Origin of the sequence: Acidovorax kalamii, assembly GCF_002245625.1 — a bacterium.
Taxonomy (GTDB): domain Bacteria; phylum Pseudomonadota; class Gammaproteobacteria; order Burkholderiales; family Burkholderiaceae_C; genus Acidovorax; species Acidovorax kalamii.
The window spans coordinates 220509-264676 of record NZ_NOIG01000009.1; the positions used below are offsets into that span (position 1 = coordinate 220509).

At 67.3% G+C, this 44168-nt stretch carries 45 protein-coding genes and 1 rRNA gene (1 of these 46 only partly in view); 22 read left to right on the forward strand and 24 right to left on the reverse strand.

Features of this window, described 5'->3' with window-relative positions; translation table 11 throughout:
* Positions 1-54: the start of a tautomerase family protein gene (locus tag CBY09_RS23890; RefSeq protein WP_165773921.1), read on the reverse strand. The gene continues 345 nt to the left of window position 1, outside the view; only the first 54 of its 399 coding nucleotides appear in the window; it begins with the start codon at positions 52-54; the stop codon falls past the left edge of the window.
* Positions 36-257, reverse strand: a complete 222-nt coding sequence (locus CBY09_RS23895; RefSeq protein ID WP_165773922.1) for a hypothetical protein — start codon at positions 255-257, stop codon at positions 36-38. Before CBY09_RS23895 ends, CBY09_RS23890 begins: the two co-directional genes overlap by 19 nt.
* Before the next feature lie 112 nt (positions 258-369).
* Between CBY09_RS23895 and CBY09_RS15060 the strand changes: the two genes are divergently transcribed.
* From CBY09_RS15060 to CBY09_RS15075, 4 genes are all read left to right on the forward strand, one after another.
* Positions 370-1278: a LysR family transcriptional regulator gene (locus CBY09_RS15060; RefSeq protein WP_094290394.1), complete on the forward strand. Its 909-nt coding sequence runs from the start codon at positions 370-372 to the stop codon at positions 1276-1278.
* Between the two features lie 45 nt (positions 1279-1323).
* Positions 1324-2298: a thiamine-phosphate kinase gene (gene thiL / locus CBY09_RS15065; RefSeq protein WP_094290395.1), complete on the forward strand. Its 975-nt coding sequence runs from the start codon at positions 1324-1326 to the stop codon at positions 2296-2298.
* Between the two features lie 126 nt (positions 2299-2424).
* Entirely contained in the window at positions 2425-2628 is a 204-nt protein-coding gene (locus tag CBY09_RS15070; RefSeq protein ID WP_010466405.1) for a YgaP family membrane protein, read from the forward strand.
* A gap of 10 nt (positions 2629-2638) precedes the next feature.
* Positions 2639-3181: an RNA polymerase sigma factor gene (locus tag CBY09_RS15075; protein WP_094290396.1), complete on the forward strand. Its 543-nt coding sequence runs from the start codon at positions 2639-2641 to the stop codon at positions 3179-3181.
* Positions 3182-3202: 21 nt separating this feature from the next.
* On the opposite strand, the gene CBY09_RS15080 is transcribed toward CBY09_RS15075, so the two are convergent.
* Both CBY09_RS15080 and CBY09_RS15085 read right to left on the reverse strand, forming a co-directional pair.
* Entirely contained in the window at positions 3203-4171 is a 969-nt protein-coding gene (locus CBY09_RS15080) for a Bug family tripartite tricarboxylate transporter substrate binding protein (protein WP_094290397.1), read from the reverse strand.
* 60 nt (positions 4172-4231) lie between these two features.
* A complete protein-coding gene (locus CBY09_RS15085) occupies positions 4232-5155 on the reverse strand; it encodes a pyridoxal-phosphate dependent enzyme (protein WP_240515741.1) in 924 nt (307 codons plus the stop codon).
* A 340-nt stretch (positions 5156-5495) separates the two neighbouring features.
* Here CBY09_RS15085 and CBY09_RS15090 point away from each other — a divergent pair, with 340 nt between their 5' ends.
* Positions 5496-6410: a LysR family transcriptional regulator gene (locus CBY09_RS15090; RefSeq protein WP_094290398.1), complete on the forward strand. Its 915-nt coding sequence runs from the start codon at positions 5496-5498 to the stop codon at positions 6408-6410.
* A gap of 42 nt (positions 6411-6452) precedes the next feature.
* Here the strand turns inward: CBY09_RS15090 and CBY09_RS15095 are convergent, their stop codons facing one another.
* Together CBY09_RS15095 and CBY09_RS15100 are read right to left on the reverse strand one after the other, a co-directional pair.
* Positions 6453-7640 carry an Acg family FMN-binding oxidoreductase gene (locus tag CBY09_RS15095; protein ID WP_094290399.1) on the reverse strand — a complete coding sequence of 396 codons (1188 nt, stop codon included), beginning with the start codon at positions 7638-7640 and terminating at the stop codon, positions 6453-6455.
* 40 nt (positions 7641-7680) lie between these two features.
* The gene (locus tag CBY09_RS15100) at positions 7681-8739 is read right to left on the reverse strand and encodes an NAD-dependent epimerase/dehydratase family protein (protein WP_094290400.1); all 1059 of its coding nucleotides are present in this window, start codon (positions 8737-8739) and stop codon (positions 7681-7683) included.
* A gap of 131 nt (positions 8740-8870) precedes the next feature.
* Between CBY09_RS15100 and CBY09_RS15105 the strand changes: the two genes are divergently transcribed.
* The 5 genes from CBY09_RS15105 (at position 8871) to CBY09_RS15125 (ending at position 13802) form a co-directional block, all read left to right on the forward strand.
* Positions 8871-9755, forward strand: a complete 885-nt coding sequence (locus CBY09_RS15105; protein WP_094290401.1) for a LysR family transcriptional regulator — start codon at positions 8871-8873, stop codon at positions 9753-9755.
* A 67-nt stretch (positions 9756-9822) separates the two neighbouring features.
* On the forward strand, positions 9823-11520 hold the full coding sequence (locus tag CBY09_RS15110) for a DUF4139 domain-containing protein (protein WP_094290402.1): 1698 nt from the start codon (positions 9823-9825) through the stop codon (positions 11518-11520).
* Positions 11521-11666: 146 nt separating this feature from the next.
* Complete coding sequence (locus CBY09_RS15115) at positions 11667-12194, forward strand: phosphatidylglycerophosphatase A family protein (RefSeq protein WP_094290403.1); 528 nt, start codon at positions 11667-11669, stop codon at positions 12192-12194.
* On the forward strand, positions 12194-12721 hold the full coding sequence (locus CBY09_RS15120; protein ID WP_094290404.1) for a CinA family protein: 528 nt from the start codon (positions 12194-12196) through the stop codon (positions 12719-12721). Before CBY09_RS15115 ends, CBY09_RS15120 begins: the two co-directional genes overlap by 1 nt.
* Positions 12722-12890: 169 nt before the next feature.
* Positions 12891-13802, forward strand: a complete 912-nt coding sequence (locus tag CBY09_RS15125; RefSeq protein WP_094290405.1) for an alpha/beta fold hydrolase — start codon at positions 12891-12893, stop codon at positions 13800-13802.
* A gap of 49 nt (positions 13803-13851) precedes the next feature.
* Here the strand turns inward: CBY09_RS15125 and CBY09_RS15130 are convergent, their stop codons facing one another.
* Complete coding sequence (locus CBY09_RS15130; protein ID WP_094290406.1) at positions 13852-14232, reverse strand: hypothetical protein; 381 nt, start codon at positions 14230-14232, stop codon at positions 13852-13854.
* A gap of 156 nt (positions 14233-14388) precedes the next feature.
* Between CBY09_RS15130 and CBY09_RS15135 the strand changes: the two genes are divergently transcribed.
* The gene (locus CBY09_RS15135) at positions 14389-14880 is read left to right on the forward strand and encodes a nuclear transport factor 2 family protein (RefSeq protein WP_094290407.1); all 492 of its coding nucleotides are present in this window, start codon (positions 14389-14391) and stop codon (positions 14878-14880) included.
* A 149-nt stretch (positions 14881-15029) separates the two neighbouring features.
* Here CBY09_RS15135 and CBY09_RS15140 read toward each other — a convergent pair whose 3' ends face one another.
* Positions 15030-15884 (reverse strand): YecA/YgfB family protein, encoded by an 855-nt coding sequence (locus tag CBY09_RS15140; protein ID WP_094290408.1) that lies wholly within the window; start codon positions 15882-15884, stop codon positions 15030-15032.
* Positions 15885-16101: 217 nt separating this feature from the next.
* Between CBY09_RS15140 and CBY09_RS15145 the strand changes: the two genes are divergently transcribed.
* From CBY09_RS15145 to CBY09_RS15155, 3 genes are read left to right on the forward strand one after another with little or no spacing between them, the layout of a single operon-like run.
* Positions 16102-17844: an FMN-binding glutamate synthase family protein gene (locus CBY09_RS15145; protein ID WP_094290409.1), complete on the forward strand. Its 1743-nt coding sequence runs from the start codon at positions 16102-16104 to the stop codon at positions 17842-17844.
* Positions 17845-17852: 8 nt separating this feature from the next.
* Positions 17853-18662: a hypothetical protein gene (locus CBY09_RS15150; RefSeq protein WP_094290410.1), complete on the forward strand. Its 810-nt coding sequence runs from the start codon at positions 17853-17855 to the stop codon at positions 18660-18662.
* Positions 18663-18676: 14 nt separating this feature from the next.
* Positions 18677-19105, forward strand: coding sequence for a GNAT family N-acetyltransferase (locus CBY09_RS15155; RefSeq protein ID WP_094290411.1), 429 nt, complete (start codon positions 18677-18679; stop codon positions 19103-19105).
* Between the two features lie 46 nt (positions 19106-19151).
* Here CBY09_RS15155 and CBY09_RS15160 read toward each other — a convergent pair whose 3' ends face one another.
* The 4 genes from CBY09_RS15160 to CBY09_RS15175 are packed head-to-tail and all read right to left on the reverse strand — an operon-like array spanning position 19152 to position 21706.
* Complete coding sequence (locus tag CBY09_RS15160) at positions 19152-19424, reverse strand: hypothetical protein (protein WP_094290412.1); 273 nt, start codon at positions 19422-19424, stop codon at positions 19152-19154.
* Between the two features lie 35 nt (positions 19425-19459).
* Positions 19460-19945 (reverse strand): putative toxin-antitoxin system toxin component, PIN family, encoded by a 486-nt coding sequence (locus tag CBY09_RS15165; RefSeq protein ID WP_094290413.1) that lies wholly within the window; start codon positions 19943-19945, stop codon positions 19460-19462.
* Positions 19935-21227 carry a THUMP domain-containing class I SAM-dependent RNA methyltransferase gene (locus CBY09_RS15170; RefSeq protein ID WP_094290414.1) on the reverse strand — a complete coding sequence of 431 codons (1293 nt, stop codon included), beginning with the start codon at positions 21225-21227 and terminating at the stop codon, positions 19935-19937. The genes CBY09_RS15165 and CBY09_RS15170 overlap by 11 nt, the downstream gene beginning before the upstream one ends.
* Positions 21224-21706, reverse strand: coding sequence for an acyl-CoA thioesterase (locus CBY09_RS15175; RefSeq protein ID WP_094290415.1), 483 nt, complete (start codon positions 21704-21706; stop codon positions 21224-21226). Before CBY09_RS15175 ends, CBY09_RS15170 begins: the two co-directional genes overlap by 4 nt.
* A gap of 181 nt (positions 21707-21887) precedes the next feature.
* On the opposite strand from CBY09_RS15175, the gene CBY09_RS15180 reads away from it, so the two are divergent.
* Positions 21888-22370 carry a glutaredoxin domain-containing protein gene (locus CBY09_RS15180; protein WP_165773923.1) on the forward strand — a complete coding sequence of 161 codons (483 nt, stop codon included), beginning with the start codon at positions 21888-21890 and terminating at the stop codon, positions 22368-22370.
* Positions 22371-22420: 50 nt separating this feature from the next.
* On the opposite strand, the gene CBY09_RS15185 is transcribed toward CBY09_RS15180, so the two are convergent.
* The 6 genes from CBY09_RS15185 to argS form a co-directional block, all read right to left on the reverse strand.
* Positions 22421-24004, reverse strand: a complete 1584-nt coding sequence (locus tag CBY09_RS15185; RefSeq protein WP_094290417.1) for an RNA polymerase factor sigma-54 — start codon at positions 24002-24004, stop codon at positions 22421-22423.
* On the reverse strand, positions 24004-24786 hold the full coding sequence (gene lptB, locus CBY09_RS15190) for an LPS export ABC transporter ATP-binding protein (RefSeq protein ID WP_094290418.1): 783 nt from the start codon (positions 24784-24786) through the stop codon (positions 24004-24006). The genes CBY09_RS15185 and lptB overlap by 1 nt, the downstream gene beginning before the upstream one ends.
* Entirely contained in the window at positions 24783-25439 is a 657-nt protein-coding gene (lptA, locus tag CBY09_RS15195) for a lipopolysaccharide transport periplasmic protein LptA (RefSeq protein ID WP_094290419.1), read from the reverse strand. Before lptA ends, lptB begins: the two co-directional genes overlap by 4 nt.
* Before the next feature lie 135 nt (positions 25440-25574).
* Positions 25575-26222 carry a thiol:disulfide interchange protein DsbA/DsbL gene (locus tag CBY09_RS15200; RefSeq protein ID WP_094290420.1) on the reverse strand — a complete coding sequence of 216 codons (648 nt, stop codon included), beginning with the start codon at positions 26220-26222 and terminating at the stop codon, positions 25575-25577.
* 79 nt (positions 26223-26301) lie between these two features.
* Entirely contained in the window at positions 26302-26964 is a 663-nt protein-coding gene (locus CBY09_RS15205) for an SPOR domain-containing protein (RefSeq protein ID WP_094290421.1), read from the reverse strand.
* Between the two features lie 15 nt (positions 26965-26979).
* Positions 26980-28689, reverse strand: coding sequence for an arginine--tRNA ligase (gene argS / locus CBY09_RS15210; protein WP_094290422.1), 1710 nt, complete (start codon positions 28687-28689; stop codon positions 26980-26982).
* A 218-nt stretch (positions 28690-28907) separates the two neighbouring features.
* Here argS and CBY09_RS15215 point away from each other — a divergent pair, with 218 nt between their 5' ends.
* Positions 28908-29252, forward strand: coding sequence for a PsiF family protein (locus CBY09_RS15215; RefSeq protein ID WP_094290423.1), 345 nt, complete (start codon positions 28908-28910; stop codon positions 29250-29252).
* Between the two features lie 96 nt (positions 29253-29348).
* Here the strand turns inward: CBY09_RS15215 and CBY09_RS15220 are convergent, their stop codons facing one another.
* Both CBY09_RS15220 and CBY09_RS15225 read right to left on the reverse strand, forming a co-directional pair.
* Positions 29349-29795, reverse strand: coding sequence for a DUF2214 family protein (locus tag CBY09_RS15220; protein ID WP_063462309.1), 447 nt, complete (start codon positions 29793-29795; stop codon positions 29349-29351).
* Between the two features lie 164 nt (positions 29796-29959).
* Complete coding sequence (locus tag CBY09_RS15225) at positions 29960-31351, reverse strand: dicarboxylate/amino acid:cation symporter (RefSeq protein ID WP_094290424.1); 1392 nt, start codon at positions 31349-31351, stop codon at positions 29960-29962.
* 239 nt (positions 31352-31590) lie between these two features.
* On the opposite strand from CBY09_RS15225, the gene CBY09_RS15230 reads away from it, so the two are divergent.
* The gene (locus CBY09_RS15230; protein ID WP_094290425.1) at positions 31591-34272 is read left to right on the forward strand and encodes a hybrid sensor histidine kinase/response regulator; all 2682 of its coding nucleotides are present in this window, start codon (positions 31591-31593) and stop codon (positions 34270-34272) included.
* 128 nt (positions 34273-34400) lie between these two features.
* Here the strand turns inward: CBY09_RS15230 and CBY09_RS15235 are convergent, their stop codons facing one another.
* The 3 genes from CBY09_RS15235 to CBY09_RS15245 all read right to left on the reverse strand — a co-directional run bounded on the left by CBY09_RS15235 (position 34401) and on the right by CBY09_RS15245 (position 38206).
* Positions 34401-35048, reverse strand: coding sequence for a response regulator (locus tag CBY09_RS15235; protein WP_094290426.1), 648 nt, complete (start codon positions 35046-35048; stop codon positions 34401-34403).
* A gap of 165 nt (positions 35049-35213) precedes the next feature.
* Positions 35214-36137: a LysR family transcriptional regulator gene (locus CBY09_RS15240; protein ID WP_094290427.1), complete on the reverse strand. Its 924-nt coding sequence runs from the start codon at positions 36135-36137 to the stop codon at positions 35214-35216.
* A gap of 143 nt (positions 36138-36280) precedes the next feature.
* Positions 36281-38206: an acyl CoA:acetate/3-ketoacid CoA transferase gene (locus CBY09_RS15245; protein ID WP_094290428.1), complete on the reverse strand. Its 1926-nt coding sequence runs from the start codon at positions 38204-38206 to the stop codon at positions 36281-36283.
* A gap of 227 nt (positions 38207-38433) precedes the next feature.
* Between CBY09_RS15245 and CBY09_RS15250 the strand changes: the two genes are divergently transcribed.
* The 5 genes from CBY09_RS15250 to CBY09_RS15270 all read left to right on the forward strand — a co-directional run bounded on the left by CBY09_RS15250 (position 38434) and on the right by CBY09_RS15270 (position 43803).
* On the forward strand, positions 38434-40644 hold the full coding sequence (locus tag CBY09_RS15250; protein WP_094290429.1) for a malate synthase G: 2211 nt from the start codon (positions 38434-38436) through the stop codon (positions 40642-40644).
* 269 nt (positions 40645-40913) lie between these two features.
* On the forward strand, positions 40914-41159 hold the full coding sequence (locus tag CBY09_RS15255; RefSeq protein WP_094290430.1) for a cysteine-rich CWC family protein: 246 nt from the start codon (positions 40914-40916) through the stop codon (positions 41157-41159).
* A 40-nt stretch (positions 41160-41199) separates the two neighbouring features.
* The gene (locus tag CBY09_RS15260; RefSeq protein ID WP_063462131.1) at positions 41200-41388 is read left to right on the forward strand and encodes a 4-oxalocrotonate tautomerase; all 189 of its coding nucleotides are present in this window, start codon (positions 41200-41202) and stop codon (positions 41386-41388) included.
* Between the two features lie 99 nt (positions 41389-41487).
* Positions 41488-42945, forward strand: a complete 1458-nt coding sequence (locus CBY09_RS15265; RefSeq protein WP_094290431.1) for a DHA2 family efflux MFS transporter permease subunit — start codon at positions 41488-41490, stop codon at positions 42943-42945.
* Positions 42946-43035: 90 nt separating this feature from the next.
* A complete protein-coding gene (locus CBY09_RS15270; protein ID WP_094290432.1) occupies positions 43036-43803 on the forward strand; it encodes a class II glutamine amidotransferase in 768 nt (255 codons plus the stop codon).
* A gap of 277 nt (positions 43804-44080) precedes the next feature.
* On the opposite strand, the gene rrf is transcribed toward CBY09_RS15270, so the two are convergent.
* A 5S ribosomal RNA gene (rrf, locus tag CBY09_RS15275) occupies positions 44081-44168 on the reverse strand; the annotation flags it as partial.

Genomic DNA, 44168 nt, shown 5'->3' on the forward strand with positions numbered 1-44168 from the left:
CCGGTAGCGCTCGGGGTTTTGCAGCGGAGCCAGTTTCAGAACGAGGGTTGGCATGGTGTCGGGGCCTTCGGGGTCAATGGGGTTGTGGGTGCGGACCGGGCCCGCAGGGAGAGAAAAATCCGTCGGGTCATTTGCAGGAGCCACCGCGCCACCCAGGCATGGGCTTCGCGAATCGCCTCCTGGCGCAACTGCAGGGCGTGGCGCTTGGCGGCATCGCGCAGGCGCTGGTAGTCGTCGGGGTGCAGGTGGGGGTCCATGGCATTCCTTTCTGGATGGAGCCACTGTAGGCAGTGCAGGGCGGCGCGGAAACGGCTGGTGGTGCAAGACGGCTTTGCACGGATTGCAAAGACCCGCCGTTACCATTGCCCGATGCGCGATATCCGCTTTGAAGACATGCACCTGTTCGCCCGCGTGGCCGATCTGGGCTCGCTGTCGGCCGTGGCGCGCGAGCGCGACGTGCCCGCGAGCCAGGTCTCGCGCACGCTGGCACGCATCGAACAATCCTGCGGCGCGCGGCTGGTCCACCGCAGCACGCACGGGCTCACGCTCACGGCCGAAGGGCTGACCTTTCTGGACTACTGCCGCCGCATCACCGGCACGCTTGACGAGCTGGAAGGCGAGTTCGCCCAGCAAAGCGGCCAGCCCAGCGGCTGGGTGCGCGTGGCCTCCAGCTCCGTGGTGGCCGAGCACCTGCTGATTCCCAGCTTCGAGAGCCTGCAACACAAGCACCCGCAACTGCGCGTGGAGCTGCTGGTGGACGACCGCATGGCCGACATGGTGCAGGGTGGCATCGACATCGCCATCCGCACCGGCCCGCCGCTGACCGACACCGTGGTGGCACGCCCGCTGGGCACGCTGGCCCGCGCTTTGTATGCCACCCCCGGCTACCTGCAGGCGCATGGGGTGCCCCAGCACCCTGACGAACTGCGTCAGCACCGGCTCATCACCAACAGCGCCGTGGCCTTTCTGAACCACTGGCCCTTCCTGATCGACGGCGAGCCCCAGGTGCGGGTGGCTGACGGCCATTGGCGCTCAGGCAGCACGGCCATCACCGCGCGCCTGGCACTGCAGGGCCTGGGCATTGCGCGCCTGGCCACGGTGGTGGCCGATCCCCTCGTGCGCCAGGGCCAGCTTGCGCCCGTGCTGGCCCCGTTCGTGGACCTGCAGCCCAGCCCCATCCACGCCATCACCCTCACCCGCAGGCACCGGCTGCCCAAGATCCAGGCCTGCATCGACCACTGGGCGCAGTGGTTTTCTCCACAAGAAAGCCGTGCCTGATGCCCTTGACCCTCCGTTTTCCCCATTTGATTGCCGAACACTGCCATGGGTGAGTTCGACCTGATTGCCCGCTACTTCACCCGCCCCGTGCGCCGCGCCGCCCTGGGCGTGGGCGACGACTGCGCGCTGCTTGCGCCCGCGCCCGGCATGCAGCTGGCCGTCTCCAGCGACATGCTGGTGGAGGGGCGCCACTTTTTTGCTGATGTGGACCCCGAGGCCCTGGGCCACAAGGCGCTGGCCGTGAACCTGTCAGACCTGGCGGCCTGTGGCGCGCGCCCGCTCGCGTTCACCCTGGCTTTGTCCCTGCCCCGCGTGGACGAAACCTGGCTCGCAGGCTTCTCGCGCGGGCTGCTGGCGCTGGCCGATGCCCACGGCTGCGAGCTGGTGGGCGGCGACACCACACAGGGCCCGCTCAACCTCTGCATCACCGTGTTCGGCGAGGTACCCACCGGCCAGGCCCTGCTACGCAGCGGCGCGCGGCCTGGCGACGACCTCTATGTGAGCGGCACGCTGGGCGACGCGCGGCTGGCGCTGGAGGCACTGCTGGGCCACGCCCCCCTGCCCGCCGAGGTGCTGGCCCGCGCGCGCCAGCGGCTGGAGCGCCCCACCCCCCGGGTGGCCCTGGGCCAGGCCCTGCGGGGCATTGCCAGCAGCGCCATGGACCTGAGCGATGGCCTGCTGGGCGACTTGTCGCACATCCTCAAAGCGTCGGGCGTGGGTGCGCACATCGACACCTACATTACTTCCAATTTGATAGCTGAAAAGGCTTACCTATCGGGCGAAAACGGCCATTTTCACCTTGAATTTATCCGCCAATGCACCCTGGCGGGCGGTGATGACTACGAGCTGGCCTTCACCGCGCCCCCGGCCCGGCGCGGTGCCGTGGCTGCCGCGTCGCAGGCCAGCGGCACGCCCGTCACGCGCATCGGCACGGTGCTGGCCGAGCCCGGCCTGCAGCTGGTGGACGCGGGGGGGCAGGCGGTGGAGCACCGCTACGCCTCGTTCGACCATTTCCGCTAACGGGCAGCAGTGACGGGCAGCGACTTTTTTTCGCGAACCATGAATCCTTTTGCGAAACCCGTCGCTCTTGGTGGGGAAGGCGCCCTGTGCTGGCGCCTTCGTCATCCCACCAAGGAGCTTTTCACCATGCTGTACCGCAAGAACATCACCCGCCCCGAAAGCCTGCTGCGCGTTGTCGGCGGGGTCGCCCTTATCGCCGCCGGCCTGTGGTGGCTGGCCGCCTCGCCCCTGGGCCTGGCGCTGGCCGCCTCGGGCGTGGGCAGCATTCTGAGCGGCGCCTTTGGCTACTGCCCCGCCTGTGCGATGGTGGGCCGCAAACCTGTCGAGTGAGCGGCGCCCCATGACAGCAACGCCCCCACCCCTCACTGTGGCCCAGCTGCTGCCCGCCGCGCGCAGCGGTGATGCCGTGGCGATGGAGCAGCTGCTGCGCCTGACCCGTCCCGACATCCGCCGCTACGCCCTGCGCCACTGCGCGGCCACCACCGCGACGGACGACGTGGTGCAGGAGGCCATGATCATCGTCTACCGCCGCGTGGGCGCGCTGCGCGAGGTGGCGGCGTTCGGCGGCTGGGTGGTGCGCATCGTGCAGCGGCTGTGCATGCGGCCCATGCTGGCCTGGCTCAAAGGCGAGCCGCTGGCGCAGGTGGAGGACAACCTCGCCTGGTCGCACCGCCCCGACCACGAACTGCGCCACGACCTGGCCCTGGCCATCGACTCGCTGCCACCGCTGTACCGCGAGGCGCTGCTGCTGCGCGACTTCGAGGAGCTGACCATTGAGGAGATGAGCGAACGCCTGGGCGTGACGCGCGAGGCGGTCAAGAGCCGCCTGCACCGCGCGCGGGCCCTGGTGCGGGAGTACCTGGAGCCTCCCCCGGCACGCTGAGCCCGGCCGCGCGGCGGAGGATCACTCCGGCTGCAACCCGATCTTGCGCACCACCGCGCCCCAGTGGTGGACCTCGTCGCGCATGAAGGCACGCAACTCGTCGCGCGTGGAGCCCTTGAGGTCAATGCCCAGCGTGGTGAGCCGCTCGCGCGTGGCGGGATGCTCCAGCGCGGCGATCGCTTCCTTGCGCAGCCGCTCGATCACGTCGATGGGCGTGGTGGCGGGCGCGACCAGGGCCCACCACTGGTTGAACTGCATGCCCGCCAGGCCGGCCTCGCGCGCAGTGGGCACCTGTGGCATAGCCGGCAGGCGCGCGGGGCCCGTGGTCATGAGCACCGAGATCTTGCCCGCCGCCAGAAGCGCGCTGCCGCTGGCCAGCGTGGCAAAGTGGCCGCCCACCTGTTCTGCCGCCACGTCCGTGAGCGCAGGGGCCGAACCGCGGTAGGGGATGGGGTTGATCTTGACCCCGCTGGCGCCCGCCAGCAGCTCGGAGGACAGGTGGCTGATGGAGCCGTTGCCGCTGTGGGCCAGCGTGATGGGGGCCGCGCTGGTGCGCCCGTCCTTCAAAAATCCCTTGATGTCGCCCGTCTTGTACTTGCTGCCGTTGACGAACAGAAGCAACGGCGAGGTTCCGACCAGCGAGATGGGCGTGAAGTCTTTGAGCAGGTCATACGGCAGCTTGGCCGTGACGGCGGGGGCAATGGCATGGGGCAGTTCGACCAAGGCGATGGTGTACCCGTCGGGTGCGGCCTTGGCGGCCGCTTCGGTGCCAATGCGCCCGGACGCGCCGGAGCGGTTGTCCACCACCACGCTCTGCCCCAGCGATTCGCCCATGCGCTGTGCCATGGCACGGGCGATGGCATCGGTGCTGCCCCCCGGCGCCCAGGGCACGATCAGCCGCACCGGCTTGTCGGGATAGGCAGCTAGGGCACTGGTGCCCACAAGGCAGGTGCACGCGACTAACAGCGCACGGCGAAGCAGATTGATCATGGCGGGAGTCCTTGGTAAAGGCGAACAGGGTTGGTGGAGAAATGCGCGTCGCCACAGGGCTCAGGCGTCGCGGTCGCCCTTGGCGGTGAGCAGCAGCAACACATGGTCTTGCGGGGCAATGTGGCCGTGCTGGCACAACTGCGCGGCGGCACCCACACAGGCGCCTGCGCACAGCTCCACCCACAGGCCCTGGGCGCCCAGTTCGGCCACGCCCCGCGCCGCATCGGCATCGCCCACCACCACAGCGCCGCCACCCGACCGCTGCACCGCGATCTGCTGTTGCAAGGTGACGGTGCTGCCCGCAATCGAGATCTGTGCAGTGCTGCCGCCGAAATCCGCCTGGGCCGGAGCCCCGGCCAGCACCTGGCTCAGCCGCGCAAAGGGCTCCACAGCCCACAGGCGTGGCATGCGTTCGATCAGGCCTGCGGCCAGCAGGTCGCGCAAAGCGCTGTACATGCCCCACAGCAGGTCCCCGCGCGCCGTGGGCACGATCACATGGTCGGGCACGCAGCCCTCGGCCACACATTCAAGCGCCACCGCGCGGTAGCCTTCCACCCCAAAAACCGGGCTGCCCACGGCCGGCACGCTGAAGTTGGTGAGCGCAAACGCGCCCTCTTCCTCTACCTGTCTGCGCACATGGGCCCAGCGGTCCAGCCCGTGGTCAAACGCCACACGGCGGGCGCCCAGCCGGTCCAGCGCGCGGGCAAAAGGCGCGGGCATGTCGCGGTAGGTGGCAACCTCACAAGGCAAGCCCGCTGCGGCGCTGTAGGCAGCGGCAGACACCGCTGCGTTGCCGCTGGAGGCGAGCACCACCTTGTGGGCGTCCACCGCCAGGGCGCGTGTCACGGCCTGGGCCGACATGCGGTCCTTGTGCGAGCCTGTGGGGTTCAGGCCCTCGTGCTTGGCGCTGAGTTGCCGGATACCCAGGCGCTGCGCCAGCCGTGGCAGCCCCAGGCACGGCGTATTCCCCTCGCCCAGCGACACCCCGTGGGTGTACGGCAGCCATTCCCCCCATCTATAACCAGAACTGCTTGCAGCGAGCCTGTGCGGCAGCGCACTGTAGACCGCCTCCACGCTCGATGGCGTGCCCCGTGCTGCGCACGCGGGGCATCCGGCAGGCATGTCCTGCATAGGGTACTGCGCGCCACAGACAATGCAGCGCAGGCCAAAGAGACGCTCGTTCTGGCCCACTCTGCCCCCTGAGGACGGCGGGGTGCGCCAAGATTCCACACCGAAGGAATGATCGAAATTCATGCCTGCATCGTAGTCAGGCAAGGCGCGGCGCAGTACCATGCCGCAGCCATTTGAATTAAGTAAAACTTATATGAAGAGCCTGCCCGCGCACGATGCCAAAGCAGTGAGCACCCGCCAGATCGAGGTGTTCCGCACGGTGATGCAACTGGGCTCCGCCAACCGCGCAGCGGCCGCACTGCACGTGAGCCAACCCGCCATCACGCAGCTGCTGCAGCAACTGGAAAGCCGCGCGCAACTCACGCTTTTCGACCGGCCCAAAGGGCGCTTGGTGCCCACCCCCGAGGCCCATGCGCTGATGGAAGAAATCGAGCGTGTGTACGAAGGGCTGGGCGCCGTGCAGCGCAAGATAGTGGCGCTGCAGTCGCACGAGGACACCGTGCTGCGCATCGGCAGCCTGCACGCGATGGCCGCAAGCATCATGCCGGGGGTTCTGGCCGAGTTCCAGCGGCGCTATCCCCGCACGCGGTGCCTGCTGATGGTGGACAGCTCCAAGGTGCTGCGCGAAGCGCTGTTCCAGGGCGCGGTGGACCTGGCCTTTCTCGGCGACGAAGCGGACACCAGCGGCCTGGTGTCCTCCACGTTCTACGAGTTGCCTGCTGTGTGCGCCCTGCCCGCCACCCACCCCCTGGCCCGCAAGGCGGTGCTGGACCTGGTGGACCTGCGCGATGCCCCGCTGATCGGCCTGTCTGCCACCGACCCTGCGCAACGCAGGCTGGAACAGGCGTTCTCCGACGCCGGAATCACACCCCGCTTCGTGATCGAAACGCCCTACAGCGCCACGCAGTGCGCCCTGGTGCTGGCGGGCGCCGGCCTGGCCATCACCAATTCGCTGGTGGCCGCAGAACATGCGCCCCTGGGCCTGCGCAGCATTCCCATCACCACCGGGGGGGTCCACTTTCGGGCACTGCTGGCCTTCCAGCCACGCCAAGCCCAATCGCGCGCCGCGCAGGAGTTCGTCAGCCTGTGCCGCCAGCGGCTGCCCTAGTCGTTCGATCGCGCCGTCTTGAACGGCTCTCAGCCTCTCCTATCAGGTCAACAACATCTTCGCCAGCGGCCTGCGTGGCGTGGCGGGTGCCTCGGTCTGTGGGTAGCCGATGCGGCAGAACATCTGCACCGTGGCGTCGTGTGGCGTGCGTGGTGCGGGCTGGCCCAGCACCAGCTGGTGCACACGCTGGTAGTGCGGCGCCATCTCGGCAAACTCCTGCACGGCCTGGCTCATGGGGTGCATGCCCACGCCCAGCGCGGTGGCCTGCAGCTGCAGGCGCACATAGGCGCGCCCGGCCTGGACCTGGTCGCTGCGCGTGTTGGGGCCGGTAATCCACACAAAACCCATGGCCGTGCGGCTGTGGCCTTCAAAACGGCCCATGGCACTTTTGTAGGCTGCGCTGCCTTCGGCCGGGGGCTGGGTGCGGTCGAACATGCCCAAGGCGGTCACGGCGCGCACAAAGGGCGTGTTGATGGAGATGCCATCGCGGTGCTGCAGGATCTCGGCCGGGCCCACGCGGGTGAGGTGGATGCTTTCCATCATGGTGCGGGGCGTGAGCAGCTCGACCTGGGCGGACTCCCAGCACAGCGTGCGCAATGCGGGCAGCTGGTCAGCGGCCACGGTGCCGCCGATGTGCAACCGGCTCTGGGCGGAAGCGGGGGCGCTTGCCAGCAGGCGGGCCAGCTGTTCGGGCGCCACAGGGCGGGCGGTGTCAAAGTCGGTCTTGGGTGTGCGGCGCAGCAGCACCTGGGCGAACAGCGGGTCGGGCTGGCCACCGGGTTGGAGGGTGATGCGCGCCACGGGGCGGTCGTCCCAGTCCTTCAGCGCCGGGGGCAGCTCGCCCTGCGGCCACAGCTGCACCTGGCTGGCCACGCCCTGCTGGGCGAGCGCCATCACCAGCAGCTCCAGGAAGGCGCCATGGCCGATCAGGATCTGGCGGCCCAGCGGGTCGGTCTGGGGCAGCACACGCTCGCGGTCGGTGCGCAGGGTGATGACACCCTCCTCGCGCAGGTCCACCAACCAGGGCTGCAGGTTGTGCGGGTTGGGCGCGGTGATGGCATAGGCCACGGCGCGGCGCCGCACCTCGGTGTGGCCCACGGGGCCTTGCCAGGCCTCCACGGCTTCGGCGGGGTAGTGGGCGCCCACCGCGCCGCAGGCGGCCAGCGTGCCTACAGTGGCGGCGGCAATGGTGCCACCACCGGCCAGGCGGATGAAGTTGCGTCGGTTCATGGATGAGCTCCGTGGAATGAATGAGAGGGGGATGGATGGTTCAGGCGGCGGCCACTTGTGCAGGTGCCGCGCGCGCCCAGCCCAGGTCAGCCAGCGCCTGGCGCACGGCGGTGTCGAACGGGGTGTGTGGCTCGTCGCCAATCAGCGCGGTGAGGCGGGTGTTGTCCAGCCGGTGCGGGGTGCACCACAGGTAGCGCATAGAAGTAACGGCCTGCAGCATGGGCACCAGCAGCCCCACCAGCTGCAGCAGCGGCCAGGGCGTGGTGCTCACACGCAGCGCACCCGCAGGCGGCAGCCAGCCCTGCGTGGCCGCCACCGCCGCCAGGGCCTGCACCCATTGCTGGCCCGTGGCCTGGTGGCCGGCAAAGTGCAGGGTGTCGAATGCGGACAGGTGCTGGCGCTGCTCGGCCACGCGCACAAAGGTGCGGGCCAGGTCGGGCAGGTAAGCCCAAGGCGTGGCCACGTGGGCCGGGCCTGGCAGGGTGACGCGGCCCTGCGGCAGGCGCTTGGCGATGATCTGGTCGAGCAGGCCGCCCGCGCCGCTGCCAAAAAAGTCGCCTGCACGCAGCACCACGGCGCGCAGGCTGCCGTCCTGCGTGGCGGCGTGCAGGCGCTGCTCCAGCTGCACGCGCAGGCGGCCCTTGGTGCCAGTTGCGGCCTGGGGCGTGTCCTCGCGCAGCACGGCGGGCATTGCTTCGCCAAAGTTGTAGACGTTGCCCGGCAGCATCAGCGTGGCGCCCAGCTGGCGCGTGACAGCAATGGCGGCCTCCATCAGCGCAGGCGCCTGCGTGCGCCAGGCCTGGTCGGTGTAGGGCGGGTTGAGCGCGTGCACCACCACCTGCGCCCCCTGGGCCTGGGCGGCCAGCGCGGCGGTCTCATGGACCGCCACCGGCATCCACCACACCCCGGGGATGGCGGGCAAGGCCGTGCCCCCCGTGCCAGCGGCGCCATGGGAAGCGGGCCGCACCTGCGCCAGCACCTGCCAGCCCGCCTGGGCAAACGCACGCGCGGCGGCCAGGCCCAGGCGGCCCCGTGCACCCAGGATCAGCACGGTGCGGGGGCTGTGCGCCGCGGGGTTGGGGAAAGGGAAAGGGGTCATGGGGGCACTCCGTTCGGAAGGGATGGAGTGATTGTGGAAACGCGCGCACCGTTACACAATTGCCTAACCATTCATATCTGCAATGCAGATTTGAATACCTCAACCCCTGCTGCTGCGGGCACGCTATCGCCATGAAAACCACCTTTGACTGGAGCCTGGTGCAGTCCTTCCTGGCCGCGCTGGACCAGGGCAGCCTGCTGGGCGCGGCGCGTGTTCTCAACGCCAGCCAGCCCACCATCGGCCGCCACATTGCCGAGCTGGAGTCGCAACTGGGTGCGGTGCTGTTCGAGCGCACGGGGCGCGGCCTGCTGCCCACCGCCACCGCGCTGCGGCTGGCCGAATCGGCCCGCGCCATGGAGACCGGAGCGCACCAGCTGGCGCGCAGCGTGTCGGGCGCCGAAGCGGAGGTGAGCGGCACGGTGCGTATCACCGCCAGCCAGCCCGTGGCCTGCGTGCTGCTGCCCCCCGTGCTGGCCCGCATGCGCCAGGTGCTGCCCGAGGTGCAGGTGGAGCTGGTGGCCAGCAACCAGGTCACCAACCTGCTGCGGCGCGAGGCCGACATCGCCCTGCGCATGGTGCGCCCCGACCAGGCCAGCCTGGTGGCCAAACGCATTGGCGCCGTGACGCTGGGCGCCTACGCCCACCGCGACTACCTGCGCCGCAAGGGCACGCCCCAGCAGCCGCCCGACCTGCTGCAGCATGAGCTGGTGGGCAACGACCGGCACGAGGACATCGTGCAAGGCTTTGCCGCCATGGGCTATCCCGTGGAGCGCGAGCAGTTCGCGTTTCGCACCGACGACCTCATGGCCTACTGGGAGGCGGTGCGCGCAGGCCTGGGCATCGGGTTTGTGGGCCACTACATGGCCCGCACCGACACCAACGTGGTGGCCGTGCTGCCGCAGCTGCCACTGCCCGAGCTGCCCATCTGGCTCACGGTGCACCGCGAGATCCGCACCAGCCGCAGGATTCGCGCGGTGTATGACTTTCTGGCGGCCGAGGTGCCGGGGGTGTTGTGAGCCCGAGCAGCAGACCGCCCGGCTGCTAGCATCCCAGTCCCTTCGTCCAATGCGCCCAAGGAGCCCCATGCGCCCGGTGAGCCCCCCCTTCCTCCCCCTCTTGCGCACCCCGCTTGCCCTGCTGCAGGCGCTGGGCATGGCGAGCCTTGCGGGCCTGGCCGCTCTGCCCGCCGCTGTCCACGCCCAGGACAGCTCCCGCATCGCCCGCGTCACCGTCTACCCCGGCAGCGCCACGGTGGAGCGCGTGGCCAAGGTGGCTGCGGGCGCGCGCAGCCTCACGCTGGCCTGCCTGCCCGCGTCGCTGGATGTGCAAAGCCTGCAGATCAACGCCGACCCCGCCGTGCGCGTGGGCGAGTTCAATGTGCTCACCGAGGACCGCGATGTGGCGGCAGGCTGTGCGAGCCCGCTGGACGGCCGCATCCGCGAGCTGGAGGACCAGATTGCCGGGGTAAAGGCCGAGGCTTCGGCCCTGCAGCTGGTGGATGGCTATCTGCGCAGCGTGGCCCAAGCCGGCGCGGGCCCGGAGGCGGCAGCGCCTGCCAACACCGCACCCCGTGCCGCCACGCCAACGCCTGCACAGATCACCGCCACCGCCGAGGTGCTGCGCAAGTCGGGCCAGGACAGCTTTGCGCGCGCGCACCAGCTCCAGCGCAAGCAGGAGGCGCTGGAGCTGGCCCTCAAACCCCTGGTGGCCGAGCGCGACCGCGTGGCCAGCCAGCGCGCGCGGGTGGTGTCGGTCACCATCAACCTGGCCGCCGAGCGCGAGGCCGAGTTGCGCCTGTCCTACCAGGTGCGCGGCCCCGGCTGGCAACCCAGCTACCGCGCCACGCTGGACGCGACCAAGGCCACGGTGCTGATCGAGCGCCAGGCGCTGGTGGCGCAGAACAGTGGCGAGGACTGGGGCGGCGTGCAGCTGACCCTTTCCACCGGCCAGCCGGGCCGCGCCACCCAGGGCCAGTTGCCGCGCCCCTGGTGGCTGAACGTGGCGCCACCACCGCAAGGCGCGGGCGCACAGGCAGCCGCCGTGGCGATGGCGCCCGCGCCAGCGCCTGCCATGGCGCCGCTGTCCCGGTCCCGCAATGCCGCCGAGGAAGCCATGCCCACGTTTGACGTGAGCGCCCTCGACAAAGGGTTTGCCACCGAGTTCGCCGTGCCCCAGCGCATCACCGTGCCATCGAGCGGCCAGCGGGTGACGCTGGCGCTGGGCAGCCACACGGCGCCTGCCACATTGCTCACGCGCACGGCACCGGCCGTTGAAGACGTGGCCTATCTGGTCGCGCAGATTGCCCAGCCGCCCGGCGTGTGGCCTGCGGGCGCGGCGGGCCTGTACCGCGACGGCGCTTTTGTGGGCAATGGCCGCATCGACTTTGGCGCGCCCAGCGCGGGCGCCCCGGCGGGCAGCACCAGCCTGTCATTTGGCCGCGATGAGCTGGTAACGGTGCGGGCCGAGCCCGAGCAGGACGTGACGGGCAGCAGCGGTTTTGTCGGCTCGCGCGTGGAACGCAAGACACGCCGCGCCTACAGCGTGGAAAACCGTCACAAGACCGGCATCACGCTGCAGGTGCTGCATGCAGCGCCGGTGTCGCGCAACGAGAAGATCGAGGTGGAGTCGCGCTACCAGCCGCAGCCCACCGACCTGGCCTGGAACCGCTCTGCGGGCACCATTGCCTGGCAGCAGCCTGTGGCCGCAGGGGCCACGGCGCAGTTCAGTGCAGAGCACACCGTCCGCTACCCCAAGGACATCGAGCTGCTGGAAAGAAGATGAAACACCCCCTGAGGCGCTTCGCGCCTTCACCCCTCTCTCGCTGCGCGGGAGAGGGACGCACCCCGTGGCCTGGCAGAGCCAGTTCCATGGGTGCACTCGCCTTGCATGCGCCAGTTGCATAGACTGCGGCGCAGCCGACCACTGACATGACTCCACTTTCGCCTTCAGACGCCCCATCTGCCCCCCGCCGCCCCACCGTGGCCTTCCTGCTGGGCCACCCAGCCCATTTCATCGCCCTGGGCTTTGGTGCGGGGCTGTCGCGCAAAGCGCCGGGCACGGTGGGCACGCTGTGGGCCTGGCTGGCCTACCTGGTGCTGCAGCAGTGGCTGTCGCCGCAACACTTGGGCTGGCTGATTGCCGCCAGCACTCTGGTGGGCTGGTGGGCCTGCACCATCACCGCACGCCACATGGCGGTGGCCGACCCGGGCAGCATCGTGTGGGACGAGGTGGTGGCCTTCTGGCTGGTGCTGTGGCTGGCCATGCCCATGGGCTTTTGGGGCCAGTTCGTGGCCTTTGCACTGTTCCGCTTTTTTGACGCCGCCAAGCCCGGCCCCGTGGGCTGGGCCGACAGCCTGTTCAAGGGCTTTGGCTGGCGCGGCGGCTGGGGTATCTTGTGGGACGACTTTGTGGCAGCCTTCTGTACCCTGCTGGTCATTGCAGTGTGGAGGTTTTGATGACAACCGTAACGCTATCAAATGCAGAGCTACTAGCGCTGGATACATCCGCGCTAGAGGCCAATTTGACCCAGATTTCTCTGGAACTGATCAAACACCGGCACCTGCTGGCCACCGCCGAAAGCTGCACGGGCGGCATGATCGCGGCGGCCTGCACCGAGCTCGCGGGCGCGAGCGACTGGTTTGAGCGCGGCTTTGTCACCTACTCCAACGCCGCCAAGACCGAGATGCTGGGCGTGCCCGCCGCGCTCATCGAGCAAGAAGGCGCCGTGAGCGAGGCCGTGGCCCGCGCCATGGCCGACGGAGCGCTGACCCACTCCCAGGCCCATGTCAGCCTGGCCGTGACCGGCGTGGCCGGCCCCACGGGCGGCAGCGACGCCAAGCCCGTGGGCACCGTGTGGTTTGCCTGGTGCGTGGGCGGCGAAACCCACAGCGAGATGCAGCACTTCCCAGGCGACCGCGCCGCCATCCGTGCCGCCACGCTGCGCTATGCGCTGCAGCGGCTGCTCGGCCACCTGCTCGCCTGATTCCGTCTCCAAATCATCCGTGTCGTTGTTGCTTCGCCTTGCCGTGCTACAGCACTGTCTGCGGCTTCGCGCCTAGACACGAATGATTTGGAAACGGAATGAGCCCGGTGGAGGCGCCAACGCGGCGCGACACTCCATCCGGCCCACCTCTCCCTCACCTCCTCATCGCATGACGACTGCATCCCCCTGGTTTGAAGGCTTCACCCCCCACCGCATCGCCACCACGGGCGCCGAGATTTTTGTGCGGACCGGCGGCACCGTGGGCGCACCGCCGCTGCTCCTGCTGCACGGCTTTCCGCAAACCCACGCCCTCTGGCACCGCGCGGCGCTGCAGCTGGCGCGCGACTACTTTCTCGTGCTGCCCGACCTGCGCGGCTACGGCGACTCGTCCCACGCGCCCGGCCTGCCCGACCACGGCAACTACAGCAAGCGCGCAATGGCCCAAGACATGGCCGAGGTCATGACCGCGCTGGGCCACGACAGCTTCTACCTCTGCGGCCACGACCGGGGTGGCCGCGTGGCGCACCGCCTGGCGCTGGACCACGCCCCGCGCGTAAAGCGGTTGTGCCTGATCGACATCGCCCCCACGCTCGACATGTACGCCCGTACCGACATGGACTTTGCGCGCGCCTACTACCACTGGTTCCACCTGATCCAGCCCGCGCCGCTGCCCGAGACCATGATCGGCGGCAACGCGCTCGCCTACCTGCACGCCAAACTGGGCGGCTGGGGCAGCGCAGGCCTGGCCCACATCGAGCCCCCGGCGCTGGCCGACTACGAACGCTGCTTCTGCACACCCGAGGCCATCCACACCGCCTGCGAGGACTACCGCGCCAGTGCCGGCATCGACCTGGACCACGACCGCGCAAGCCGCGCGCGCGGCGACAAGATTGCCTGCGATACCCTGGTGATCTGGGGCGAACACGGCGTGGTACACCGGCTGTTTGACCCAATGGCGCTGTGGCAGGCGCAGTGCGCGGGGGTGGTGAGTGGGCAGGCGGTGCCAGCAGGGCATTTCATCCCGGAGCAGTTGCCTGGCGAGACGGCCGATGCGCTGCGCGGCTTTATGCGCGAAGGGTAACCGGCACCGCGCTGAGACCGGGTGTGCCGTACCGGCGCAGCGCCGCCCATCAAACAACGCGGCGGGATCTCGCCTGCGCAGCCACGGCCACCCCTAAAGCCTCATGGCCGGGCTGGTCCCCCAAGATCACCAATTTCGGAGCTTGACCGTCGGGACCAAACGGCGTGCCCACCACAACGTGGCCATCCCGCCTGAAGACAACCGCAATATCAGCGGAGCAAAAAGCAGACGGCACCGAATCACCACTCAGTCCTTGCCAGCCCAGCTGCTGGGGATGCTTCACTTTCAAAGCATCCAGCACATGGCGGCCCAAGGTTTTCATATCGATGCCGCCCCTCAACGGGAGCATCGTCTGGTCGCACCGCCGCCAGATCAGCCAGGACTGATCGGACTCCTCCAGATAGACATCAACAACATATTGGGGATTCATGCGTGAAGAGCGCTACGGCAGATGGTTACAGCGGCCATTGTCGCCACCTCGCGCGCATCCAAAGCGGGTGGTGTGGAGTGCGATGCCGATGTGGCACCGATTGCAGTCCCTTCCCCACCACCCCGGTGTAGCATGGACGCCCCGAGGAGGAAACCCATGCATCCGAACGCCCAGACCCTGCAGCGCTTCTACACCGCCTTCGCCCAGCTTGACCACGCCACCATGGCGGCCTGCTACGCCCCCCATGCCACGTTTGACGACGAGGCGTTTTCGCTCAAGGGCCGGGACGAAGTGGGGGGCATGTGGCGCATGCTGTGCACCGCCACAAAGAAGCCCGGCGCCGCCGAGCACTGGAAGCTGGAATTCAGCGGCATTGAAGCCGACGCCACAGGCGGAAAGGCGCACTGGGAAGCGCACTACCTCTTCAGCGCCACCGGGCGCCAGGTGCACAACATCATCGACGGCACGTTCACCTTCACGCCCGACGGGCTGATTGCCACGCACCGCGACCGCTTCAACTTCTGGCGCTGGTCCCGCCAGGCGCTGGGCCTGCCGGGTGTGTTGCTGGGCTGGTCGCCCTCGCTCAAGCGCAAGGTGCGCAGCACGGCGGCGGGGAACCTGAAGAGGTTCTTGGCGCAGGGCGGCTAAAGGGCCGGACGGCCTGCGCCCGGGCCCGCCGATACGGGCGCTCGGCCCGGCCTGTTGCGGCAGGGCCAGATATGAACAAAAACAGGCCCTACCGCGCGCCCACCAAGCGGATTTAGCTATTTAATTTATAGCAAACCACCTTGAAGGGCTCACGCCCCGTGGCACTTCTTGTACTTCTTGCCGCTGCCGCAGTGGCAAGGGTCATTGCGGCCGGGCTCGGGCGCCTTGCGCACCGTCTCCACGCGCGGGCCCATGCTTTTCCAGAGCTGGCGCAGGTCGTACACGGCCCAGATGGCTTCGCCGAAGGCTTCCACGCGCGCCTGGCTGGTGCTGGGCGGGCCGTCTTCGTCGTACATGCAGACTTCGGGCTTGCCGGTGTCGTCTTCGGTCAGGGCCACGATGCGCTCCAGCGCGTCGTCCAGCCACTTGGCGGCTTCCTTGTCGCGCGGGGCGGCCCAGTCTTCGGGCCAGTTTTCCACCGCAAACATGAAGCCCAGCGCCCAGACCTGGCCGAAGGACGGGATCTCCTGGTCGTCACCCATCTCGGCGCGCTGCTCGTCGGTCAGGCTGGCCACGGCGCCGCGCATGTCCATGGCTTCGGGCTGGAAGGTGCGGTCGTCGTCCAGCGTCTTCACGTCGGTGTCGAGCTGGGCCACGATCTCGTTCCAGCGGCGCATCCACAGGTCCATGAAGCGGGCTTGCTGGGCAGCGTCGGCAAACGCGGGCAACTGCGGCAGGGGGTCGCCTTCGGCCACATCCAGCTCGGCGCCGTCGCCCAGCAGCATGGGCAGGTATTCGGCCGGGCCGATGGGGCGGCGGCTGCAGATCAGCGCGGTCATGAAGCCGTCGCAGAACTCCCACTGCGGGATTTCCTCGCCGCGCGCACGCAGGTCGTCGAGGATGTTGTCCATCTCCTCCAGCTCATCCGGGCCGAGCGCAGCGGCCGGGGCGGTGGTGGGGTCGAGATCGTCGGTGGCGGGGGTGGGCGATGTGGGTTCGGTCATGGGAGGGCTCCGGTCGTCAAGGGAGAAAGCGGGGGCGGCAAAACAATGTTTTACTTTTATGATGCGCAGGCCTTGTGCCGTGGCGCGGGCCACGGCGGCCAGGGGTGGTGGCGGGGCAGAAAAAAGCGCCGTTCGCCATCCGGCAACCCCACAAAAAGGCGGCCAGTGTAGCCCCTGCGCCCTCCGCTCGCGCCACCGCCCCCAACCAGGACGCCCCATGATCCACCAGCTCAACTCCCTCTACCCGGTGCGCTACACGGCCTTTGCGCTGTGCGTGTTCGGGCTGCTGCTGTCGCTGTTTGCGCTGGTGGCCTTTGGCGTGGGCCTGCCCGTGGTACTGGTGTTTGCGGCGCTGGTGGCGCTGGGTGTGTACGACCTGCAGCAGACGCGCCACGCCATCCTGCGCAACTACCCGGTCATCGGCCACATCCGCTTCATGCTCGAATATGTGCGGCCCGAGGTGCGCCAGTATTTCATCGAGAGCGACAGCGAGGCCGCGCCGTTCTCGCGCGCGCAGCGCTCGCTGGTCTACCAGCGCGCCAAGGGCGACCCGGACAACCGCCCCTTCGGCACGCACCTGGACGTGGGCGCGCATGGCTATGAATGGGTGAACCACTCGCTCGCGCCCACGCAGCTGCCATCGCACGACTTTCGCGTGTGGATCGGCGGCAACCCTGATGCGCCGTCGCAGTCCGTGGCGCCTTGCACGCAGCCCTACCACGCGAGCGTGTTCAACATCTCGGCCATGAGCTTTGGCGCACTGTCGGCCAACGCCATCCTGGCGCTCAACCAGGGGGCCCAAAAGGGCGGCTTTGCACACGACACGGGCGAGGGCAGCATCAGCCAGCACCACCGCGTGCATGGCGGCGACCTGATCTGGGAGATCGGCTCGGGCTACTTTGGCTGCCGCAACCCCGATGGCTCGTTCAGCGAAGAGCGTTTTGCGGCCAACGCCACCGACCCGCAGGTCAAGATGATCGAGCTGAAGCTCAGCCAGGGCGCCAAGCCGGGCCACGGCGGCGTGCTGCCCGGTGCCAAGGTCACGGCCGAGATCGCGGCCGCACGCGGCGTGAAGGAAGGCGAAGCCTGCATCTCGCCCGCCAGCCACAGCGCCTTCCGCACGCCGGTCGAGATGATGCAGTTCATCGCCAAACTGCGCACGCTTTCGGGCGGCAAGCCCACGGGCTTCAAGTTCTGCCTGGGCCACCCGTGGGAGTGGTTTGCCATCGTCAAGGCCATGCTGGTCACCGGCATCACGCCCGACTTCATCGTGGTCGATGGCGCCGAAGGTGGCACGGGCGCAGCGCCCGTGGAGTTCAGCGACCACGTGGGTGCGCCACTGCAAGAGGGCCTGCTCTTGGTGCACAACACGCTGGTGGGCGTGAACCTGCGCGACCGCGTGCGCATTGGCTGCGCGGGCAAGGTCGTCAGCGCTTTCGACATCGCGCGCATGATGGCGCTGGGGGCCGACTGGTGCAACGCGGGGCGCGGCTTCATGATGGCGCTGGGCTGCATCCAGGCGCAAAGCTGCCACACCGGCCACTGCCCCACCGGCGTGACCACACAAGACCCGCTGCGCCAGCAGGCCCTGGTGGTGCCCGACAAGGCCACGCGCGTGGCGCAGTTTCACCGCAGCACCCTGCACGCGCTGCAGGAGCTGGTGCAGGCCGCCGGGCTGCACCACCCCAAGGACATCACGGCCCACCACATCGTGCGCCGCATCACCGACACCGAGGTGCGCCTGCTGTCCAACCTCATCACCCGCATGTTGCCCGGCGCGCTGCTGGGCCCGCTCGATGCGCAGCACAACGTGTTCCGCCTGTACTGGCCGCTGGCCAATGCCCACAGTTTTCAGGCCAGCGAGCCTGCGCTGGAACCCTCCATCCCCCACCATGTCGAGCTGGTGCATGCTGCAGCCGTGGGCACCGCAGCGGCGGTGGCGGGGGACGCTGCTGTATGAATTTGACGATGGAAAGCACCACCCCCACCGCCCCGGACTACGCCACCTTTTTGCAGCAGCAACTGGCAATCCAACCCCACAACGTGATGGCCCATGTGCTGGGTAACGAACAGATCTGGATCAAGCGCGCGGGAGCCCCCCACGGAACAGGCCGCTACCGCGCCATGGCTGTGCTGGCCGCCCTGCTGCGGCTGGACGCCCTGCGCCCCGTGCCCAACCCCGGCGGCCCCACGGCCATTGCCACCGAAGTGCAACGCCTGCGCGACCTGGCCGCGCGCGGCATCCGCGTGCCCGTGGTGCTGGCCGCGTTGCCGAATGGTTTTGCCATGCGCCACCTCGGCAACGTGGGTGAGGAAACCCATTCGCTGGGCAACGAGATCGACCACGCCGTGCAGGCGGGCGACACCGCCACCGTGCTGGCGCTGTGGCAGCAGGGCCTGGACACGCTCACCCAGGTGCACCACCAGGGCACCTGTCTGAGCCAGGCCTTTGCGCGCAACCTGGTGCGCTGCCCCGATGGCGAAGTGGCCTGCATCGACTTTGAAGACGACCCCGCCGCCGTACTGCCCCTGGCGGTGTGCCATGTGCGCGATGCGCTGTGCTACGCGCACTCCACCGCGATCTACCTGCACACCAGCGGCAGGCTGACCGAGGGGCGCGAGCGCTGGGCGGCGTGGGCGGCGCAGGGCAGCTTGGAGATGCGGGAGGTGCTGGCGACCAGCGTGCGGCGGATGGGGTGGATGCGACATCTGCCCGCCAATCGCAAATTGGGGCGGGACCTGCAGCGGGTGCGGGCAGCGTATGACTTGCTGACCTGAACGAGTTTTTCGCGATGCCCGACTTTGAGATTTACACCCCCACCGCCGAAGAAGTCCACTCCGGCGTACTGGGCCGCCGGATGCGGCAGTTCAACTACGGTTTTGTGGGCGAGTACGGCCAGTCACAGCCCGTGTGGGTGAGCGCGCGCGACGCGCAAGGCGAACTGGTCGGCGGGCTGCGCGGGTTCGTGTTTTTGCAGTGGCTGACGGTGGAACTGCTGTTTGTGGACGAGGCCGCCCGGCAGCAGGGAGTGGGCCGCAAGCTGCTGGCCACCGCAGAGCAGAAAGCCCGCGACCTGGGCGCCCACAGCGTGACGCTGAGCACTTTTGAATGGCAGGCCCGAGGTTTTTACATCAAGCAGGGCTATGAAGAGTGTGGGCACATCGACAACTACATCCAGGGATTTCAGCTGGTGTATCTGAAGAAGTTCCTGACGGCTTGATCCCCCGATGTCGCTGGCCCACTGGGCCTAGAGGCCTGCCGAAGTCCTACGCGAGCCACAGCCAGGCAGCAATCCCCAAGCAGCCCACCGAGAGCATCACAAAGACCCAGTGGAGGCCGGGAATGCCCCCAACTGCAGTGATTTCGTTCGATTGCGCGCCCTCCTGCTCGGCGCGCGACAAAGGATCCACACCCACCGCCCGACCGGAAGAAGGCGGCACTGCCCAGACCTTATGAGCGGATGTTTGGTTGAACTGATGCGCATCGAAAGCGAGATAGGCGAAGAAGCCTGAGAGGACAAGAAAACCCAACGGTCCCATACAGATCCTTGCAGCAGAAACTGATCAATGCGTGATCAGGCCATCGCAGCGGCGGGCGCCGCTTCCAGCACCAGCGCAGTCGCCACATCCGCCCCCAGATTCGCCAACCGCTTGCGCATGCAGATCACCGCCTTGTCCTTGCTCAGCAAGATGGCCCGGTGCGCCGCCGCCAGGTCGATGAACTTCTGGTCGTCCGCGTCCTTGCACACGTAGGCCACCTTGGGTGCGATGTCCACCAGCCGCACCTGCGCATCAAACGCGGCCAGCACTTGCGCGGCACCCACGCGGTAATAGCCCATGCGCTCGGCGATGTGCGGGTAGGCCAGCACGCGCTCCAGTTCGTCGCGCATGACCTGCGTGGCGATCCAGGCCAGGCGCCCCTGGGCCAGCAGCGTGCGCAGCGGCGCAGTGCGCGGGTCGCTGAAGATCAGCAGGTCCAGCGCCACATTGGTGTCCACCACCACGGGGCGCGCGGGCTCGTTCGCTGGCGCCTCGGCGGGCAGGCGCAGTTCAACCTTCATGGCGTGGGCCGCCGTCGGGGGCAGGCTTGGCGGCCCGGTCGCGCACGGCGCCCTTGATCATGTCGAAGCGGAACATGCGGCATTCGATGGGGCCGTTCCACATGGGCACGCGGCGCGATTCCTTCAGGCGCATCTTGCCGGGCAGTTTCAGGTCGGGCGTGAGCATCCAGGCGGTCCAGCCGCTGTAGTTCTTCTTCCAGTGCGCGGCCAGCTGGCCGAAGAACTCGCCGCCGTCTTCGGTCTGCGCTTCTTCTCGGCCCACGGCCATGCCCTGGGCACGGTCGGCGGCACGCTCGCTGGCGTTGCGACCCGCGCTGCCTGCGGCGGCAATGCGCTCGCCGTAGGGCGGGTTCAGCAGCATCACACCGGGTTGCTCGCAGGGTGGCATGCGCTGCAGGGCGTCGCCGCCGCGCAGCTGCACGGCCTGGGCCACGCCTGCGCGCTCGGCGTTGCGCTGCGCAAAATCAACCATGCGGAAGGCCACATCACTGCCAAAAATGGGCACTGCGCTGGTCTGTATTGCGCTTTCAGCTTCGTTTTTGATAGCAGTCCAGACATGCGCCTGGAACGGCAGGAGTTTCTCGAACGCAAAGCGCCGCAACATGCCTGCGGGGATGCGGCAGGCGATCTGCGCGGCTTCGACCACGATGGTGCCGCTGCCGCAGCAGGGGTCGTACAGGGGCTGGGGGTTGTCGCCGTGGGGGTCCCAGCCGCTGGCGGCGATCATGGCGGCGGCCAGGGTTTCCTTCAGGGGCGCATCGCCCTTGTCCTCGCGCCAGCCGCGTTTGAACAGCGGCTCGCCGCTGGTGTCGATGTAGAGCGTGGCTTCGTCGGTGGTCAGATGCAGGTGGATGCGCACATCGGGCCATTGGGTGTTCACATCGGGGCGCACGCCGCTCTTGTGGCGGAAGCGGTCGGCCACCGCGTCTTTCACCTTGAGGCCCGCAAAGTTCAGGCTCTGCAGCGGGCTGTGCTGGGCCGTCACCTCGACCTTGAAGGTCTGGCGCGTGGTGAACCAGATCTCCCAGGCCACATCGCTGGCCATGTTGTAGAGGTCGTTTTCAGATCGATACGGGCGGTGCGCCAGCTGCACCAGCACGCGCTGGGCCAGACGGCTGTGCAGGTTGAGCTGCATGGCCTGGCGCCACGAGGCGCGCAGCAGCACGCCGCCCCGGCCCACCAGCAGGTCTTGCCCCGTGAGGCCGGTGATGCCATGCACCTCGTCGGCCAGAAAGCCCTCGACGCCCGCAGCGCAAGGGAGGAAAAGTTGGAGTTGGTTCATGTCGATGGGGAGGATACGCGCTCGGGCACGGCGGGGGAACCGGGCGCCCCCGCACGGGCCAGCAGCAGCTGGCGGATGGAGTCAGGGATCAGCGCCACTTTGCGATCGGCCTTGCCAATGAAGACGATGCCGATCTTGCCGCGCGCCACTTCGCGGCCGGAGGTCTTCTCGGTCATGCAGAACACCAGATCGAAGCCGTAGCGGTTGAAGTCTGCAGGCGCCATCTCCACCCGCATTGTCTCGCCATGGAAACCCTCGGACTTGTACTGCGCCACGATGTCGCCCACCACGATGGACAAGCCGCCCACGTCGGCCTCGGGGTAGCCCAGCGACTGGAAGAAACGCACGCGCGCTTCTGACACCAGGGTGAGCAGCTGCGCGTTGTCCAGGTGCCCGCCCTGGTTCACGTGGCTGATGTAGATCTGCAGCTCGGTGGCAAAGCCGAAGTGCGGGGGGAGGTCAAAAACAATGCGGGCCATGGTGGCGGACAGAGGGGTAGGAGAAAAGGAAGCGAAGAGCGCGAGCCCGCGCGGGGAGTGGTGCGCGGCGTGTGCCGCAGGGTGCTTGCAGGGCCACCGGTGGCGGGACGGCTGACCGCACCAAGGCCCCATGCCCCTTGTCCCGTATGCTCTCGGGCAGCGGATTTTACCGGAGCCCCCTATGCGCCCTTTTTATCGGACCCTGCTGACCGTGCTGGCGCTGGCCGCCATGCCCTGGGGCGCAGGCGCCCAGACGCTGTACAAATCAGTGGGCGCAGACGGCAGGGTCGTGTACAGCGACAAGCCCCCGGTGACAGGTGCCGTGGAAAAGACGATGAAGCTGGAGAACCTGCCGGTGAGCGTGGTGCCAGGCGCATCGCCCGCGCCCCAGGCAGCAGCCGCCCCCGATGCACCGCCAGCCGCAGCCCCCAGGGGCGATGTGGTGCTCTACATGGCGACCTGGTGCGGCTACTGCAAGGCGGCCAAATCCTATCTGGCGGGCAAAGGCATCGCGTATCGGGAGCTGGACATCGACACGCCTTATGGCAAGGCGGCATTCAAGCAACTGGGCGCCCGAGGCGTGCCGGTCTTGCTGACCAACGGCCAGAAGATCGCCGGGTTTACTCCCCAGGCGTATGACGCCGTGTTCATGGCACGCAAGTAACCCGGCAGCGGGCGTTCGGGCAGCCCTCGCGCCCTAAAACGCGTTGAGCGCTACAGCGCCTTGCGCAAATTCGCCGGCGCAATCTTGAGCGCCTCGCGGTACTTGGCCACGGTGCGGCGTGCGCATTCAATGCCCTGCTCCTTGAGCATCTCGGCGATCTGGCTGTCCGACAGCGGCTTGGTGGGGTTCTCTGCCGACACGAACTGCTTGATCAGTGCGCGCACAGCGGTGCTGGACGCATTGCCACCGGTCTCGGTGCCCAGGCCAGAGCCAAAGAAGTACTTCAGCTCGTAGGTGCCGATCGGCGTGGCCATGTACTTGGCGGTGGTCACGCGGCTGATCGTGGATTCGTGCAGGCCCAGTTCGTCGGCAATGTCGCGCAGCACCAACGGGCGCATGGCCAGTTCGCCGTGGGTGAAGAAGCTCTTCTGCCGCTCGACGATGGCGCGCGAGACGCGCAGGATGGTGTCAAAGCGCTGCTGGATGTTCTTGATGAACCAGCGCGCCTCCTGCAGCCGCTGCTGCATGCCCTGGTGGCCTTCGCCGCCCTTGTGGCCGCGCAGCGCGCCGGCGTAGATGTCGTGCACACGCAGGCGGGGCATCACGTCGGGGTTGAGCTGAACGATGAAGTTGTGCTGGCCGTCCCGCCCGTTGGCACGCCCGGCTTTGCGCACGATCACGTCGGGCACGATGATGTTGCGCTCCACATCGACGAACTTGCGGCCGGGGCGCGGCTCCAGACGGGCGATCAGCGCCATGGCAGCGCGGGTGCGCTCTTCGCCGTCGCCACAGAGCTGGGTCAGGCGGCGGATGTCGCGGCGGGCCAGCATCTCCAGCGGTTGCTGGCAGATGGTGAGTGCCGTCTTGACGGTGTCGGGGTCGGCCTCTTCGTCGGCGTCCAGCGCCTTGAGCTGCAGCGTGAGGCATTCGGCCAGGTTGCGCGCGCCCACGCCCGTGGGCTCCAGGCTTTGCAGCAGGCGCAGCGCCACGGTAAAGCGGTGCACCAGCTCTTCGATCTGCTCCAGGTCATCCGGCCCGGCCAGGGCGACGGCGAGTTCTTCGAGCGGCTCTTCGAGGTAGCCGTCGTCGTTCAGGGATTCGATCAGGAAGCGCAGCGCGGCACAGTCCACCTCGGACAGGCGCAGCGACAGGGCCTGGCGGTGCAAAAAAGCGGTGAGCGATTCATGCGAGCGGGCCAGTTCGGTGGCATCAGCGTCGTCGCCTTCCGCATCGTTGCGGGTGCGGGCCGGGGCGTCGCCGCCCCATTCGGCGTCGTTGGGCGCCATCTCGACCGTGCCGTCGCCGCTCCAGTCGGGTTCGTCGGCGCCAGGGCCTGGCGTTTCGGCATCATTTGGGCCTTCTGCGCCCGCTGCGCTTGCGCTTGTAGCTCCTGAAAATATAGCATCATCAGCGCTGTATTCGTCGGCTTGCGCGGGGGCGTCGGCGGTTTCCAGGCCAAACTCCTCGCGCGGCGCCTCTTCGGCTGTGCGTTCGAGGAACGGGTTCTCGTCGAGCATCTGCTCGACTTCCTGCGAGAGTTCGAGCGTGGACAGCTGCAGCAGCCGGATGGACTGCTGGAGCTGGGGGGTCAGTGCAAGGTGCTGCGAGACGCGCAGCGACAGGCCAGGCTTCATCACATGCGGAAATGTTCGCCCAGATACACCCGGCGCACTTCGGCGTTGTCCACGATCTCGGACGGCGTGCCCTGCGCCAGCACGCGGCCATCGCTGATGATGAAGGCGTGATCGCAGATGCCCAGGGTTTCGCGCACGTTGTGGTCGGTGATGAGCACACCAATGCCGCGCGCCTTGAGGAAACCGATGATGCGCTGGATCTCGATCACGGCGATGGGGTCGATGCCTGCAAAGGGCTCGTCCAGCAGGATGAAGCGCGGCTGTGTGGCCAGGGCGCGGGCGATCTCCACCCGACGGCGCTCGCCACCGGACAGGGCCATCGCGGGCGAGGCGCGCAGGTGCTGCACGCGCAGCTCTTCCAGCAAGGCCGTCAGGCGCTCTTCGATGGCCTCGCGCGAGAGCGGCTGGCCGTCGTCGCCTCGCTGCAGCTCCAGCACGGCGCGCACGTTTTCTTCGACCGTGAGCTTGCGGAAAATCGAGGCTTCCTGCGGCAGGTACGACAGCCCCAGCCGCGAGCGGCGGTGGATGGGCATGTGGGCCACCGAATGGCCGTCGATGCGGATATCGCCCGCATCGCTGCGCACCAGGCCCACGATCATGTAGAACGAGGTGGTCTTGCCCGCGCCGTTGGGGCCAAGCAAGCCCACGACCTCGCCTTTTTGCACGACCAGCGACACGTCCTTGACGACCTTGCGGCTGCCGTACGACTTGGCCAGGTGCTGCACCTCCAGGCGGCTGCCGGCCTGGGTGTCAGGGCCGGGATGAACGGGCACCGCGCTCACTTGGAGCCGCCACCAAGGCTGTTGCTGGGGCGCAGCACGGGTGCGGCGCCAGGTGCGGCGGGCGCAGGCGCTGCAGCACCAGCGGGCGGGTCCTTGGGCGCCAGCACCGCGCGCACGCGGTTGCCGGGGGCCGGGGCATCGCCTGCCGCATTGGCGGCGGGGGCACGCTGGCCGTCCACGGTGAACACGTCGGTGAGGTTGTTGTAGACGATCACGGCACCGGTGATCTCATCGCTGAGTGCGGCACCCCGGTAGCGGCGCAGCTCGGCGCGGGTGATGAAACGCACGTTGTCGGCCTTGCCGTCGTACTCGATGACTTCGCTTTCGCCTTCGATGTACTCGTCGGGCGCGCCAGGCAGCGTGTCGCGCTTCTGGCGGAAGAAGGCGCGTTTGCCCGCCTCGGCCGTGACCACGCCAAACTGGTAGCCATCGGCATCCTGGCGCACATCCAGCCGCGCGCCGCGCAGAACGATTGTGCCCTTGGTCATGACCACGCGCCCCGAGAACACGCTGGTCTGCTTGAGTTCATCGTGGCGCAACGCGTCGGCCTCGATGTTCATGGGCTTGGCGCGGTCGGCTTTTTCAGCGTGGGCCACGCCATGAAGGCAGGCCAAGGCCGCGAGCAGGAGGGTCGGAAGGAGGCGGTGGTTCATAGGGCACGAATCTTGCAGTTCATTGTAGCCATCCCCAAACGCCCTCCATGAAGAAAGCCCGCTGATGCGGGCTTTCTTCATGTGGTATCCAGGGCCTTTGGCGCGTTGCAACCTGCGCCCAGGGCGGCCCGGGGCTTACTTTTGCTTGACCAGCGCTTCCACGACCTGCAGCACGTTCTGCATGTTGCCGGCCATGGTGCCGTCCGTGTAGAACTTGCCCGCTACGCCCATGGAGGGCACGCCTTCCACGCCATACGCGTCCTGCAGCTGCGAGGCGCGGCGGACCTGGTTGGAGACGGTGAACGATGCATAGACTTCCTTGAACTTGGCGGCATCTACACCCTGCTGGGCCACCCAGGCAAAAATCTCGTCGTCCTTGGCGAGCTTGACCTTTTCCACATGGATCGCGCGGAACACCTTGGCGTGCAGGGCTTCGAGCTTGCCCATGCCTTCCAGGGTGTAGAACAGCTTTTGCTGGGGCACGAAGCTGGCATTGAAGGCCACAGGCACGCGGCGGATGAAAAGATCCTTGGGCGCTGCCTTGACCCAGGCGTCCAGCGTGGGTTCGAACACATTGCAGTGGGGGCAGCTGTACCAGAAGAACTCGATCACATCGACCTTGCCGGCCGGTGCATCGGGCGTCACGGGCTTGTCCAGCCGCTTGTAGTCCTTGCCCTCCTTGAACTGGCGGGCCTGGGCCAGCGCAGAGGTGGCGACGGGCAGCGTCAGGGCGGAAGCGGCGACTGCCGAGGCAGCGGACAAAGAAAACTCACGGCGTTTCATGGCAAAGACTCTCCTAGTTCAGGTCTGGGGGATGGGAGCCATGCCCCCGCAAAAAGTTCAGCGCCCGAAGTCTGACGCATCAGCGCTGCACGCGCACCAGCGCCGATTCCAGCCCGGCGCCATCGAGCTTCTCCTTGAGCTGCTCGGCATCGTCGCGCTTGGTGAACGGGCCCACCCGCACGCGGAACACCGCCCGGCCATTTTGCTCACGCTCGCTCACGCGGGCTTCCCAGCCCATCATGGCCAGCTTGGCGCGCTGGGCGTCGGCATCGGCCTGGGTACGGAAGGCCCCGGCCTGCACAAAGTAGTCGAACGGGTCCACATTGCCCTTGGCGGCGGCCTTGGCCACGGCCAGGTCACCCAGCGGGTCGGCACCTGGCTTGGATTCGGCCTTGGCGGCCTCGGGCTTGCTGGCGCCGGGCTTGGGGGCAGATGCCGCAGCCCGCACCTCGGGTGCGGGCGATGCGGGCGTGGTGGCCGAAGCGGGCGCAGACGCCGCAGCCGCCACGGCGGGTGTGGCAGGCCGGGCCGGGTTCTTGCCATACAACGGCGAGTTCGGGTCCCAGTTCTTGTTCTTCTGCGACTCGGCGGCATCCATGTCGGCCGTGCGCCCGCCGCCCTTGTTCAGAAAAGGCACCGGCACCTTGGTCACATACACGGCCACCGCCAGCGCAGCGCCCAGGCCCACGATGACGCCGACGATAAAGCCGACAATGGTCCCGCCCGTCTGTTGCTTTTTCATATTGGTAGTAACTGCTTACATTCTGGCTGGAGCTGACACGCCCAGCACGGCCAGGCCATTGTGCAATACCTGGGCGGTGGCAGCGACCAGCGCCAGGCGCGCTTTCTTCACCACTTCATCGTCCACCAGGATGCGCTCGGCATCGTAATAGCTGTGGTAGCTGGCAGCCAGGTCACGCAGGTAGAAGGTCACGTCGTGGGGGGCCTCGCCGTCGGCGGCAGCGGTCAGCATCTCGGGGTATTTGGCCAGCTGCAGCATCAGCGCCTGGGCCTGCGGGCCTTCCAGCGCCGACAGGTCCACGTCCTTAAGCGCAGCCACATCACCCCCACCCGCCTCTTGCCACGCCCGCAGCACCGACTGGATGCGCGCGTGGGCGTACTGCACGTAGTACACCGGGTTGTCGTTGTTCTGGGCCACGGCCAGGTCCACGTCGAAGGTGTACTCGGTGTCGGGCTTGCGGCTGAGGAGGAAGAAGCGCACCGCATCCTTGCTGGTCCACTCGATCAGGTCACGCAGGGTGACGTAGCTGCCCGCGCGTTTGCTGATCTTGACCTCTTCGCCACCCTTGACCACGCGCACCATGGTGTGCAGCACGTAGTCGGGGTAGCCCTGCGGAATGCCGACGTCGGCCGCCTGCAGCCCGGCGCGCACGCGGGCGATGGTGCCGTGGTGGTCCGTGCCCTGGATGTTGACGACTTTGGTGAAGCCACGCTCCCACTTGGCGATGTGGTAGGCCACATCCGGCACGAAGTAGGTGAAGGAGCCGTCCTGCTTGCGCATGACGCGGTCCTTGTCGTCGCCGTAGTCGGTGGACTTGAGCCACAGCGCGCCGTCCTGCTCATAGGTCTTGCCGTTGGCGACGAGCTTGTTCACCGTGGCCTCGACGCGGCCACTGGTGTACAGGCTCGATTCGAGGTAGTACTCGTCGAACTGGAGGTTGAAAGCCTGCAGGTCCTTGTCCTGCTCGTTGCGCAGGTAGGCCACTGCAAACTGGCGGATGTTGTCGTAGTCGTCCACATCGCCATTGGCCGTGAACTCGCGGTCATCGGCCTTGACGGTGGCCTTGGCCTTGAAGGCCTCGGCAATGTCGGCGATGTAGTCGCCGTTGTAGAAGTTCTTGGCCAGCGGGTTATCGCTGTCGGTGGGCCAGCAATCGTCGCCGGGCTTGAAGCCCTTGGCGCGCAACTGCGTGCTTTTTGTGAGCGTGTCGATCTGCACACCCGCGTCGTTGTAATAGAACTCGCGGTGCACCTTCCAGCCCTGGGTGCTGAACAGGTTGCAGATCGCATCGCCCAGCGCCGCCTGGCGGCCGTGGCCCACGTGCAGCGGGCCCGTGGGGTTGGCCGAGACAAACTCGACCAGCACCTGCTGACCGTTGCTCGCCTGGTAGCCAAAGCGTTCGCCCGCAGCCAGCACCTCGCGCACCACTTCCTGCTTGGCGGCGGGTTGGAGGCGGATGTTCAGAAAACCCGGGCCCGCGATTTCAATGGCGGACACCCAGCGCTGGAAAGCAGGCGTGGCTTCGAGCGCGGTTTTGAGCTGCTCGCCCAGAGCGCGGGGGTTGAGCTTGAGCGGCTTGGCCAGCTGCATGGCGGCCGTGCAGGCAAAGTCGCCATGCGCCGCCACCTTGGGGGATTCAAAGGCCGCCTTGGCGCCAGCGCCGGGGGAGAGGATGTCCAGCTCGGCCGCAAGCGCGGCCAGCAGATCGTGTTTGACAGAAAGCATCGGGGGATTTTACGGGCCGGGCCGCACCCGCCCCGGCGGGCAGGCGCAAGGCGCACTTGCCCAGCACCCAGCCCCTTGCCCCGCGCAGCCAGGACGCAACAGATTGTCAGGAATTCTTTCCACCCGTATCGGCGAGTCAGCCGCGCGCGCTTCCGGTACGTTGTAATCGGGCAATCCGACGCAGGTTGCGTCTGATGCCATCTACCAACGGAGCCCCCATGAAGAAGCTTCTCACCCTGTCTGCCCTCAGCCTGGTCCTTTCGTTCGGCGCTGCGCACGCTGCCGACACCCCCGCCAAAGCGGCCGCCGCCGCTCCTGCGGCCACGGCGGCCTCTGCCGCACCGGCGGCAGAACCTACCAAGCAGCAATCCAAAATGGCCACCTGCAACAAGGAAGCGGGCGACATGAAGGGCGACGAGCGCAAGGCCTTCATGAAAACCTGCCTGAGCAACAAGCCCGCCACGCAGCAAGACAAGATGAAGACCTGCAACGCCGACGCCTCGGCCAAGACCCTCAAGGGCGATGAGCGCAAGGCCTTCATGAGCGAATGCCTGAAGAAGTAAAGCGGCCACACACCTTGCGCCCCGACACAGGGGCGCAGAAGTAAAAGAGCCCGCAGACCACCGGCCTGCGGGCTTTTACTTTTTGGACGCCCGGGCTTACCAGCCGCGCGCCCAGAACACCGCAATCACCGCCACCACGGGCAGCACATGCGACTGGATCATCACCAGGCGGCGCACCTTGGCCACCTCGTGCGCGGGCGGCAAGGCCCCCGTGCTGTGCAGGTTCTGGCGCCAGCGGCGAAACGCAGCCGAGGGCACAAACGACAGCAGGACCATGGCCAGCACGATCGTGATCTTGATATGGAACAAGGGCTGCGACAGGTACCACGAGGCCCCTTTCACCCCCCAGATCACCCGCGCCAGACCGCTGCCGATCATCACCGCCCCCGCCACGCCATAGATCACATCCAGCCGGGCCAGGCGCTCAACCACGGCGGCGTTGAGCCATTCGATGCGGCACAGCGCCGCCTGGCTCGACAAGAAGACCACAAAGGTCAGGATGGCCAGAAGGTGCAGGGCGGCCAGAACAGCTTCGAGGGTCATGGTCAGTTTCCTTGGGACTTGGTTGCGCATCGTGATTCCGACAGGCAATCAGGGAAGATCAGCCGCCATTGTCCATGGTGGCCCAAGGTGCGCCTGCCAAAAGAAAAACGGCGCACGCCATGGGGCCTGCGCCGTACCGAGCGAAATCCTGCCTAACCGGCGGATCAGGCCACCGTGCGGGCCACCGCCCCCACCGGCACATCCGCAGGCACCACCGGCACATCCGCAGGCACCACCGGAGCAGCGGCAGCCGGCACAGCAGCGGGCAGCGGGTGGCCGTTGAGTGCGGCGTCCAGACGTTCACGGTCCAGTGCGTTTTCCCAGCGCGACACCACCACGGTGGCGACTGCGTTGCCGATGAAGTTGGTCAGCGAGCGGCATTCGCTCATGAAGCGGTCCACACCCAGGATCAGCGCCATGCCGGCTACCGGCACTTCAGGCACCACGGCCAGCGTGGCGGCCAGGGTGATGAAGCCCGCGCCCGTCACGCCCGCTGCGCCCTTGGACGACAGCATGGCGACGAGCAGCAGCGCCACCTGGTGACCCAGCGTCAGTTCGGTGTTCGTGGCTTGGGCGATGAACAGCGCGGCCAGCGTCATGTAGATGTTGGTGCCGTCCAGGTTGAAGGAGTAGCCCGTGGGCACCACCAGGCCCACCACCGACTTGCTGCAACCGGCCTTTTCCATCTTTTCCATCAGCGAGGGCAAGGCGGATTCAGACGACGAGGTGCCCAGCACCAGCATCAGCTCGGCCTTGAGGTAGCGGCACAGTTTGAACACCGAGAAGCCACACAGGCGCGCCACAAAGCCCAAGATCACCACCACAAAGAGCAGCGAGGTGATGTAGAACGAGCCCACCAGCCAGGCCAGGTTGACCAGCGAGCCCAGGCCAAACTTGCCAATGGTGAACGCCATGGCGCCAAACGCACCCAGGGGCGCGGCCTTCATCACGATGCCCACCACTTTGAACACAGGCGTCGTCAGCGCGTCCAGAAAATTCAGCACCGGACGGCCCGCTTCACCCACCATGGCCAGACCAATGCCGAACAGCACGGCCACCAGCAGCACCTGCAGGATGTTGTCGCCCACAAACGGGCTCACCAGCGTCTTGGGGATGATGTCGAGCGCAAAGCCCGTGAGCGTCATCTCGTGCGACTTGGCCACATAGCCCTTCACAGCCGTCTGGTCCAGGTCGGCCACGTTGATGTTCATGCCCGCGCCGGGCTGCACCACGTTGGCCACCACCAGGCCCACCACCAGCGCCAGCGTGGAGAAGAACAGGAAGTACGCCATGGCCTTGCCGAACACGCGGCCCACGGTGGAAAGCTGCGACATGCCCGCGATGCCGGTCACGATGGTCAAAAAGATCACCGGCGCGATGATCATCTTCACCAGCTTGATGAACGCATCGCCCAGCGGCTTGAGCGCTTCGCCATAAGCGGGCTCAAAATGGCCCAGCAACACGCCCAGGACGATGGCGAGCACCACCTGGAAATACAGTTGGCGGTAAAACGGCAGCCGCACGGGGTGCGCGGTGGGGGCTGAAATGGCGTGCATGGGATGTCTCCTGAAATCACGGGGCTGCACCAGCGGGGTGCAGCCGGTGCGCGTTGAGGGTGCCGTTTGTACCGCTGCACTTTGTTTCAGCCGATAACCTATTGGTATTAGTCGCCCGGCGCCCCAGAGGAGAGCATCCGCGCACCATCAGGGTAATTACTTAGCCTCGGGAGCCCCCAGACCGGGTGCGGCACACTCCCCACCTGCACCAGACTGGCTCCAGAACCCCGCTTTTTCCCATGCCCACGCCCCGCCTTCGCCAGTTCTGGACGCTGCTGATCCTGCTAACAGGCACCGCGGCCAGCATGTTTGCGGCAGGCCAGTGGGCCTGGCACCGGTCCTTGCTGGACGAGAGCGAGAGCGTGCAACGCCAGCTGACCCTGTACGGGCAGACGCTGGCCCAGCGCATCGACCGCTACCGCACCCTGCCCGAGGTGCTGGCGCTGGATGCGCAGCTGCAAGACGCCCTGCGCCGCCCCCTGAGCACCGACGAGGTGGCGCAGCTCAACCGCAAGCTGGAGCAGGCCAACGGCGCCAGCCAGTCGTCCACCCTCACCCTGCTCAACCGCGATGGGCTGGCCGTGGCCGCCAGCAACTGGCGCACGGCCACCAGCAACGTGGGTGTGGACTACAGCTTTCGCCCCTATGTGCAGCAGGCGCTGGCCCAGGGACGCGGCAGCTTCTACGGCATTGGCGTGACCACGGGCGAGCCAGGCTACTTCCTGTCGCAGGCCATCCGCGACGACAGCGGCCACATCCTGGGCCTGGTGGCCATCAAGATTGCGCTGCAGGAGCTGGAGCGCGAATGGCTGCAGACACCCGACATTGTGCTGGCGTCGGACGCGCATGGCGTGGTCTTCCTGGCCAGCCAGGACGCCTGGCGCTACCGCCTCCTGGAGCCGCTGGACGACGAAGAGCGCCGCGAGCTGAACGCCACCCGGCAATACTCCGACCAGCCCCTGCGCCCGCTCGACGTCCGCGAAGACGACCGCCTGGACAACGGCGGGCGGCTGGTGCGTGTGCAACCTTCCGCCGACATGCCCGCCCCGCCCGGACGCATGCTGTGGCTGAGCCAGCCCCTGCCCGGCACGCCCTGGCAATTGCACCTGGTGCACACCACCCACAGCAGCATTGCTGACAGCCGCTGGGCGGCCGCAGCCGGGGGCGGCGGCTGGCTGGCCCTGTCGCTGCTGGTGCTGTTTGTGCGCCAGCGCCAGCGCCTGGCCCGCCTGCGCCAGCGCAGCCGCCAGGAGCTGGAGACCGTGCTGCAACAGCACGCGCAGGAGTTGCGCACCGCGCAGGACGGCATCGTGCAAGCCGCCCAGCAAGCCGCCCAACAAACGGACACGGGCCTCTCCCGCAGCCTGGAGCACCTGCCCCAGGGCGTCGTCATCATCGACGCCGAGCTGAAGCTGGTGGCGTGGAACTCGCGCTATGTGCAGCTGTTCCGCTACCCCGCCGACCTGATGCAGGTGGGCCGCCCCATTGAAGACCTGATGCGCCACAACGCGCGCCGGGGCCTGCTGGGCCCGGGCCCGGTGGAAGAAGCCATCGAACGCCGCCTGGCCCACCTGCGCAGCGGCACCCCCCACCTGCACGAAAGCGCCAAGGACGACGGCACGGTGCTGGAGATCCGGGGCAACCCGCTGCCCGAAGGCGGCTTTGTGACCAGCTACGCCGACATCACCAGCTACAAGAACGCCGCACGCGAGCTGCGATCGCTGGCCGACGCGCTGGAGCAGCGCGTGGCCGACCGCACCCGCGACCTGGACGCCGCGCGGCGCGAGGCCGAGCAGGCCAACCGCTCCAAGACCCGCTTTGTGGCCGCCGCCGTGCACGACCTGCTGCAGCCCCTGAACGCCGCGCGCATGTTCACCTCGCTGCTGCGCAGCCATCTGCCAGGCGACGCCGAACGGCACGCCGTGGACAGCATCGACGGCGCCCTGGCCGCGCAGGACGCCATTCTCAACAGCCTGCTCGACATCTCGCGCATGGAGTCAGGCCAGTTCGACGTGCACATCCACGACGTGGCGCTGGGGCCGCTGCTGCAAGTGCTAGGCCACAACTTTGGCGTGCTGGCCGAAAGCCAGGGCCTGCAACTGTGCTGCGTGCCCACCCGCGCCGTGGTGCGCACCGACGACAACCTGCTGCGCCGCATCCTGCAGAACTTTGTCTCCAACGCCATCCGCTACAGCCGGCATGGGCGCATCGTGGTGGGCTGCCGCAGGGTGGGCAATGACCACCTGCGCATCGAAGTGCATGACCAGGGCCCCGGCATCCCCGAGGCGCTGCAGCGTGAAATTTTCGAAGAATTCCGCCGCCTGGACGAAGGCCGTGCCGACGACCGGGGCGCAGGCCTGGGCCTGGCCATCGTCGAACGCCTGGGCCGCCTTCTAGGGCACGAGATCGGCCTGCGCTCGCAACTGGGGCGCGGCAGCGTGTTCTGGGTGTGTGTGCCGCTGGGCAACCCGGCGGCTGTGCAGCAGGCTGCCGCCGCCCCTGCCACCACACAGCTACCCGCCGACGATGCCCCCCTGCAAGGCAGCAGCGCCTGGGTGATTGAGGACGACGGCCCCACCTGCGCCGCCACCCAAGCCCTGCTGCAGCGCTGGGGCTGCGCAGTGCCACTGGCCGGTGGCGCACCCGAAGCGCTGGCCGCAGCCCAACCCGGCCAGGCGCCCCAGCTGGTGCTGCTGGACGTGCACCTGGGCAGCCACCACCATGGCCCCGATGTCTACACGGAGCTGTGCCAGCGCTGGGGCCAGGCCCCCGCCGTGATCCTGGTTACCGCCGAACGTGACGCCACCCTGCGCCGCCAGGCCGCCGAACGCGGCTGGGGCTTTCTGGCCAAGCCGGTGCGGGCCCCCGCGCTGCGGGCGCTGGTGAGCCAGACATTGCTGAGACAGGGAGCATCCCCCTGAGCCGCTGCGCGGCGTCTCGCGCATCGTGCTACGCCCGGTTTGAGAGGCTTCGCTCGTCGCTACACTTTTAGTAGCTACCAGCGCTTGATGAATGGGCGACAGCGGCCGTTTTGATGCAGATCTCAACCTCAGGAAGACACGCCGTCTTCCGTCTCCAGGCTCTTGACCAGCACCGCCGCCTGCGTGCGGCTGTAGCACGCGAGCTTTTTCAGGATGGCGGTGACATGCACCTTCACCGTGTTCTCGGCCAGGCCCAGCGTGGCCGCGATCTGTTTGTTGAGCAGGCCATCGGCCAGGCACAGCAGCACGCGGAACTGCTGGGGCGTGAGCTGCGCCAAGCGCGCGGCCAGCTCGGCGTCGGCCTCGGAGCGCTCGGCCGCCATGGGCGGGAACCAGCTGCCGCCGTCCAGCACGGCCTGAATCGCATCCCCCATGGCCTCGGCGGGGGCAGACTTAGGGATGAAGCCGGCCGCACCAAACTGCTGGGCGCGGCGGATGACGCGGGGGTGGTCGTTGGACGAGATGATGACCACGGGCAGCTCGGGGTATTCGCCGCGCACATGCAGCAGGGCCGAGAAGCCGCGCGTGCCGGGCATGCTCAGGTCCAGCAGCACCAGCTCGACCTCGGGGTGGTCCTGCAGCGCCTGGCCCAGGGTGGCGGCGCTGGCGGCCTCCAGCGTGCGGAACTGGGGCAGGCGCTCGCGCAGCACGTGCAGCACGGCCGCACGGAACAGCGGGTGGTCGTCAGCGACGAGAAGCGTGGGCGCGGAGGACATGGAGTGCGCAGTCTGCCACGGGGAGCCGTCACCCTGCACCACAGGTCGCCCGACCGCCAGCCACCGAGTGGGGCGCGGCCCGGCGAGCGCCACCGTGGAGCCGGCTTTGCCGGGCCACCAGAGGCGTCCCCCTCAGGGGGATGGCGCGAAGCGCCTCAGGGGGAGTCATTCGCCTTTCCAGAACGCGGGCTGTGCGTACTGGTGCTTGAGGTGCTCGATCCACAGCCGCACGCGCAGCGGCAGGTGTTTGCGCTGGGGGAAGACCACGTAGATGCCGTTGGGCGGTGCGGCAAAGTCCTCCAGCACCGCGACCAGTCGGCCTGCGGCGATCTCGGCCTCGACCTCCCAGGTGCTGCGCCAGGCAATGCCCCAGCCGCCCAGGCACCAGTCGTGCAGCACCTGGCCGTCGGAGCAGTCGAGCGGCCCGCCGGGCTTGAGGTGCATGACCTCGGTGGAGCCATCCGCATGCGGCACTCTGAACGCCCAGCCGCGCGTCTGCGATGCGTCGCTGGAGAGCGTGAGGCAGTCGTGCTGGACCAGCTCGGCCGGGGCGCGCGGGGTGCCGCGCCGCGCCAGGTATTCGGGCGTGGCCACGCACAGACGGCGGTTGTCGGCAATGCGCACGCTCACCAGCGACGAATCGGGCAGGTCGCCCACGCGCACGGCGCAGTCAAAGCCTTCGCCCGCCAGGTCCACCACGCGGTCGCTAAGGTTGAGGGAGATGGTCACGTCGGGGTGCGCGGAGCGAAAGCGCGGCACCAGCGGCGCCACATGGCGGCGGCCAAAACCGGCGGGCGCGGTGATGCGCAGATGGCCCGTGGCCTTGACGCCGCCTTCCGACACGCTGGCTTCGGCATTGGCCACGTCGGCCAGCAGGCGCTGGCAGTCTTCCAGAAACGCGCTGCCCTCGTGCGTGAGGCTGATGCGGCGGGTGGTGCGCACCAGCAACTTCACGCCCAGGTGTTCTTCGAGCGCGTCGAGCCGCCGCCCCATGATGGCGGGCGCCACGCCCTCGGCCTTGGCGGCTGCGGTGAGGCTGCCGCGCGTGGCCACCGATACAAAGGATTCGAAGGCCTTGAGTTTGTCCATGGGCGGTGATTATGGAGACATCCAAGCGGGTGCCTGCACCCGGCCGCTGCAGCGCGGCGGCGCCCGGTGGCTGAAAAAATGGAAGCAAAAACAGGCCCTTGCGCGCGACCAGATTGCCTTTATAGCTATTATTAATATAGCAATCAGGTCAATCGGGACTTGAGGAACCCCACGGTGCCATAGCGTTTGACCTCGGTGTAGAGGTCGCGCGTGAGGCCCTGCACCATGGCGGTGTAGGCATCGGCCAGATCGGGCGCGATGGTGAAGTGGTCGTAGTTCACGATCACCGCCACGCGTTCGCCCCGCGTGGCGAGCGGGGCCAGCAGGTGGCGCACCTCCTGCTCGATGGCGGCGATGGTGCTGGCGGTGGTGATCTGCAGGCCCGAGAAGTCGATGTGCAGCAGTTGGCGTGCGGCGTCCAGCTCGAAGCGCTGCGCCAGCGGGCGGTTGAGCAGCTGCTCGCGCAAGCCCAGCGGGCCGGGCTCGAACAGGCGCATATCCATGGTCTGCAAACCAGGGCTGATGCGCGGCGTGAAGGACATGTGGGCGAGCACGTCGCGGTGCAGGTCGATGCCGGGGGCCAGCTCGATCAGCTCCAGCGCGCCGCTGCCGTCCTCCTCGCCGGAGGGCACCAGGCGGAACACGCAGCGCTCGGTCACATACAACACGCGCTGGCCGCGCCGCAGCGCCTCGGCGCCGCTGAAGGTGCGGTGCTCGACCTCGCGCACCAGCTTGCGCGCGCCGCCCTCGTGCAGGATGTGCAGGTGGCCGTCCACCGCCTCGACCTGCAGATCGCCCGCCGTGAAGGTGCCGACAAACACCACGGTCTTGGCGTTCTGGCTGATGTTGATGAATCCGCCCGCCCCCGCCAGGCGCGGGCCGAACTTGCTCACGTTGAGGTTGCCGTGCTGGTCGGCCTGCGCCAGGCCCAGGATGGCGATGTCGAGGCCGCCGCCGTCGTAGAAATCGAACTGGTTGGGCTGGTCGATGATGGCCTGCGGGTTCACGGCCGCGCCAAAGTTCAGCCCGCCTGCGGGGATGCCACCGATCACGCCGGGCTCGGCCGTGAGCGTGACCAGGTCGATGATGCGCTCTTCGGCCGCGACGTTGGCCACGCCCTCGGGCATGCCGATCCCCAGGTTCACCACCTGGTGCGGGCGCAGCTCCAGCGCCGCGCGGCGGGCGATGATCTTGCGCTCGGTGAGCAGCATCGCGTCCAGCGTGTCCATGGGCACGCGCAGCTCGCCCGCAAACGCGGCGCTGTAGGGCTCGGCAAAGGTCTGGTGGTGGTGCGCGGGCTCGGTGGCCAGCACCACGGCATCTACCAATACGCCGGGCACCTTCACCTGCCGGGGGTTGAGCGTGCCGCGCTCGGCGATGCGCTCGACCTGCGCAATGACCACACCGCCCGAGTTGCGCGCGGCCATGGCAATCGCCAGCGCTTCGAGCGTGAGCGCCTCGCGCTCCATGGTGAGGTTGCCGTCGGCGTCGGCCGTGGTGGCGCGGATGATGCCCACGTGGATCGGAAAGGCCTTGTAGAACAGGTAGTCCTGCCCGTCGATGGGCAGGATGCGCACCAGGTCTTCGGTGGTGCGCGCATTGAGCTTGCCGCCGCCGTGGCGCGGGTCCACAAAGGTGTCCAGGCCCACGCGCGTGAGCGTGCCGGGCTTGCCCGCCGCGATGTCGCGAAACAAATGCGTGATCACGCCCTGAGGCAGGTTCCAGGCCTCGATCTGGTTGTCCACCGCCAGCTTTTGGATGCGTGGCACCAGGCTCCAGTGCCCGCCGATCACCCGCTTGAGCAGGCCCGCATGGCCCAGGTGGTTGAGGCCCCGCTGCTTGCCATCGCCCTGCCCTGCGGCGTAGACCAGCGTGAGATCACGTGGGGTTTGCGTCGATTCCCAGCGCTGGGCCAGCGCCACTGCAATGCTCTCGGCAAAGCCGATGCCCACAAAGCCGCCCGTGGCCACGGTGTCGCCGTCGTGGATGAGCTGCACCGCGTCGGCGGCGCTGACGATCTTGTTCTTGTAGGCAGCGTTCAGCGCGCTGGTGGCCAGGGGTGCCTGCATGGGGTTGTCTCCCGATGATGGTTGTGCGCGCAGCGTAGTGGCTAATGGGCGCCAGCACCACTACGGACGACTACGGATGGTGTGGGGTCCATACCGCCCACCACTTTTGCTTAAAAGTCACTGGTTTAGAGATTTTCAGCGTATTTATGTGTGCAGATATTTGCAATACAGTCTGTGCATCATCGCTTCGTAGCGGCTTTTTTTCCTCTTTTTCAGCGAGCTTTTCCATGACCGACCGCACCCCCATCCACGGCCTGCAAGTGGCCACCTCCCTGTTCCGCTTTGTCGAAGACAAGGTGCTGCCCGGCACGGGCGTGGGCAGCGAAGCGTTCTGGAAAGGCTTTGACGCCATCGTGGCCGACCTGGCCCCGCGCAACATCGCCCTGCTGGCCGAGCGCGACCGCCTGCAGACCGAGCTGGACACCTGGCACAAGGCCAACCCCGGCCCCATCAAGGACATGGTGGCCTACCGCAGCTTTCTGGAAAAGATCGGCTACCTGGTGCCCCAGCCTGCCGATGTGAAGGCCACCACCGCCAACGTGGACGACGAGTTGGCCACCCAGGCCGGCCCGCAGCTGGTGGTGCCCATCCTGAATGCACGCTATGCACTCAACGCCGCCAACGCGCGCTGGGGCAGCCTGTATGACGCGCTCTATGGCACCGATGCCATCAGCGAAGAAGGTGGCGCCGAAAAGGGCAAGGGCTACAACCCCGTGCGCGGCGCCAAGGTGATCGCCTTTGCACGCCAGGTGCTGGACGACACGGCGCCGCTGGCCAGCGGTTCGCACAAGGATTCGACCGGCTACCGCGTCGAAGGCGGCCAGTTGGTGGTGGCGCTCGCCAATGGCAGCACCACGGGCCTGAAGGACGCTTCGCAGTTCAAGGGCTACCAGGGCAATGCCGCCGCACCCTCGTCGGTGCTGCTGCAGCACAACGGCCTGCACCTGGACATCCAGATCGACCGCAGCACGCCCATCGGCCAGTCCGATGCCGCGGGCGTGAGCGACCTGGTGCTGGAAGCGGCCCTGTCCACCATCCTGGACCTGGAAGACTCCGTGGCTGCCGTGGACGCTGAAGACAAGGTACTGGGCTACAGCAACTGGCTGGGCATCATCCAGGCCACGCTGACCGAGCAGGTCGCCAAGGGCGGCAAGACCTTCACGCGCGGACTGAACCCTGACCGTGTTTACACGGCCCCCCAAGGTGGCGAAGTGCGCCTGCATGGCCGCTCGCTCATGTTCCTGCGCAATGTGGGCCACCTGATGACGAACCCGGCCATCCTGTGGACCGACGCGCAGGGCACGCAGCGCGAGATCCCCGAAGGCATCATGGATGCAGTGGTCACAACGGCTATCGCATTGCACGACCTGCAAGGCCATGGCGCCAACGGAATCCGCAACTCCCGCAAGGGCAGCGTCTACATCGTCAAGCCCAAGATGCACGGCCCCGCCGAAGTCGGCTTTGCCGCCGAGCTGTTTGGCCGCGTCGAGAAGCTGCTGGGCCTGCCCGACAGCACCGTCAAGCTGGGCATCATGGACGAAGAGCGTCGCACGTCCGTCAACCTCAAGGCCTGCATCGCCGCCGCATCGAGCCGCGTGGCGTTCATCAACACGGGCTTCCTGGACCGCACGGGCGACGAGATGCACACCGCCATGCACGCTGGCCCCATGGTGCGCAAGGGCGACATGAAGACCAGCGCCTGGATCCAGTCGTACGAGAAGAACAATGTGCTGGTGGGCCTCTCCTGCGGCCTGCGCGGCAAGGCGCAGATCGGCAAGGGCATGTGGGCCATGCCCGACCTGATGGCCGAGATGCTCAAGCAGAAGATCGCCCACCCCAAGGCGGGCGCCAACACCGCCTGGGTGCCCAGCCCCACGGGCGCGACGCTGCATGCGCTGCACTACCACCAGGTGAAGGTGAGCGACATCCAGATTGAGCTGGAAAAAACCGACGTGAACGCCGAGCGCGACAACCTGCTGACCGGCCTGCTGACCGTGCCCGTGGCCGCTGCCCCGAACTGGAGCGACGCCGAAAAGCAGCAAGAGCTGGACAACAACGCCCAGGGCATCCTGGGCTATGTCGTGCGCTGGGTGGACCAGGGCGTGGGCTGCTCCAAGGTGCCCGACATCCACAACGTGGGCCTGATGGAAGACCGCGCCACGCTGCGCATCAGCAGCCAGCACATGGCCAACTGGCTGCACCATGGCGTGGTGACCGAAGCCCAGGTGCGCGAGACCTTCGAGCGCATGGCCGCCGTGGTGGACCAGCAAAACGCGGGTGACCCGCTGTACCAGCCCATGGCCGGACACTTTGACACCAGCATGGCCTACAAGGCGGCCTGCGACCTAGTCTTCAAGGGCATGGAGCAGCCCAGCGGCTACACCGAGCCGCTGCTGCACGCCTGGCGCCTGAAGCTGAAGGCCGCACAAGCCGCCTGATACGGCGCCTGCGGAGGCTCGTGGTGAGCGCCCCGGTGGGCGCCATCGCGGGGCATTGCCGCGTATTGCTATTCATTTAATAGCTGCTAGCGCACTACCAACGGGCGCAAGCAGCTCTTTTTTTGCCATTTTCTTTCAACCGGTCGCCGCAGCGCAGCGCACAGCGCCTCGCCGGGAAGAGTTGGGTGGGGCCGCCTGGCGACGAGGCCGCTTCGTCCTGTGCACATCGCCGTACACTGGTTGCCCCACGCTGCGACCGGCCCGGCGCCATGTCCACCCCACCCCTTTCCAGCCCGTCCCGCTGCCCGCTGTGCGGCGGACCCAACCAATGCGCCATGGCAGCAGGCCGCCCACCAGAAAGCTGCTGGTGCATGACCCAGCCCATCGCACCGGCCGCCCTGGCAGCCGTGCCCGAGGCGCAACGGGGCCAGGCCTGCGTCTGCCCGGCCTGCGGCACGCCCTCCAACAACGATCAGCAACCCTTTGCACGCCCATCTGGGCCTGCGCCGATATGATTTCCGCTTTTTGCGGCGATACGCCCTGAAGGAGTCTGACATGCCCACGTACCACGTTGAAATGATGGAAGGCCGCACGGTCGAACAAAAGCGCAAGCTGGTGGAAGAGATCACCCGCGTGAGCGTCGAGGTTCTGGGCGGCTCGCCTGAGTCGGTGGACATCCTGATCACCGATGTGAAGCGCGAAAACTGGGCCACCGGCGGCAAGCTGTGGCTGGAACGCAGCTGACCTGAAGCACGGCCTGGCCGTGTGAGGCGACAACCCCACGGCCGCATTGCATCCCTGCCCCCTGGGCCCTTTTCACCCGTTGCGCACAGTGACCCACCCATGACAGCCGCTCCCGGCTCCCTGTCGGTGCTGAGAGAGCGCTATGGCGAGCGCTACCGCTGGCTGCTTTTGCTCTCGGTCATGGTGGGGACCATGGCGTCGATCATGTCCTCCACCATCGTGAATGTGGCCATCCCGGACATGAGCCACTACTTCACCCTGGGCCAGGAGCGCGCCCAATGGGTCACCTCGGGGTTCATGGTGGCCACCACGGTCTCCATGCTCACCACGCCCTGGCTGCTGTCGCGCTACGGCTACCGCGCCACTTATGTGGGCGCCATGCTGGTGTTGCTGCTGGGGGGCGTGGGCGGCGGCCTCGCGCAGGACTTCGGCCTGGTGCTGGCCGCGCGGGTTGCCGAGGGCCTGGCCGCCGGTGTCGTGCAGCCCATTCCCGCCGTCATCATTCTCTACGCCTTCCAGCCACATGAACAAGGCCGCGCCAGTGGCATCTTTGGCATGGGGGTCGTGCTGGCACCTGCGATCGGGCCCAGCATCGGGGGCCTGCTGGTGGACTGGTTTGGCTGGCGCTCCATCTTCTTCATGGTTGTACCGTTGTGCCTGGCCTCGATCTGGCTGGCCTACAAGTTTGTGCCCGTCACGGCGCCCGGCGGGGTGGAGGCCAACCGCCAGGGCGAGCCGCTGGACTGGCGCGGTCTGCTGTTGGGCACCGTGGGCACGCTGTGCCTGCTCAATGGGCTGGTGTCGCTGCATGGCGGCTCCATGGCCGAGGCCATTGCGCTGTTGCTGTGCGCCGCCTGTGCGGTCGGTGCATTCGTTGCCTGGCAGCAGCGGCTGATCCACCAGGGCCGCAAGCCCTTGATGGACTTGCGGCTGTTCCAGTACCGGCAATTTGCCATGGGCAGCGTGGTGGCCTTCATCTATGGCACCGCCCTGTTCGGGTCCACCTACCTGCTGCCGGTGTTCATGCAGCTGGGGCTGGAATTGTCAGCGTCGCATGTGGGCACACTCATGCTGCCTGCCGGATTTGTGCTGGCAGCCACCATCGCCGTGGTAGGTCGGCTTGCAGACCGCCAGCCCACGCATCTTCTGGTCAGCACCGGGTTGGGCCTGCTGGCGCTTTCTTTTGGACTCATGGTGTGTGTGGGCCTGGGTTCTCCCCTTTGGATGTTGGTGGCTTTTGCGATCCTGGGACGCATCGGGCTGGGCTTCATCCTGCCCTCACTCAACCTCGGTGCCATGCGCCCGCTGGACAAGTCACTGATCTCCCAAGGTTCCAGCGCCATTGGTTTCCTGCGCATGCTGGGCGGTGCTGCGGGCGTGAGCCTGTGTGGCATCGTGCTGGAATGGCGGCTGCTTGCCCATGGCGCGTCGCTGGCCGCTGGTGGCAGCAATCCGGCCCGCATCGCCGCCTTTGGTGAAACCTTCTTGATGCTGACTTCTCTGTGCCTGCTGGCTTTGGTGGCCGCTTGGCAACTGCGCGAGGCCAAGCCCCGCTGAACGGCAGACAACCGTCTCTCTGCCAGCGGCGGTCCGGCTTCAGGCATCATCTATCGCCCCACACGACACCCTAGAAACGGAACTCCCGCCATGTGCCAACTGCTCGGCATGAACTGCAATGTCCCCACCGATGTGACCTTCAGCTTCACGGGGTTTGCACAACGCGGCGGTAAAACCGACCACCACAGCGACGGCTGGGGAATTGCTTTTTTCGAAGACAAGGGCCTGCGGCATTTTGTGGACCACCAGGCGGCGGTGGACTCTCCTGTGGCAGAGCTGATCCGTCGCTACCCGATCAAAAGCAAGAACGTCATCGCCCACATCCGCAAGGCCACGCAGGGCGTGGTCAGTTTGCAGAATTGCCACCCGTTCGTGCGGGAGCTGTGGGGGCGTTACTGGGTGTTTGCCCACAACGGAGACCTCAAGGATTTTCGCCCCCGCCTGCACTCGCACTTCCGCCCCGTGGGCGATACCGATAGCGAACATGCGTTCTGCTGGCTCATGCAGGAGCTGGCGAAGTCGCACGCCACGGTGCCGTCCGTTCCCGAGCTGACCTTGACGCTGAAGGAGTTGGCGGCCCGGATCCGCCCGCACGGCACGTTCAATTTTTTGTTGTCCAACGGTCAGGCCCTGTGGGCACACGCGTCCACCAACCTGTACTACATCGAAAGACGCTATCCGTTTGGGTCCGCGCAACTGAGCGACGAAGACCTGGCGCTGGATTTTTCTCAAGAGACGAATGAGAAAGACGAAGTGGCCGTGATCGTGACCAGCCCGCTGACGACTAACGAGCAGTGGACTGCGTTTGGCCAGGGCGAACTGCTGGTGTTCGAGCAGGGGCGGCGGGTATCGGTCTGAGTCGTCCGTGGAGAGTTACCACGTTTTTTGGCGTGTACTGGCATGTGGAACGCCTGTTGAGGCATCTGATGCCATCACCATCCGCCCCCAACGGCAACCGCCCCGATGGGCTCACTCAGTAGATATTGGCATGGGCTGGGGCACGTACACCATCGGCAACACCCGGTAGTCACCGTGCATTGTGTCGATCAATGCAGCTTGATTGCTGTGAGGCGCGCACCCCAAAGCAAAACGCCCTTCTACTCGATTGAGCAGAAGGGCGGTTTGGGCTGTAAGAGCCTGACGATGACCTACTTTCACACGGGAACCCGCACTATCATCGGCGCAAAGTCGTTTCACTGTCCTGTTCGGGATGGGAAGGTGTG

Bases quoted from the DNA above. Each gene is read 5' to 3' on its own strand.
- CBY09_RS23895 (WP_165773922.1), bottom strand. From the start codon at position 257: ATGGACCCCCACCTGCACCCCGACGACTACCAGCGCCTGCGCGATGCC.
- CBY09_RS15060 (WP_094290394.1), top strand. From the start codon at position 370: ATGCGCGATATCCGCTTTGAAGACATGCACCTGTTCGCCCGCGTGGCC.
- thiL (WP_094290395.1), top strand. From the start codon at position 1,324: ATGGGTGAGTTCGACCTGATTGCCCGCTACTTCACCCGCCCCGTGCGC.
- CBY09_RS15070 (WP_010466405.1), top strand. From the start codon at position 2,425: ATGCTGTACCGCAAGAACATCACCCGCCCCGAAAGCCTGCTGCGCGTT.
- CBY09_RS15075 (WP_094290396.1), top strand. From the start codon at position 2,639: ATGACAGCAACGCCCCCACCCCTCACTGTGGCCCAGCTGCTGCCCGCC.
- CBY09_RS15080 (WP_094290397.1), bottom strand. From the start codon at position 4,171: ATGATCAATCTGCTTCGCCGTGCGCTGTTAGTCGCGTGCACCTGCCTT.
- CBY09_RS15090 (WP_094290398.1), top strand. From the start codon at position 5,496: ATGAAGAGCCTGCCCGCGCACGATGCCAAAGCAGTGAGCACCCGCCAG.
- CBY09_RS15095 (WP_094290399.1), bottom strand. From the start codon at position 7,640: ATGAACCGACGCAACTTCATCCGCCTGGCCGGTGGTGGCACCATTGCC.
- CBY09_RS15100 (WP_094290400.1), bottom strand. From the start codon at position 8,739: ATGACCCCTTTCCCTTTCCCCAACCCCGCGGCGCACAGCCCCCGCACC.
- CBY09_RS15105 (WP_094290401.1), top strand. From the start codon at position 8,871: ATGAAAACCACCTTTGACTGGAGCCTGGTGCAGTCCTTCCTGGCCGCG.
- CBY09_RS15110 (WP_094290402.1), top strand. From the start codon at position 9,823: ATGCGCCCGGTGAGCCCCCCCTTCCTCCCCCTCTTGCGCACCCCGCTT.
- CBY09_RS15115 (WP_094290403.1), top strand. From the start codon at position 11,667: ATGACTCCACTTTCGCCTTCAGACGCCCCATCTGCCCCCCGCCGCCCC.
- CBY09_RS15120 (WP_094290404.1), top strand. From the start codon at position 12,194: ATGACAACCGTAACGCTATCAAATGCAGAGCTACTAGCGCTGGATACA.
- CBY09_RS15125 (WP_094290405.1), top strand. From the start codon at position 12,891: ATGACGACTGCATCCCCCTGGTTTGAAGGCTTCACCCCCCACCGCATC.
- CBY09_RS15130 (WP_094290406.1), bottom strand. From the start codon at position 14,232: ATGAATCCCCAATATGTTGTTGATGTCTATCTGGAGGAGTCCGATCAG.
- CBY09_RS15135 (WP_094290407.1), top strand. From the start codon at position 14,389: ATGCATCCGAACGCCCAGACCCTGCAGCGCTTCTACACCGCCTTCGCC.
- CBY09_RS15140 (WP_094290408.1), bottom strand. From the start codon at position 15,884: ATGACCGAACCCACATCGCCCACCCCCGCCACCGACGATCTCGACCCC.
- CBY09_RS15145 (WP_094290409.1), top strand. From the start codon at position 16,102: ATGATCCACCAGCTCAACTCCCTCTACCCGGTGCGCTACACGGCCTTT.
- CBY09_RS15150 (WP_094290410.1), top strand. From the start codon at position 17,853: ATGGAAAGCACCACCCCCACCGCCCCGGACTACGCCACCTTTTTGCAG.
- CBY09_RS15155 (WP_094290411.1), top strand. From the start codon at position 18,677: ATGCCCGACTTTGAGATTTACACCCCCACCGCCGAAGAAGTCCACTCC.
- CBY09_RS15160 (WP_094290412.1), bottom strand. From the start codon at position 19,424: ATGGGACCGTTGGGTTTTCTTGTCCTCTCAGGCTTCTTCGCCTATCTC.
- CBY09_RS15165 (WP_094290413.1), bottom strand. From the start codon at position 19,945: ATGAAGGTTGAACTGCGCCTGCCCGCCGAGGCGCCAGCGAACGAGCCC.
- CBY09_RS15170 (WP_094290414.1), bottom strand. From the start codon at position 21,227: ATGAACCAACTCCAACTTTTCCTCCCTTGCGCTGCGGGCGTCGAGGGC.
- CBY09_RS15175 (WP_094290415.1), bottom strand. From the start codon at position 21,706: ATGGCCCGCATTGTTTTTGACCTCCCCCCGCACTTCGGCTTTGCCACC.
- CBY09_RS15180 (WP_165773923.1), top strand. From the start codon at position 21,888: ATGCGCCCTTTTTATCGGACCCTGCTGACCGTGCTGGCGCTGGCCGCC.
- CBY09_RS15185 (WP_094290417.1), bottom strand. From the start codon at position 24,004: ATGAAGCCTGGCCTGTCGCTGCGCGTCTCGCAGCACCTTGCACTGACC.
- lptA (WP_094290419.1), bottom strand. From the start codon at position 25,439: ATGAACCACCGCCTCCTTCCGACCCTCCTGCTCGCGGCCTTGGCCTGC.
- CBY09_RS15200 (WP_094290420.1), bottom strand. From the start codon at position 26,222: ATGAAACGCCGTGAGTTTTCTTTGTCCGCTGCCTCGGCAGTCGCCGCT.
- CBY09_RS15205 (WP_094290421.1), bottom strand. From the start codon at position 26,964: ATGAAAAAGCAACAGACGGGCGGGACCATTGTCGGCTTTATCGTCGGC.
- argS (WP_094290422.1), bottom strand. From the start codon at position 28,689: ATGCTTTCTGTCAAACACGATCTGCTGGCCGCGCTTGCGGCCGAGCTG.
- CBY09_RS15215 (WP_094290423.1), top strand. From the start codon at position 28,908: ATGAAGAAGCTTCTCACCCTGTCTGCCCTCAGCCTGGTCCTTTCGTTC.
- CBY09_RS15220 (WP_063462309.1), bottom strand. From the start codon at position 29,795: ATGACCCTCGAAGCTGTTCTGGCCGCCCTGCACCTTCTGGCCATCCTG.
- CBY09_RS15225 (WP_094290424.1), bottom strand. From the start codon at position 31,351: ATGCACGCCATTTCAGCCCCCACCGCGCACCCCGTGCGGCTGCCGTTT.
- CBY09_RS15230 (WP_094290425.1), top strand. From the start codon at position 31,591: ATGCCCACGCCCCGCCTTCGCCAGTTCTGGACGCTGCTGATCCTGCTA.
- CBY09_RS15235 (WP_094290426.1), bottom strand. From the start codon at position 35,048: ATGTCCTCCGCGCCCACGCTTCTCGTCGCTGACGACCACCCGCTGTTC.
- CBY09_RS15240 (WP_094290427.1), bottom strand. From the start codon at position 36,137: ATGGACAAACTCAAGGCCTTCGAATCCTTTGTATCGGTGGCCACGCGC.
- CBY09_RS15245 (WP_094290428.1), bottom strand. From the start codon at position 38,206: ATGCAGGCACCCCTGGCCACCAGCGCGCTGAACGCTGCCTACAAGAAC.
- CBY09_RS15250 (WP_094290429.1), top strand. From the start codon at position 38,434: ATGACCGACCGCACCCCCATCCACGGCCTGCAAGTGGCCACCTCCCTG.
- CBY09_RS15255 (WP_094290430.1), top strand. From the start codon at position 40,914: ATGTCCACCCCACCCCTTTCCAGCCCGTCCCGCTGCCCGCTGTGCGGC.
- CBY09_RS15260 (WP_063462131.1), top strand. From the start codon at position 41,200: ATGCCCACGTACCACGTTGAAATGATGGAAGGCCGCACGGTCGAACAA.
- CBY09_RS15265 (WP_094290431.1), top strand. From the start codon at position 41,488: ATGACAGCCGCTCCCGGCTCCCTGTCGGTGCTGAGAGAGCGCTATGGC.
- CBY09_RS15270 (WP_094290432.1), top strand. From the start codon at position 43,036: ATGTGCCAACTGCTCGGCATGAACTGCAATGTCCCCACCGATGTGACC.